This window comes from Streptomyces sp. NPDC005483 (genome assembly GCF_040606035.1).
Lineage (GTDB): Bacteria > Actinomycetota > Actinomycetes > Streptomycetales > Streptomycetaceae > Streptomyces.
This window is the reverse complement of sequence record NZ_JBEXEA010000003.1, coordinates 389,140-444,603: the sequence shown is the minus strand read 5'-3', so window position 1 is coordinate 444,603 and position 55,464 is coordinate 389,140. Positions and strand designations below refer to the sequence as shown.

Below are 55,464 nucleotides of genomic sequence, written 5' to 3'. Positions count from 1 at the left end.
GCGCTGCGGGATCTCGCCGGCTTCCTGCGCTGGCTCAACGCCAACCACAAGGTGCCGTTGACCGGTCCGGCGATGTGGCTGACGTATGGGCCGGACGCGCGCCGCCCCGGAATCACCCCCGCCTCCTACGGGGCCTCCCCGGCCCGCATGCCCTTCGCCCAGTGGAACGCCTTCAACGGCATCTGCGGTCACGAGCACGTGCCGGAGAACGACCACGGCGACCCGGGCAGCCTGCCGTTCACCAAGCTCATTGCCCTCGCCAAGGGCACGACAGTCCCCCAGGAGGACGACGTGGCGCTCACCGACGCCGACATCGACAAGATCGCCACTGCTGCGGCGAAGAAGACCCTCACCCTCGACGGGGTCATCAAGTCCGACACGGACAGCCCCGACAACCCGTTCGTGTCGCTGGCCACGGTCACACGCAACGCGGCCGTCGTCGTGCGCCGCGTCGAGAAGAAGGTCGACGTCCTGCCCGCGGTCGAGCTCACCGACGTACAGATCGCCACGCTCGCCTCCGCGGTCGCCGCGAACCCGGCCCTCGCCGAGCAGATCGCGGAGAAGGTCGCCGTCAAGCTCGCCGAACGCCTCGCCAACTGAGCGCACCACCAAGCAGAAAGAGATCATCATGAGAGTGTTCGGACGGGAACCTGTGTACATCCTTGGCGCGATCGCGATCGCCCTGAAGCTGGCCGCGGCCTACGGCCTCGACGTGTCCGGCGACCAGCAGGCCCTCATCAACACCGTGCTGTCCTGCATCGTCGCGGTCGCCTCCGCCATCGTCCTGCGCAACGGAGCGCTCGGCGCCGCCATCCTGCAGCTCGCCTCCGCCGGCCTGGCCCTGTTCATCGGCTTCGGCCTCGACCTGTCCGCGGAGCAGCAGGCCGGATGGATGTCGCTCGTCGCCGCGGTCCTCGCCCTCTTCGAGCACCGCGAGGTCACCGCCCCCGTGCCGGCCGTGCCGCTCGAACAGTCCAGCCCGGTCAAGGCGTCCCCGGTTCAGGGAGTCTGAATGCCGCGCCGGGCGGCCCGCTGGTTCAGCGGGCACCTCGGCCGCCGCGGACCATTCCTCATCTTCATGGGGATCGGCAAGATCTGCTTCGGCGCCTCGTTCATCTTCGAGCCGCCGCCCATCACGCTGGGACTCGGCATGCTGACCCGGTGGGCGCCGGTCCACTGCTGGGCGTGGCTGTGGATCGTTTGCGGCGCCGCCACCTTTTCGTCCGCCTGGCTGCGCTTCGGCCGGGACGGCTGGGGGTTCGTCACCGCGAGTGTTCCGCCCGCGTTCTGGGCGTTCACCTACGGCTGGGCGGGGATCCTCGGCGACTACCCGCGCGGGTTGTGGCTGTTCGGCTGGTACATCACATCGCACTGCGGGGTCATCTGGTGCGCATCACGAGTCCCGCCTGATGCCGGAACACCCCGGACCCTCGGCCAGGCGGCTGAGGGGAGACCCGGGTGAACGGAATCTGGGGCATCATCGGGGCGGGCATCACCCTGATCGGCGTCGGTGTGACCGGCTGGTTCACCTACCGGGGCACCCGCACAGCGGCAGCAATCCAGGCTGCACCCGCCGCGAAGGCGCAGGAGTTCGCCGTCCTGGAAGCCACCGTGAAGCGAGTCGACGAGGAGAACAAGTCGCTCCGGGATCGCGTCGTCCGCATGGAGTCGGTCCTGCGGGCGTTCGCCCGGACCGCCGACCGGTGGTCCCGCCAGATGTACCGGGCGGGCATAGACCCTGAACCAGCTGAACCTCTGGTGGACGAGTACAACCGAACTGGAGTGTGATTCATGCCTGAAGCCGTGCCGCGGTCCCCGCGCCGCGACGACACCGCCGCCGACGCCGACTCGCTGGAACGCATGGGCCGCATCGACGAACAACCCGTCCCCGCGCCGTCCATCAGCCCATTCCTCGAACCCGACCTACCGCCATTCGTCGACGAGTCGGCGTAGCCTGGAGCCAATACCTCGCGACTGGCGAGGGACCTGGGGGTCGCTACCCCAGGTTGCCCGAACGGCAGCACCACCAACCGACTGAAGGCGTGCACGCCCAAGGTCAGTTGGCGCTGGCCCGCGAACCTGCGGAATGGGCTCCCGCCGCCAACTTCAACGCCCCACCGCCCTCCGGGGTGGTGGGGCGTTTCGCTGTGTCCGGTAGGGAGTTGTGGAAGTTGCTGGACAAGCAACACGGTTTGCCGGTTACAGTGGGGCCACAACTTCATGCACCTCCCGGTGCGCAGGCCGCGGTTACTTCCTTGGGTGAACTCGCCGCAGCCGTCTTGATCTCGGGAGGCACAGCATCGGGGGTGCCCGGTGCGCAGGTACGGGTTACTTCCACTGTTAATGGGATGGTTGCGGGTTCGAGTCCCGTCGGAGGCTTAGCGGCCCCCGTAGCTCAATCGGCAGAGCATCTTGTCACCCGCACCGATTTGATCTCGGGCACCCCACTGCTGGACCTCCCCTCCACGTGAGGGGCTTTTTTATGGCCAGGTTCAACCAGCGCGGCACCCGTCCCGCCGTCCACTCGCCCGTGACCACGACCGGGGAGCGGACCCGCACCTACGAGGGAGCGACCGGGCACCTCCGCGACACCCGCTCCGAGCTCTTCCTCCTCGCCGTCTCCAACTTCGTTGGCCAGGACGCCTTCTACGAGAAGGGCGGCGACCGCGACGACCGGTACACCCAGCTGGTCCGCACCCTCGCCGTCGAAGACCCGGCCTGGTGCGTCGACTTCCTGCGCTGGCTCCGCGGCGAGGGCAACATGCGCACCGCATCCCTCGTCGGAGCCGCCGAGTTCGTCAAGGCCCGCCTCGACGCCACCGCAGCCGGCGACCTCGCGCCGGACGCGCGCACCGAGAACATCAACGGCGGCGGATGGAACCGGCAGGTAATCGACGCCGTTCTCCAGCGCGCCGACGAGCCCGGCGAGATGCTCGGCTACTGGACGTCGAAGTACGGCCGCAAGCTGCCGAAGCCAGTGAAGCGCGGTATCGCCGACGCCGTGCAGCGGCTGTACAACGAACGGTCGCTCCTCAAGTACGACACCGACTCCAAGGGCTACCGGTTCGGCGACGTCCTCAACCTCGTCCACGCCAGCCCTGACCCGGCGAAGGTGTGGCAGAGCGACCTGTTCGCCTACTCCCTCGACCGCCGCCACAAGCGCGGCACCGTACCCGACCCGGACGCCCTGCCAGTCCTGGCGCGCAACCTCGCCTTCGCCGAGTTCGTCGAGCAGGACCCGAACATCCTCCTGAACCCTGAGGAGCTCAAGCGTGCCGGGCTCACCTGGGAAGCAGCGCTGTCCCTGGCCGGCTCGAAGGTCGACAAGGCGAAGCTATGGGAAGCCCTCATCCCCTCCATGGGCGTGATGGCCCTGGCGAGGAACCTGCGCAACTTCGACGAGGCCGGAGTCTCCGACGAGGTCGCCGCTCGGGTCTGCTCCCGCTTCGCCGACGCCGAGCAGGTAGCCAAGTCCCGCATGTTCCCGTTCCGCTGGTGGGCCGCCTACAAGCACGCCCCGTCCCTGCGGTGGGCGCACGCACTGGAGCAGGCCCTCGGGCACTCCCTCGCCAACGTGCCGCGCCTGAACGGCAGCACGCTGATCCTGGTGGACCGGTCGCCGTCCATGTTCCCCGGCTACGGCTTCTCCACCCCGAACAGCAGCGACATCACCCTCGCCGAGCAGGCCGCCGTGTTCGGCTCCGCGCTCGCCCTGCGCGCCGAGAAGCCGACGCTCGTCGAGTTCGGCTGGACCAGCAACCGACTCGACGCCCCCAAGGGTGGCTCGGTGCTGAAGCTCATCGAGAAGTTCGGGCAGATCGACGGCACCGACATCCCGTCCGCCGTCAAGCAGCACTTCGACCTGCTCCGGCACAACCGGATCGTCATCGTCACCGACGAACAGACCCGGCCCGGCTGGCTGCCCTCCAACGGTTGGCAGCGCGGCGGCATGCGGGAGACGCAGATCGACGACCTCGTACCGCCCACGGTGCCGGTCTACCTCTGGAATCTCGCCGGGTACAAAGCTGGTGCGATGCCGTCTGGCAGCTCGGGCCGGCACTGCTTCGGCGGCCTCACCGATGCGGCCTTCCGGCTGGTGCCGCTCCTGGAAGCTGGCCGAGACGCCGACTGGCCGTGGATGACGAAGACGGCCTGACGCAGCACGAGCCCCGCCCTCCTCGGAGGGCGGGGCTTCGTCGTGTCTGGCGGCCCGTGGTACTCGCCGAGTTGAGGTCGCCCCATCTCGATAACATGCGATATCGCGGGCGTTATTTGGGGTGATTGTCCGACTCTTTGGTAGGGGTGAGCGGCCCCCGTGGGTCACCTTCCGTCGCTCGCTCGCGCCGCTTCTTCTTGACCCAGTCATGCATCGCTTCCACGAGAGCGTCAGACGGTGTGCGCTCCTCGTCAGTGGCGAGCTGCTCGAACTCATCGCGTAGTGGCTTGGGTGGCCGGAAGCCCATGCCCTTGGTCTTGCCTGTGGCGGGTCGCCCCATCGTGTCCCCTCGATAAGTGTTTAACAGAATCTACCATCCATCTGCCGTGATGAGTTGACAAGGGGTGGCGTGTGCGCCATTCTTGTTAAACAGAAACTACGGACGAGCAGGGGAGAGGCAATGGACGTCAGGGCTTCGAAGGCACAGAAGAAGATCCACCTCCTGAACGCCCTCATCGCACACCCCCGCACCGGGGAAGCTGAGCGTGACGCCGCCCGCCGCATGCTTCAGCGAGTCATCGCCAAGGCCGCCGCCGAAGGCGTGAAGATCAGCGAGAGCGGCTACGTCGACAACCGTACCTACGGCGCCAAGTACGACCACAGCGGCCGACTGGACGTCAGCGACATCGCCAAGCTCATCCGCGAGGACATCAAGCTCGCCCGCAAGGTCGCCAAGGAGGCGGCCACCCCTGGCTCCCTGGCCATCGTGGACCCGCTGGCCGATGCCCCTGTCGAGGTCAAGTTCGGCGTCACCGCCCGCCGCTACACCGGATCACACCACGTCATCGACATCAAGGTGCGCAACGTACCCGCCAACTGGTGGGAAGAGCGCACCGACGACCTCGGCGACACCGGCAAGTTCGCCACCCCGGCACTCAAGGCTCTCGCCGCCGAGCTGCGTTCCATCATGGACGCCTACAACCACAACGGCTCCGACCTGCTCAGCGACTACTCGGACGTCCGGTTCTCCGGGCACGTCCTCTCTGAGGACGGACTGACCCTTGCGTGAGCCGACTGCGCGGCCTCCGGTAACGCTGGAGGTCGCAGCCCAATGGGTACGCCAGAACGTACTACCGCCCGCCTACCGCAACGAGACCGACTGGTCATGCGGGTGCAAGCCCGAGATGTGCTGGCACTGCCGCGACGGCCAACACGGCAACTGCAACAGCCGCACCGGCTGGTGGCGCACCGGCGAGCGTTTCCGCGAAACGGAGATCGCCGACTCTCTCGGTAGGCGAATCGGCTACGAGGGATCACTGGTGTCCGTCTGGCTCGCCGACCGGACCTGCCGCCAGTTCGGCTGCATCTGCGACTGCCGCAAGCCTCGACCCGACATGGAGACCCCGTGACCGACCTCGTCCCGCACCGGCCGGACGCCACCCCTGCCGTCTACGACGCTGCGACGCTCGCCGTCCTCGCCGCCATGGAAGAGGCAGCCGAGAAGCACCTCGACGCCATCCGCCCCCACAACACCAAACGCGGCTACGCCAACGACTGGGCACTGTGGGAGGAGTTCCACGACTGGCTGGGGGAGCGCACCGGCAAGCGGATCGCATCCACCAACGTCACGAAGGGCACGCTTGTCGGCTTCGTCGTCTGGCTCGACACCATCAAGCTCGCCGCGCCAACGTCGATCGACCGCAGGATCACCGGCGTCACCGTCACGGCGCGGAACGAACACGGCATCGAAGTCCCCAAGGCCGCCACCGTCGCCGCGCGCCAAGCCCTCAAGCCGCTGAAGAACGACCCCGAACGGCAGGCACGAGGACGCGGCAAGGCCGCCGCCGTCACCCCCGAGCAGCTGCGGCAGATGAACGCCGCCGTAGCCGACGGGCTCACCGGACTTCGCGACCGAGCGCTCTGGCTGATGGCTTTCGGCATCGCCGGACGGTCCGCCGAAGTCGCCGAGTTGCGAGCCGAGGCAATCGTGCACGTCAGCCAGGGCCTCGAAGTTCAAGTGCCCGCCGTCAAGGGGCGCCCGCCCCGGGATGTCGTCGTCAGCTACGGCAAGAACGTCGACACCTGCCCCGTCCGCGCCTGGCTCACATGGCGCGCCGCCGCAGCCATCACCAGCGGCCCCGCCTTCCTACCCATCACCGTCCACGGCCGCCTCGGCGACCACGCCCTCTCACCCGAAGCAGTCCGCGAGATCATCGCCCGCAACGCCGAACGAGCAGGCGTCGCCGTCCGCCTCACCGGGCACTCGATGCGGGCCGGATTCATCACCACCTCGCGCCGGGCCGGGAAGCGGGAAGAGAAGATCCGCGAGCAGTCCGGGCACGCACAGAACAGCCCCGCCTTCTGGGGCTACATCCGCGAGGCCGACAAATGGACCGACGCGGCGAGCGAGGACATCGGCCTGTGACCACGCAGACGGACCGCTACCCTGCCACTCCCTTCACCGCCAAGCTGGCGGCGAAGCTCGGATCGGAGGACGTCCAGCATGAGCCGTAAGACCGTTGAACTGGCGGAAGGCGTGTACGCGGTCGTAGAACCGGTGAACGAGGAAGAGTACGAGGTCGCCGGATCCCACACGCTAATCCACCTCAAAGTCGTGGAAATCCTGACGGCCAAGTCGAACATCCGCGAGGAGTAGCCGTCAGCCCCGTGCCACACTGGCCCTGCCCCCGTCGAGTCACCCCCGTCTCGGTGGGGGCTTTGTCGTCGACTCGTGAGTTTCTGCCGTCGCGCTACTCGTCGAGTCCGAGCGCCCTGTCCGGCGCGCAGAATTCGCAGGCGGCGATGTTGTCGGCGTCTTTGGCGAGTCCGACTCGCGCCTCGGATGCGCTGGCGGGGACGGTGCGGCGCTGCGGCATGGTGCAGTCGGCGAGGTGCAGGGTTGCCGGCTGCGGATGCTTGGGGTGCTGCTTGGGTTCGATGACGTACCGCGCCGGCGTCTGCTGTGCCTGCGCTTCGAGGGCTTCGATCTTTCGCCGGGTGTCACGCAGCTGCCAGTCCAGCCATGATTCGAGGGTGCGGAGTTTGGCGAGGCGTTCGACGGGCGTAAGATCGGACATGTGTTCGAGTCTATGGGTGGCGGGCCACCTCAGCACCCCGGGGGTCGGCCCGACCGCTTCCACCTCACCTTGTCGTCCGCCAGCCGCACAGTGGCGCAGGGCTGGTGGGCGTCGGAGTCGGTAGCCCGTGCCAAGTTCCGCGAGTGGGTGGGCTCGGGGGTGGCGGATGCGCGGGTGGTGCTGGTCGACGAGGAGACGAGCGCCGTGTTGACGGAGTGGCCGGCGCCGGGGTGACCGTCTGCCATCCTGGCGAGCATGACCCATCCCGATTTTGACCCCCTCCTGCATGATGAGGTGGCGCGATCGCAGGGCTTCATCCCTGCCGCCATGGACGGCCTGACGCATCTACTGGGCAGCCGTGAAGGTGTGGCGGGTCCGGAATGCGGGGCGGCGGAGGGGACTCGCCTGTCCGCGAACTGGGCGCTGGTGAACTGCCTTGACTGCCGCGGGCCTGAACCGGAGGCCTTCGAGTTCTCCGTCGACACCTACCGCTTGTCGTCGCGCCCCGGCGTTGTCGGTGGCCCGTCGTAGGCTGGTCGCATCGTTGTCCGTGCTTGCTCAGCCCGGTCAGCTACTCGGATGGTGCGCCCTCGCTTCGGACCGGAACCCGGAGGCGGGGGCGCATCGTTGTCACGCCGCGGTGGTGATCTCCGCCCGCACGGCCTCCACCCATTCCGCCCGCAGCTGCTCGTACCGTTCCCGGGTGGGCCCCCACAGCCAGCCTCCGGTGGCCTCCATGAGGGCGCGAATGTCCGCGTCCACGACGGCGGCAGACCGCGCGGGACTCGGCGCCGGGGGAGTGGGGGGCATGCCGTAGATCTTATCGGCGGGGTCTGACAGCGGGCTACGGGCGCTTCTCGACGAACGTCCCGAGCCCGATCTCGGCGCGCACCCAGCCCTCCGCCTTCAGGAACGCGAGCACCTTCTGCGCCGTGCTGGCCGCCACGCCGAACTCCGTCGACAGCTCCACGACCGAGGGAACCTTGCCGCCGACCGGGTAGGTGCCGTCCTCGATGCGGTCCTGCACGATTGCCACGATCTGCCGCCAGATCGGCCTCGTCCGGTCAAGATCAACGCTCACAGGTTGACCGTAGGCAACCGCAGCACACCGTGCGACCGCAGGACTATGCGGTCTACCGCGGTATACCGTGCAATTGCATGCAAGGACCCCCGCGACCGCCTGCACCGCGGCCCGGGGGCATGGCCGACGAACCGGAGCGTCGACGTGAGCCACAGTACGGAGCAACGCCAAGCGGCACAGCAGGCAGAACTCGACGACCTCATCGCCGAAGCCCAAGCCGCGACCGGCATCCTCCCCACGATCGACCGCTGCGAGGAGATGCGCGACGCCCTCCTGGCGCACATCACCGAGCTCGCTGATCAGGTGCGGCGCCGCCTCGCCGGGTTCCAGGACGGCGCACCAGAGTGGCAGCGGCACAAGCAGGCGCTGCTGCAGGCGCAGGGCGCACTCACCGGCAGCTTCGGCCGCGGCCTCCGCTCCGCTGCACTGCATGTGCAGACCCTCGGCGAGGCCGCTGCCGTCCTCGACGACTGCATGCGCGACGACTGACGCCGGCCGACGCCCAGGGCTACGGCCGGGCCGAGGGCGGGCGATAAGTGGTCAATGGGCAGGGTGCCAGGAAAGTCCTGGCCAGAACCTCGGCAAGCGGTTACGCAGTTGAACCGCTCGCGCACAATCAGTGCAGATATATGCAGGGAACACGCTTCCCTTACCGGCGGTTTACCGCTTGACTACAAGTCAGGGAGGGGTGGCAAATTATGCCCCCGTCACAGCTATGGCTGCCCTGGCGCAAGCCGGATCAGCCACCGATCCATCGGCAAAATCAGATCAGCAGTCTCCAGGGGGCGGCCTACATGGTCGAAACGAGTGCGGACGACACGGAAAGCCAACGTGTCCACAAGCAGCCCCAACGCATGCGCCTGCCCCTCCTCCAAAGCCACCACCCCCACCTCGGCACTGAACGCCGCATGCGGCCGACGCTGGCCACGCCACCACGACGAGACGAGCATCGCCGACCGGCCGCCCGGATCCAGGCACTCCACCGTCTCGTGCCGCAGCAGCGCACCCACCCGGACTTCAAGCCGCTCCGCAAGCTCCACCGTGGCGGATCGAGGGCGGGTGTCGGTGGTCTCGCTGGCAAACGGCCACTCGCCGTCCGCATCCGTGAGAGTACGCATAGCAGGAGGATGCGCCACATACACGGCCCGGCGCTCCTCGCCCGCCAGAACGCCGGCCCGGCGCAGCAGTACATAGGCGAGGCGCACAGTCTGAGGGTTCACGCCGAGTTCGGCAGCTAGCTCGGCTCTCGAAGGCAGGTCCTGTCCAGGCCGCCACTCCCCGGCAGCGATACGCCGCTGAATGTCAGCAGCGATCCGCCTGTGGCGTGCTGCTGACATCGGAACCCCTGCCGAAGATCATGACGTGGAGTCCGACGCTATGGGCCACCCCTGATCCTGGATATATCCAGCAGCCGCACGGCTGACAGGTGGCACTTGTCAACTGAAGAAGAAAGGTTTCGGCACCACGGGGTTCAGGTCCCCGAGGCGCCGAAGGGTCCACTGGCTGGCTGCGTACCCCCGTTGGCGGCCACGCGGTGGACCTGTCCGGGTACCCGGCAATGCGCACGCGGTATCCACCCGAACGAGTGAACCAGTCGTCGTGATCGATGCGGCGGGAACTCGTTGAATAGAAGCCGGAGCCGGAGTCGGTCCACAACCCCCAAGGTGTGCAAGACGACTCCGGCTCCGGTCTCTCTATTACGCAGCAAGAAACGTCGCGGGTTCAGCCCGGATGGGGAAATGGGAGACAGATGGGAGATGATCTTGGCGGGCAAACGCTTGAATACGCTAGAAGCCGCTAAAAGCAGCTACCCAACAATTGCAGGCCTGCAGCTCAAACCGCTGATCAGCAGGTCGGGAGCCTCCGACGGAATCACTGGCGAGCATCGACATGATGCTCACGCTGGTCTACGCGCTGCTCGCCCTCGCGGTCCTCATCGCGCTGCTGGGCATCGCCAACACGCTGACCCTGGCGGTCCACGAGCGCACCCGCGAACTGGGCCTGCTCAGGGCCGTGGGCCAGACCCGAGCCCAGCTCCGCGCCATGGTCCGCTGGGAGTCGGTCCTGGTCGCCGCCTTCGGCACGGTCGGCGGACTCACCCTCGGCGCCTTCCTGGGCTGGGTCCTGGTCAAGGCCTCGGACGGCACGAGCGACAGCACCTTCGCCTTCGCGATGCCACCTCTGCAACTCGCGGTGGTCGCCCTGGTGGGCCTCGCCGCGGGAGCCCTGGCGGGTCTGCGTCCGGCCCGGCGCGCCGCACGTCTCGATGTGCTGCGGGCGATCGCCACCGAGTGAGGCCAACCGACGGTCACCGAGTGAACGCGTCGGCCGGGAGAGTGCCGGAGGGGCACGCCGGTGCCGGGAGGACCAACGCGTGGGAGCCGTCGCGGTCCCACGTCCGGGCCTGCGTGTCGCGGGTCTCGCCGAGCTGAGGTGCTCGCGACGGACTGATCGGTCGGGTGCTCGCCGTCGGTCGAGGTGCCGACGTGTGGGCCGGTGCGGTGCCGGAGGGGCACGCCGGTGTCGGGGCGACGAACGCGTGGGGGCCGTCGCGGTCCCACGTCCGGGCCTGCGTGTCGCGGGTCTCGCCGAGCTGAGGTGCTCGCGACGGACTGATCGGTCGGGAGCTATCCGTCGGTCGAGGTGCCGACGGGTGGGCCGGTGCGGTGCCGGAGGGGCACGCCGGTGCCGGGACGACGAACGCGCGCAGACCCGGAGGACCGAGCACGACCGTCGTCCCGACAGCGACCGAAAGCGTCCCGCGGACGAACGAGCAGATAGAGGAGTCGTCACCGCCCGGTCAGCCGGCAACGGCCGACCGGGCGGGAGCGTGCTCGGGCCTGCGGCTTTCGGCCCGCACCTCGGTGAACCTGAACGCGGTCTTGTCGAGGACGGTTCGCCGCTGTGGCCGCGCGGCGGAGGGCGTCGGCAGTGCGAACCACACGACTTTCCCCGACTCGCCGTCCGGCCGTACGCCCCAGCTCTCGCTGACCGCGGCGACCATGGCGAGCCCCCGCCCGCACGTGGCGAGCAGCTCGGTGTCCTTGATGTCGGCCACGACCGGCAGACGCGGGTCGTGGTCGTGCACCGAGACCATGAGCCGGTCGAGCAGGAGCTCGATCTTCACGGTGCACGTCTTGTCGGGCTGGGCATGGCGGTGGACGTTGGTCAACAGCTCCGTCACACCGAGCACGGCCCGGTCTATGAGGGGATCAAGATGCCAGTAGCGCAATTGCGCAGAAAGGATTCTGCGGACCTGGCCGATCCGCGACGGCAGAGCTTGAAGCTCCACCGTGCAATGCCTGCTTGGGTGACTGATCACGGCTGCGACTCCCCGACGTGAGGTCCGGAAGAACACGGAGTTCGGATCGATCCAGCAGGTGCCTGCGTGAAATGGCCGCCTGCTGTCGTGCCCGGCGGGCTGGTGTGCAGCGTGATCGCCGGTAAACCCAGAGTGATGTGAGACCAGCGTGGCGCAGGAGGTCCGGCATCGCAACTCGCGGTGAACTATTCGCTACGCCCCGCAGCCCTGCGTACGGCCTCGATGAACCGGCGTGCCGCGGGCGGACCCGGCTCGCCCGGAGCGGGGTCGTGCTCGCCCAGGGTGAGCAGATACCGGTTGCCGTTGAGGTCGGCGAGAGCCCGGTCGTCCGCGGCGAACCAGGGCTTGGAGGCGCGCACCGCCTGTACCGGCGCGCTGTCGATCTCGCTGCCGTAGCTGGTGAGCAGTTCCAGTCTGCCGTCGTTGATGCGGACCTGACCGGCCCGGGTGAGCGAGCGCAGCCTCTTCCCGATCCGCACGCCCGTAGCCGTGAACTCCGGCTCCGCCATGCCGCCCCGCCCCCTTGTGTGCGTCGGTGTGCCGGCTCCTGCTCCCGCGTGGGCCCAGAGCCGGCTTCTGTCGTGATCCAGTGTGCGCGCCCCCGTCCGAGACGTCCGTCCCGCCCGGTGCAGTCTGCCCGTCACGGGCGTCGAGCACCAGTACGCATGACATCTCACCGGGAGCGCCCGGAGCACTCGTGCGAATGCGCCCCCGCTGCCGCGTGCCGTCCCCACCCCAGTGTGTCTTTGGGGCTCTCAAAGGTGTGTTTATGCAGGTGAGAAGCGTACGGAAGGTGTCTATGATCGAGACATCGGCCGCGCGACGCGCCGTCGGCGCGATGTGTTAGGAGCCCCGCCGTGAGCACCCCTCAGCAGACCCGGACCGGCGACACCCTCGATGTCGACCGCAGCGACACCGCCTACCGCGGCTGGCTGAAAGAAGCAGTCCGCAAGGTCCAGGCCGACGCCAACCGCTCGGCCGACACGCATCTCCTGCGTTTCCCGCTCCCGGAGAAGTGGGGCATCGACCTGTACCTCAAGGACGAGTCGACCCACCCGACCGGCAGCCTCAAACACCGGCTCGCCCGCTCGCTGTTCCTCTACGGCCTGTGCAATGGCTGGATCCGGCCGGGCCGCCCGGTGATCGAGGCGTCCAGTGGCTCCACCGCCGTGTCCGAGGCGTACTTCGCGAAACTGATCGGCGTGCCCTTCATCGCGGTCATGCCGCGCACGACGAGCGCCGAGAAGATCCGCCTCATCGAGTTCCACGGCGGCCGGTGCCACTTCGTGGACGACCCGCGCACCATGTACGAGGAGTCCGCCCGCCTCGCGGTGGAGACGGGCGGCCACTACATGGACCAGTTCACCTACGCGGAACGGGCCACGGACTGGCGCGGCAACAACAACATCGCCGAATCCATCTTCCGCCAACTGGAGTTGGAGCGTTTCCCGGAGCCCGCCTGGATCGTCGCCACGGCCGGCACCGGCGGCACCTCGGCGACCATCGCCCGGTACGTGCACTACATGCAGCACGACACCCGCATCTGTGTGGCCGATCCGGAGAACTCCTGTTTCTTCGAGGGCTGGAGCACCGGCGATCCGGACGTCACGTGCGACTGCGGCTCGCGCATCGAGGGCATCGGGCGGCCGCGCATGGAGCCGAGCTTCGTGCCCGGGGCGATCGACCGCATGATGAAGGTCCCGGACGCGGCCAGTGTCGCCGCCGTGCGCGCCCTGGAGCGGGCCATCGGCCGCCGGGCGGGCGGCTCGACCGGCACCGGCCTGTGGAGCGCACTGAAGATCATCGCCGAGATGGTGGCCGAGGGGCGCCGGGGGAGTGTCGTCACCCTCCTCTGCGACCCTGGCGACCGTTACCTGGACAAGTACTACTCGGACGCGTGGCTGGCCGGGCAGGGCCTGGACATCGAGCCGTACACGGCGGCGATCACCGCACTGCTGGAGACGGGCGTCTGGCCCGGCGAGGTCGCTCCCGGCAGCGCCTAGGAGTGTGGGCCGGTAACGGGCAGGCGGCCGGTCGGCCATGATCGGTGGAACCGGTCGCGGCGCGGCCGGCCGGTGCCTGCGGGGCCGCGGATGGGTCCTGTCGGCCAGGTGCCCGGCCGGTGGGGCCGCGTGGCTGGTCAGCTGGTGAGGGCCGGGAGACCGGTGTGTCGAAATGCGGCCCGTCACCCGCAGGAGGCAGATACGGCCCATTCGTGCGGCGCGATCACAACCTCCGGCCGCCCACTCGGCAGGATCCGTCGGCGCAGCGCCCATACCTGGAGCCGGGCCACGGCGGCAGGTCGCGGGAGAAAGGGTCCCTGGCTGGTCAGCCCGGTCGGGGCGGGCGGCCGAGATGTCGACATGCGGCCCGTCACCGGCAGGAGGCAGATACGGCCCATTCGTGCGGCGCGATCACAACCTCCGGCCGCCCACTCGGCAGGATCCGTCGGCGCAGCGCCCATACCTGGGGCCGAGTCACAGCAGGTCGTGGAGAAACGGTTCCTTGCCGGCGGTCACAGCACCAGACGGCTCAGCCAGGCCCCCTGTGCCGGTCCACGGCGGGCGGCTCGGGGGACGCAAGAGCCCCTTGCCGATGATCCACCTCGATGGCCCTGGCTACGCCCCGCGCGCGCCGAGCCGCGGGTCCGGTGTCCGGACCGTGTCCCGGAAGGCGCGGCCCACCTCGATGGCCCTGGCTACGCCCCGCGCGCGCCGAGCCGCGGGTCCGGTGTCCGGACCGTGTCCCGGAAGGCGAGGCCCACCTCGATGGCCCTGGCTACGCCCCGCGCGCCGCGAGCCGTCGGTCCAGCGTCCGGACCGCGTCCCGGAAGGCGCGGCCCAGCCCCGCGCGCCCGAGCTTCGTCACCGCGCGGAACGCCGCCGTCCCGTCCGCGGCGAACGTCCAGCGCAGGTGGGTGCCCGCCCCGGCGGGAGTGAGCCGCCACTCCTCGGCGATGGCACGGGCGCCGGGCGCGTTCGCCACGTCGACGCGGTAGGCGTACATCTCCGGATTCTTCGCCGCGAGGATCGTCTCCTGGAAGCGGCCGCCGCCCTTGAGGTGGATCTCCCGGCTGGAGCCGTCTCCGGTCGAGCGGGCCAGTGTCACCGCGGCGAACCATTCCTCCCAGCCCGGTACGTCCTCGGCGAGCGCCCGGTACACCACCTCAGGCGGAGCCGACATCTCCTGCACGAACACCAGCCGTACGGGCGCGGTCGCGATGAAGTCGAGTCCCACCTCGCGCAGTTGGTGAGCCATGGGCACCCCCCCTGGTGTGAACGGGAGGAGTCACCCTAGCTGACCCTCAGTCAGATGTCTGTACCGTCAACGTACTCGCCCGCCACGACCAGCCGCCGCAGATGCTCCGAGACCTCCGCGCGCGCCGATGCCGGCAGCCCGGCGTCCGTCACCAGCGTGTCCACCTGCTCCAGCGAGGCGAACGAACTCAGGCCCACCGTGCCCCACTTGGTGTGGTCGGCGACCACCACGACCCGCCGGGCCGACTGCACGAGACGCCGATTGGTCTCCGCCTCCGCGAGGTTCGGCGTCGACAGGCCGGCCTCGACCGATATGCCGTGCACACCGAGGAAGAGCACGTCGAAGTGGAGCGCCCCGATCGCCTGGTCGGCCACCGGCCCCACCAGCGAGTCGGAGGGGGTGCGCACACCGCCGGTCAGCACGACGGTCGCCGCGCCCTGACGGGGGCCCGTGGAGCGCTGCGCCGCGTGGAACACGTCGGCGACCCGCACCGAGTTGGTGACGACGGTCAGGTCCGGCACGTCGAGGAGATGGTGGGCCAGTGCGTACGTCGTCGTACCGCCCGACAGCGCGATCGCGGTGCCCGGGGCGACCAGCGCCGCGGCGGACCGCGCGATGTCCTCCTTGGCGGTCAGCTCCAGACCCGACTTCGCCTCGAAGCCCGGCTCGTGGGTGCTCGCCTCGACCACGGGCACCGCGCCGCCGTGCACCTTCTCCAGCACACCCTGACGGGCCAGCGCGTCCAGATCGCGCCGCACGGTCATGTCCGACACGCCGAGCTTGCGCGTCAGCTCGTTGACGCGCACCCCGCCTCGGCGCCGGACCTCGTCCAGAATCAGGGCACGCCGCTGCTCCGCGAGGAGGTTCTGATTCTCACTCACGTACGCTCCGGTCCTTTCGCCTGGGGCCGTCCGACCCGCCCTGCGCACCCACTCCCACAAGCACATTTTGCCCGTCCCTGGGGCGCGGGACGTCCCATACTCGCACGGCCCCCCACCGGGAGCGCCACCGACCGCCCCGTCGCCCTCGTGGCACAGGGGTGACAGCCGCCCCCGGGGCGGTCACCCGGATCGGGGAGATTCCGTGACGAGTGGTGTGCGCGACGCGCCGGGCAGGAGATCCTGGTACCCGCACGGACAGATGCCGACGGCGCGTCACGGGGGAAGTGCGAGAACAGTGGAACGTGTCACGACCATGGGCGCGGACGGCCCGGCCGCCCGGCCCGAAGAATCCGGCACCGCTCTGGAACTCCTGGTCCACGGGGTGGGCGGCACCACGCCGGAGAAGATGCTCGACGACCCGCGCACGGTGCGGATCACCGGCGACGACGTCGCTGCCGTCTTCCGGCGCGCCGACGACGTCGACGCCGAGAAGAGACAGCGCGACGGCCGCAGCGGCCCGGTGCCCGAGGCGTACGTCTGGTGCAACCTCACCTCCGGCAACGGCACCCGCGCCCTGTGGCTGCTGTTACTGCCGTTCATGGTGGTCAACCTCGCCCACTGGATGCGCCCCACCGCACGCGGCCGGGTACGGACGGTGCGCCTCTACGGCCTCCTGGTGCGACTCGCCGGTCTGACGCTGACCGTTCTGCTGGTCGCCGCGGCCTGCGAGGTCGCCCTGGACCTCGCGGCCTGGCAGTGCGCGGGCACACTCGCGTGCGCCGAGTCCCACTCCTGGCTGGGCTTCCTGTCGCCCGACGTGTCGGACGGCGGCTGGTGGAGCAGGCCCGGCCGCCGCCTCGCCCTCGCCGCCCTGGTCCCGGCCGCGCTCACCGGCCTGCTCTGGTACCTGTCGCACCGGACCTGGAGCGCCTACGAGTCACAACAGCCCATGTCCCGCGACGGCGGGCCGGAGGAGGACAACGGCCGCACCGCGCTCGGCCGGCCCGGATTCTGGTACGGCCGCCGCCTGGTCGCCCGCCTGCGTGCCGCGCACACCGCCGCGGGCCTGCTGACGATCGCCGCGGCGGTCGGCTCGACGGCGGCCCGCTTCGACCGGGAAACGGGCGGCCCCGCCCTCCTCGACACGCTCGGCCGACTCCTCCAGGCAGGTCTCGTCGCCGCCGGGGTCGCCGTCGTCTGGGTGGTGTGCCGCCGCGGCCGCAGCGAGAAGTACCTCGACCGGCAGCTCGACGAGCATCTCGTACGGCGCCTGCCGCTCGCCGCGCTCACCCTGCTCGCCCTCGCCTTGGTGTACGCCGGGTGGGAGCGGCCGGGATGGCAGTCGCAGGGCCGGCTGTCGGGGGACGCCACCTTCGGCGCCATCGCCTTCGTGCAGGGACTGCTGGTCGTCGCCCTGGCCGTGGTCGCCCACCTGCTGTACCGCACGCACCCCGACCCGCGCGCGGCGATGCGCGGCCTGGCCGGACCCGCCGTGGCGACGCTGGCCTGCGCCCTGGGCGGCGTGATGTCCGGCGGCGTCTCGCAGCGGGTGGCGGACTGGCTGGACGGCACCGGCGCCACCATCCTCGGCCCGCCGGTCCTGCTGACCTGGCAGGCGTCCGTGATCCCGCTGGTCCTTCTCGTGCTGCTCGGGCACTGCGCCTGGCTCGGCCGGCGCACCTGGCGCGCGAGCCGGGCCCAACTGGGCGCGGTGGAGAGCGAGTACCCCGCGGAGCCCAAGGACGCGGCACGCACCCGCCGCATCGCCCGCACCCGTGCGATGGCGGCGCTGACGGACCGGGGACCCCGCCTGCTCGGAGTGACGTCGGCCAGCACCCTGTTCCTCGGCGCCGGAGCTCTCGTCGGCGCCCTGACCTCCCACAGGACACCGGCCAAGGCGGCCGTGGGGGCGTACGCCTTCGTGGAGAGCGCGGCCGAGACCGCGCAGGCGCTCGGCTCCTGGCTGATCGGCCTCGGCTTCATCCTGTTCGTCACCTGGGGCCGCCGCGCCTACAAGGACCCCTCCGCGCGCCGGACCATCGGCATCCTGTGGGACGTGGGCACCTTCTGGCCGCGCGCCGCCCACCCCTTCGCCCCGCCCTGCTACGCCGAGCGCGCGGTACCGGACCTCACCTGGCGGATCGCGACCTGGATCCGGGCCACCCGCGGCCGGCTGGTCATCTCCGGACACTCCCAGGGCAGCGTGCTCGCGGCCGCCGCGGCCTGGCAGCTGGAACCGTCGGTCCGGGGGCGGGTCGCCCTGCTGACCTACGGCTCCCCGCTGGAACGCCTCTACGGCCGCTGGTTCCCGGCCCACTTCGGCCCGGCCGCGCTCACCGCCCTGCACCACGACGTGGACTGCTGGCGCAACCTCTACCGGCTCACCGACCCCATAGGCGGCCCGGTCCGGCTGCCGGGCGACTGCGGCCCCGAGGTGGACCGGGAGCCCCTCAAGGACCCGCTCGCCTACGGCCGCACCGACCTGCACCCGCTGCCCGCGCCGATCCTCGGCCACTCCGACTACCAGGCCGACCCGGTCTTCGCCGAGGAGCGGGCGAGACTGCTGGGCCGGCTCCAGCCGGACGTACCGGGCCCGCGGGCTCAGGACGACTCGGGCAGGTCCTCGGCGTAGAGCAGGGTCAGGTCGTCCGTGGTCGGGTCGTCCACCTGGGCGACCCGGCTCGCGTGCCGCTCCACCATCGCCTCGAAGGTCTGGCGCGCGGTACGGCCGTTGCCGAAGGCGGGCCCCTTGGGCAGCACCGTGAAGTACTTCAGCAGGGCCTCCGCGGCACCCGGCGCCAGCCGGTACTCGTGCTCCTCGGCCTGCTGCTCCACGATGCTGAGGAGTTCTTCGGGCTTGTAGTCACTGAAGGTGATGGTCCGTGAGAAGCGGGAGGCCACCCCCGGGTTGACCGACAGGAACCGCTCCATCTCGGCGGTGTAGCCCGCGACGATCACCACGACGGCGTCCCGGTGGTCCTCCATCAGCTTCACCAGCGTGTCGATGGCCTCCTTGCCGAAGTCCCGGCCCGAGTCCTCCGGCGAGAGCGCGTACGCCTCGTCGATGAACAGCACGCCGCCGCGCGCCCTGTCGAAGGCCTCCTGGGTGCGGATCGCGGTGGAACCGATGTGCTCGCCGACCAGGTCGACCCGGGACACCTCGACGAGATGCCCCTTCTCCAGGACGCCGAGGGAGGCGAGGATCTCGCCGTAGAGCCGGGCGACCGTCGTCTTGCCGGTGCCGGGGGAGCCGGTGAAGACCAGATGGCGCTTGACGGAGGCCGCCTTGAGGCCCGCCTCCCGGCGCCGCCGGCCCACCTCGATCATGTCGGTGAGGGCCCGCACCTCGCGCTTGACGCTGTCCAGGCCCACCAGGGCGTCGAGTTCACCCAGGACGGCCTTCGAGGTGCGCGAGGGCTTCTCCGGCTCCGGGGCGACCGGAGGCTCCTGTTCGGTGACGCGCTGGCCGGGGATCGTCCCCAGCAGACCGGGGGAGCGGGACTCCGTCTGCACGGCCGGCTCGCGGGCCGCGGGTGGGGTCAGGCCGCCGCCGCTCTCGTCGCTCGTGCAGTCCTCGACGACGGGGCCCGCCCCGGCGGCCGCGTCCGGGGCGTCCGCGAACTCGTAGCCCCCGCGCGCGCAGCGCTCCGTGCGGCACTTCCTGAGCGTCGAACGGCTTCCGTCTATGACATGGAAGCCGTACCCGCCGCTGCCCGTCACCCGGCAGTTCAGGAAGCTGCCGCGGCCGCCCGCCGACACGTAGAAGCCCGCCTCCGCGGGGGAGTCGACCGTGCAGCGCTCGATCGTCGGGTCGGCGCCCTTGGTGACGATCACGCCGGTCTGGGTGCCGTCCACCGTGCAGTTGTTGAGGGTACCGCCGCTGCCGTGGTCACGGAACCAGGCGCCGGTCGCCGCGTCCCGGATCCGGCAGTCGTCGAGCTGCGCGGTGGCGCCGTCGCTCACGGACACGGCGGTGTTGCGGACCTGGGAGATGTCGCTGTCGACGACGTCCGCGCGGGAGCCGCGGTCCAGGACGAACAGGGCGTCCGGCACGTCGTGCACCCGGCAGGAGTCCAGTACGGCGGTGGCGCCGTCGCTGACCCAGACGGCCGGGTAGTCGCCCGTGCTGTCGAAGATCTCGCACTGGTTGGCGTCCACGCGCGTGCCCGGATCCCACACCGACAGGCCGTTGCGCCCGAACTGACGGACCGTGGTGCGGGTCAGGGTGAGCACCGAGCGGGAGCGCAGGTCGACCGCGTTCTCCGGGATGTCGTGGATACGGCAGTCGGCCAGGGTCAGTACCGCGTCGGTGTCGAGGGTGACGCCGTCGCCGGTGGTGCGGTGCACATCGCAGTCGGTGAGGTGCGCGGTGGCCCGGCCGGTGATCTGGATGCCGCTGCCGCGGACCTCGTAGACCTCGCAACCCACGGCCTCCAGCGCGGAGTTCTCGCCGGTCGCCGCCAGGCCCGCACCCGAGGTGTGGTGGATCCGGCAGCGCTCCAGACGGGGGTGGGCGCCGCCGCGCACCGCGACGCCGGACTGGCCGGCCGCCACGATCTCGCACTCCTCGAACACCCCGCCCGCTCCGTCCAGTACGGCGATGCCGATGCCGGCCGGGTTGTCGACGGTGCAGCGCCGCACGGTCGGCCGTGCGCCGCCGCGCACCTCTATGCCGGCGGCGGACCGGGTGACGACCCGGATGTCGGCGAGCTCCGGTGTGCCCTCCTCGACGAGCAGGGCGGGCGCGGCCGCGTCCTGGCCCTCCACGTGCAGGTCCTGCACCACGGCCGAGGCACGCACGGTCAACGGCACGCCGTCCACGGGCGCGATCCGCACGGAACCGGGCGAGCCCTCGGGGCCGCGCAGGGTCACCGCCCGCTGCACGACGAGGTTCTCCCGGTAGGTGCCGGGCGCGACCGTGAGAACGTCGCCGTCCGCCGCGGCCTCCAGGGCGGCGGCGAGCGACGCGTACTCACCCGTGCGGCGCCGCCACCGCGATGTACCGGTGTGCGTCACCTGGACCGTGCCCTGTGCCATGGCGTTGCTGTGCCCCCACCTCGTAGTACGCGGGTTTGTGCTGCCGAGGAACCTCGGCCGGTCCACCGTAGCGTGCGCGCGGGTGGTGGGTTGACCAGAGCCGTGAGGCCGTCAGCTGCCGGTGCCGGTCCGGCCCCAGTCCGGGCCCGCGCGGTCCCATGCCTGGTCCCAACGGGCGTACCTGCGACGGACCATGCGCCACACGGCGAGCCGTCTGCCGCCCTCGATCAGGCCCGCGGTCAGCAGGGCCGCGCCGGTGCCCGCGAGGACGGCATGGGTGGTGGCGGTGGCGGAGTCCAGCGGCCGGGCCGCTGTGCGGCCGTGGAGGTCGGTCCACATGGTGAAGTGGTCGCCGCGGTGCGGTTTCTGGAGGCCGGCCATCACCGTGCCGTGGTGGGTCGTGCCGTCCGGCGCGGTCCAGTCGGCCGTCACCCGGGTGCGCAGATTCCGCCCCGAGGCGGCCTCCGGGTCCGCGTCCAGCGGCGAGCGGTCCAGTGTGCGGATCACGGTCGCCGTCACCAGCCGGCGGGAGTCGTGCTGCTCACGGACCGCCCGCTGCAGCGCGGCCTGGGCCGCGTGCCCGGTGACGGACCCGATGACCGGTCCGACGACCAGGATCAGCAGCAGGGCCAACAGGCCGACCCATGCCTCGGCCAGGTCGGTCCCGCGGCGCAGCGGGTTGCGCCGCCAACGCCAAAGTCCACTGATCGCTCGCACCGTCCGCACCCCCTTCCCGCTCCGTGATAACCCCCGACGGAGTCGTTCACGCGCGGGACCGGCCGAAGAGAGAGCGAAATCACCTGCGGCCGGGTCCTCTCATGAACCCCTCATGAAAGCCCCAACGCGCAGGCCCTCGGGCCGGGTTCCCGTCGGCCGGGATCGGGTGGATCTTTGGCGGAACTTCGTCCACCGCCACCGCGCCGGGCCCTCTGCTCACTCCCTATTCGAGAATCGTGACCGGGTCACCGACCCGGATCGTGCCTCGAGACCGGGGCACCAGATTCTGTCCGAAGACGAGCTTGCCGCCGACGTGGCGGTGTCGGCCCAGGCTGTGCAACGGCTCCTTGCCGCGAACGGCATGGTCCTGGTCGGTGGTGGTCACCACGCACCGTCCGCACATCTTGGCCACCCGGAAGGTGACGTCCCCGATGGCGATGAGCGACCAGTCGTCCTCGGCCCAGGCGCCGGCGCCGCCCACGACCACGTTCGGCCGGAAACGGTTCATGGGCAGGGGGCCCTCGGCCGCGTGCCGGCCTTCGGAGATCAGGGAGTTGAGGGCGTCGAGCGAGGCCGCGGAGGTGAGCAGCAGCGGGTATCCGTCGGCGAAGGTGACGGTCTCGCCCGGCAGCGCGTACTCGGGCTCGACCGGGCGGCGGGTGGCGGGGTCGTCCATGTGCACCAGCCGGGTCGGGGCGCCGAGGTACTCGCTGCACCACGCGTGCGCGGCCGGGTCGGCGGCGGGGACCCCTTCGACCTTGTCCCCGAAGATGTCCAGCGTGAGGGTCTCGCCCGGTTCGGGGACCGGCACGGTCAGCGATTCCATACCGGGCCCGGACAGAACGACGCCGCCGCCGGGCATCAGCTCGGCGGCGGCCAGTGCGAGGCGCGGCTGCTGTCGTTGGGTGACGACCCTTCCCCCGTCGTCGACCAGCGCCCAGCGCCGGTCTCCGGCCAGCCCCCAGGGCTCCACGTCGGCCTCCCGGAGTGCCAGACTCCGCAACGCCTTGACCGGATGGACGTGAATCGACAGCAACTGTGCATTCCCCATGAGGTCATCGTGCCAGGTGGCACCGACAGCCCGGGAGGGGAATCAGTAACCGCGGTACTGCTGGTTGTTGTACGGGTCCTGGTAGGGAGCCGCCTGCGTGGGCCGGGGAGCTGCGGGGCGCATCGCCTCGTAGCCCGTGCCCATGCCGGGGCCGGCCGGACGCGGCTGCTGCTGAGGTCCGGGATAACCGCGAGGCGCGGCGGCCTGTTGCGGGATGTACGCCCCGGGCGCCTGCTGCAGCGGAGAGGGCTGCTGATGCGCCTGCGGGTAGCCGTAGGAGGGCTGGGAGGGGCCCGCGGGAAGAGCGGGCAGTGCGGACGGCAGCGCCGGCAGGTGGCTTGCCGGGACGTCGTACGCGGCCGGGACCCGGATCGGGGCGATCTGCGGGGTGCCCCGCTCGGCCACGAGTGAGTCGTAGATCGGAGTGTCCGGGAAGGAGGCGGAGTAGTAGCCGCCGCCATAAGTGGAGCGGGGGGAGGTCATGGCACATAAGTTAAGCCCACGATGTGCTGGTTGGGGAGACCGATAAGAGGGTTGTTTTCCGTGTCGGCAGTGACGTGGGATCCCCAATGCGAGCGAACTCGGCAAAAAGGGACGCCAATCCAGGTCCCATCCGTGTAAAGGCCGAGTTCCGGAGGGGTTACCGGCGGTTGGCCGGTGATCTTCCTGTGCGCCGGACGGGAGTTCGCTGTACCGGGGGAATAGGTTGAGCGGGTAGAACTCCAAGGGCCGCCGGGCGCGTCCTGGCCTGCCGACAGCTGATGGGGGCGCACATGTCGATGTCGAAGGGGTCAAACGTTCCGGTGCCCACGACGGCACTGCGCGTCGAATTGGGCTGGCGCTCCGGACCGGGGGTCCCCGACGCGGATGCCTCGGCCCTGCTGCTCGTCGGCGGAAAGGTCCGTTCGGACGCCGACTTCGTCTTCTACAACCAGCCGCAGCACGCCTCCGGAGCGGTCCGCCACGAGGGCAAACGGACGGATGGCGGCCGGGTGACCGACACTCTGCTCGTCGATCTCGCGCGCGTGGAGCCGTCGGTGGAGACCGTCGTACTCGCCGCTTCCGCGGACGGCGGGACCTTCGCCGGAATCCCGGATCTTTACATCGAGGTGCGGGATGCTGCGCAGGGCACCGTGGCGGCGCGGTTCGACAGCACGGGCGCGACCGTAGAAACCGCTTTCGTGCTCGGGGAGTTCTATCGTCGTCAGGGCGCTTGGAAATTCCGTGCCGTCGGTCAGGGCTACGGCAGCGGACTGGAAGGGCTGGCAACTGACTTCGGTATCACCGTGGACGAACCCCAGCAGGCGGCACCGGTGGCGCCACCACCTACCCCTTCTGCGCAACCCGTACGGCTCTCCAAGGTCACACTGACCAAGTCCGCTCCCTCCGTATCCCTCGCCAAACAAGGCGGCACCTCGGGCGCGATGCGTGTAAACCTCAACTGGCAGGTGCACAAACAGTTCTCGGGCTGGGGCAGCAAGCGCGGCCGCGCGGTGGCCACGCACGCCGACCTCGACCTCGACCTGTGCGCCCTGTACGAGCTCGCCGACGGCCGCAAGGGAGTCGTACAGGCCCTGGGCAACGCCTATGGAGCCCTGCACCAGCCGCCGTACATCCACCTCGACGGCGACGACCGTACCGGTGCCGTCGAGAGCGGCGAGAACCTCACCGTGAACCTCGACCACAAGCGGGACTTCCGGCGCATCCTGGTCTTCGTGACCATCTACGAGGGCGCGCGTTCCTTCGCCGACCTGCACGCCACGGTCACCCTCCAACCGCAGTACGGCGCCCCGATCGACTTCTCCCTCGACGAGTGCACGGTGCCCTCGACGGTGTGCGCGCTGGCCCTGATCACCAACACCGGCGACGACCTGGTCGTCCAGCGCGAGGCCCGCTATCTGGTGCCCGAGCGCGGGGTGAGCCCGCAGCGGACCGTGGACCACGTCTACGGCTGGGGCATGAACTGGACACCAGGCCGCAAGTGAGGGCTCACCTCTCCTCGGTGACGACGGCGTCCGGGCGCGCGTAGGTGCGGCCCTTCCACGCCGCACCGCGCCCCCGGTAGTGCTGCACCGCCGAGTCGACCGTCATCAGGAGATAGAGGAACGCGGTGAACGGCAGCAGCGGAGCCAGCCACAGAGGCTGCCGGTAGTAGCGGAGCATCGGGAGGTAGGTCCCCGTCATGAGCAGCCACGCGAGACCACCGAAAACCAGAGTCGCCGTACTCCCCGTCGCCAGACCCGTGACGGCGGCGGCCGGCGGGACCAGGTAGACCAGCGCGAGCCCGACGACCGTTCCCATCAGTACCAGGGGGTTGTGGCGGAGCTGGGCGTACGCGCTGCGCGACACCATCCGCCACAGGTCGTGCAGCCGGGGATAGGGACGCACACTGTCCACCCGCTCGGCGAGGCCCAGCCAGATGTGGCCGCCCCCGCCCTTGACGGCCCGCGCGAGGGCCACGTCGTCGATGACGGCGTGCCGGATGGCGTCCGGGATCCGCGCCCGCTCGGCGGTCTCGGTCCGCAGCAGGACACAGCCGCCCGCCGCGGCCGCCGTCCGCGCGCCCCGCTTGCCGATCCGCCGGAACGGATACAGCTGCGCGAAGAAGTAGACGAACGCCGGCACCACGAGACGCTCCCACAGGCTCTCCACCCGCAGCCGGGCCATCTGCGAGACGACGTCGAAGCCCCCGGCGTACGCGGCGGCGACCAGCCGCCGCAGGCTGTCCGGCGCGTGGGCGATGTCGGCGTCCGTCAGCAGCAGGTACTCGGGGCCCCGCGCGCGTGCCAGGCCGATGCCATGGCGTACGGCCCACAGCTTTCCCGTCCACCCCGCCGGGGGCTCACCCGGTGAGGACACGGTCAGCGGCAGCCCACCGTGCCGGCGTGCCAGTTCGCGTGCCAGCTCTCCGGTGCCGTCCGTGCTGCCGTCGTCGACGAGGAAGACCTCCGCCCGCCCCGGATAGTCCTGGGCCAGGAGAGAGGGAAGACTCGCGGGCAGCACCTCGGCCTCGTCGCGCGCCGGCACCACCACAGCCACGAAGGGCCAGGCCCCGGGATCCCGCTCCGGCGGGAGCCTCACATCCGTGCGCCAGAAGAAACCCTGGCAGAGCAGCAGCCACAGCCAGGCTGCGAGGGATACGGCGGCTGTCCACGCGATGGCGCTCACGCGCGCAGTCTGCCCCACGGAAGGGGCCCCCAAGGGCTCATCGTCTATCGTGGCCGGGTGAAGATCGCGCTCTTGGACTCCGGAATCGGTCTGCTGGCGGCCACCGCCGCGGTACGGCGACTGCGCCCCGACGCCGATCTCGTGCTCTCCCTCGACCCCGAGGGCATGCCGTGGGGCCCCCGGACGCCGGACGACATCATCGGGCGCGCCCTCACCCTCGCCGAGGCCGCCGCCGCCCATGGCCCCGAGGCTCTGATCATCGGCTGCAACACCGCCACCGTGCACGCGCTGACCGCCCTGCGCGCCCGCCTCGAACCGGACCTGCCGGTCATCGGCACCGTCCCCGCGATCAAGCCCGCGGCGTCCGCCGGCGGCCCCTTCGCCATCTGGGCGACCCCCGCCACCACCGGCAGCCCGTACCAGCGCGGTCTCCTCGAGCGGTTCGCCGACGGGGTGCCGGCCACCGAGGTGCCCTGCCACGGACTCGCCGAGGCGGTGGAGCACGCCGACGAGGCCGCCATCGACGCCGCCGTCGCCGCGGCCGCCGCGCTGACCCCCGAGGACGTGAGGACCGTCGTCCTGGGCTGCACCCACTACGAACTGGTCGCCGAACGCATCCGCGCCGCCGTACAGCGCCCCGGCCGCCCGCCCCTCGTCCTGCACGGCTCCGCCGGAGCGGTCGCCGCCCAGGCGCTGCGCCGGATCGGCGAGCACCCCGCCCCGGAGGCCGCGGCCACCGGCACCCTCACGGTGCTGCTCAGCGGACGCGAGGGCGCCGCCCTGCCCGCGCCCGCCCTGGCCTACGCCGAGGGCCGGCTCCTGCGGACGGCCACACCCGCCCGCTGACCGCCGCGCGGCCGGAAACCCCCGCCCGGAGCAGTCACGCTGTGCGACGAGGTACCCGCGCGGCGAATCCTGAGTAATCTCATAGGCATGAGGGACCACCCCCACGGCGAGCAGACCTCGCACCACGCCGACGTCTGGACCGGCCGCGCCTCCAACCGGATCCAGTGGCTGCTGGCGCTCGGTGGCGCCGCGATCGTGGCGCTCGGCATCGAGCTCGCCGTCGACTCGGCCTGGACCTCCGGCGCGGCCCCGCTCGTCATGTCCGTGGTCGGCTGCATCGCGGCCGGGCTGCTGGTCCTCTTCCTCACGCTCGCCTTCGTCCATGTCGCTCTCAGGGTCGACATGGACTCCCTGGAGGTGCGCTGCGGCCACATCGGTGTGCCGCGCCGCCGGATCCCACTGGCGCATGTCGCCGGAGCCGAGTTCGTCCCGCACGTCAACCCGCGGCAGTGGGGCGGCTGGGGCTACCGCTGGCGCCCCGAGAAGGGCACCGCCGTCGTCGTACGCCGTGGTGAGGGTGTGGTCCTGCAACTGTGGGACGGCCACACGTTCACGGTCACCGTGGACGACGCGGAGGCCGCCGTACGCATCATCCGCGACCGGCTGCGGCCCGGGGCGCCGGGTCCGCGGCGCTGAGAGCGCGCCGATCGGTCACTTGGGGGCCGCTTCGTCGGTGAGCGGGCGGGCCGTCGTCAGGCCCGCCAGGAGCCCGGCGCCCACCGACACCATCGTGAAGCTCAGCGCGTTGCCGACCGCGGCGATCGCCGCCAGCGCCGTCAGGGCCGCACCTCCGGTGAGGACGACCGGAGAGGGGTGAGGGGAGCGCCACAGCGCGTACAGCAGCCAGCAGAAGGCGGCCGCCAGCAACAGCAGCCCGACCACTCCCTGCTCGGCGGCCATCTGAAGCGGTGCCGAGTGCGGTTTCCCGTCGGGCAGCAGGGACTGGGCGCTCGTCGTGCTGAGCTCCCCGAAGCGGCCAGGACCCACACCGAGGGCGGTGTTGTCGCGGGCCAGGTGAAGGGCGTCGTGCCACAGGTGGATCCGGTGCGGGGTGAGCCGGCCGCGCAGTGACTCGGCGAGCCCGTCCGGAACCGCGTTCGCGGCCACCGCCCAGGTCAGGCCGGTCACCGCGGTCGCGGCGAGAGCGAGGCCGGCGATGCCCGGACCGCGGTGGCGCATCCCGCCCGCGGCGAGCGAGCACAGCAGCACCGCGGTACACGCGACCAGCCCGGACACCGAACCCAGGGCGGCCGAGGCCACCGCGATGCCGGCGGCCAGCAGTCGCAGCAGGATTCGCAGGACAGGGGAGGCGGTGGTCCAGGCGGCGCAGCACGCGGCACCGGTGGCGAGCGTCAGCAGGGCGGCCGTGGCACCCGCGTGACCCAGCGGGCCTACGATCTCCGGTCCGGACGCGAGGCGCGGGAGCGCCACCGTCAGGCCCAGTCCGGTCAGCGCGGCGACGGAAGGGGCGGCGACCGGCAGCAGCGCCCCCGAGATCCGGCCGGCGGCATAGCCCGCGGCGACGGCCAGCAGGGCGAGCAGCACGCCCTCCGGACGCCCGTCGTGCGCGGCCGCGGTGATCAGCGACCAGGCGGCACAGGCGCCGAGCACCAGTACGCCCACCACGTCGGAAACGTTTCGTCTGTCGCCGTCCACGTCGGAACCGGCCACAGACGTCATCCCCGTGGAACCCACCCAGCCCCCCGAAACCCCGGTCCCCCGACCTGTGGCCCCTGCCGCCCGGACACCACCGGGCGTATACGACGGGGACTCCGGCACACCGTAACCGCTGATGGGCGATTTGTGGACGAGTTGTGCGGGATCCACTTGGCACAGGCGCGTGGGCGGCACCCCGGTCACCAGGCGGACCGCGCTGTGGACGCCGAGGTCAACCGCCGTACACTCCCGGAGTGACCGTCACCGCAACTTCCGTGGACGAGTCGGACCGGCTGGAACCGCAGTCCGCGCCCGCCTCCCGCTGGGCCGTCCGGCTCCGCCGCCTCGTCCCGGCCGCCGCCGCGGCGCTCTCCGGAGTGCTGCTCTACGTCAGTTTCCCGCCACGCCCCCTGTGGTGGCTGGCCCTGCCCGCCTTCGCCGTCTTCGGCTGGGTGCTGCGCGGCCGTGGCTGGAAGGCGGCACTCGGTCTCGGCTACCTCTTCGGCCTGGGCTTCCTGCTGCCGCTGCTGGTGTGGACCGGCGTCGAGGTCGGCCCCGGGCCCTGGCTCGCGCTGGTGGCGATCGAGGCGATCTTCATCGCGCTGGTCGGTGCAGGCATCGCCGCGGTCTCGAAGCTGCCCGGCTCGCCGGTGTGGGCGGCCGCCGTGTGGATCGCCGGAGAGGCGGCACGCGCGCGTGCGCCGTTCCAGGGCTTCCCCTGGGGCAAGATCGCGTTCGGCCAGGCCGACGGGGTCTTCCTGCCGCTCGCCGCGGTGGGCGGCACACCCGTCCTAGGCTTCGCCGTCGTCCTGTGCGGCTTCGGCCTGTACGAGACCGTGCGTCTGCTCGTGCAGCGACGGGGGACGGGTGGCGTACGGCGTCCGGCCGCGGCCGTGGCCCTGCTGAGCGTGGCCGTACCCGTGGTCGGGGCGCTCGCGGCCCGGACGCTGGTGAGCGACAAGGCCGAGGACGGCACCGTGACCGTCGCCGCCATCCAGGGCAACGTGCCGCGCGCGGGGCTGGAGTTCAACGCCCAGCGGCGGGCCGTGCTCGAGTACCACGCGCGTGAGACCGAGCGGCTGGCCGCCGAGGTGAAGGCAGGCAAGGCCCAGAAGCCCGACATCGTGCTGTGGCCGGAGAACTCCTCCGACGTCGACCCCTTCGCGGACGCCGACGCGGCCGCGATCATCGAGCAGGCGGCCAAGACCATCGACGCGCCGATCTCCGTCGGCGGCGTCGTCGAGCGGGGCGGCAAGCTCTACAACGAGCAGATCCTGTGGGACCCGGTCAAGGGCCCCACGGACACCTACGACAAGCGGCAGATCCAGCCGTTCGGCGAGTACCTCCCGCTGCGCTCCCTCGTCGGCGCGATCAACAAGAACTGGACCTCCATGGTCCGCCAGGACTTCAGCCGGGGCACCGAGCCGGGCGTCTTCCGGATGGCCGACGCCAAGGTCGGCCTGGTCACCTGCTACGAGGCCGCGTTCGACTGGGCCGTGCGCTCCGAAGTGACCGACGGCGCGCAGCTGATCTCCGTGCCGAGCAACAACGCGACCTTCGACCGCAGCGAGATGACCTACCAGCAGCTCGCGATGTCCCGGGTGCGCGCCGTGGAGCACAGCCGGACCGTCACCGTGCCGGTGACCAGCGGCGTCAGCGCGATCATCATGCCGGACGGGCGGATCACCCAGAAGACCGGCATGTTCGTGCCCGCCTCGCTGGTGCAGAAGGTGCCGCTCAGGTCGTCGCAGACCCCGGCCACCCGGCTCGGCATCCTGCCCGAGATGGCCCTGGTGCTGGTCGCCGCGGGCGGGCTCGGCTGGGCGATCGGCTCGGGGCTGCGCGGGCGTCGCGCCCAGGACGTGTGACCGTACGCCGGTCCTGCGCCGTCGGGAAGATCACCAGGTTGTCATCGACGGCGGTTAGGGTCGGCTCATGGCTACCCCTGATTTCATCCGCACCCTTCGGAAGTCCATCGGGCACGACCTCCTCTGGCTGCCCGGCGTCAGCGCCGTCGTCCTCGACGACCAGGGCAGAGTGCTGCTCAACCGCCGCTCGGACACCGGCAAGTGGTCGCTGATCGGTGGCATTCCGGAACCGGGGGAGCAGCCCGCGGCCTGTGCCGTGCGGGAGGTCGAGGAGGAGACGGGTGTCCACTGCGTCGTGGAGCGGGTGGTCGTCGTCCAGGCGCTCAGGCCCGTGACATACGACAACGGCGACACCTGCCAGTACATGGACATCTGTTTCCGATGCCGGGCCGTCGGCGGCGAGGCGCGGGTCAACGACGACGAGTCGCTGGAGGTGGGCTGGTTCGCGCTGGACGCCCTCCCGGAACTGAACGAGTTCGGGCTGCAGCGGATCAAGCAGGCCCTGACCGACGCACCCACATGGTTCGACTCTACGAGTTCTGACTGAAGTGTGGGGCGCCACCACATGTGGTGAGGGCCGGGTGCTGCCTAGGGTCGGAACATGACCGCTAGCAGCGCCCTCCCGGGCCCCCACGCCCCCACGCTCGACCTCGGCGGCCGCACCGCCCTCGTCACCGGCGCCGCCGGCGGCATCGGCCGTGCCTGTGCGCTGCGGCTCGCGGCGGCCGGGGCCAAGGTGAGAGCGGTCGACCGGGACGCGGTCGGCCTGGACGCGCTCGCCGAGCGGTCCGCGGGGCTGGCGGGCACCGTCGAACCGCACGTCCTCGACCTCACCGACCTGGACGCCGCCGAGCACGCCGCCGCGGGCACCGACGTCCTCGTCAACAACGCCGGCCTCCAACTGGTGCGCCCGATCGAGGAGTTCCCGCCCGAGGTGTTCCACACGGTGCTCACCGTGATGCTGGAGGCGCCGTTCCGGCTGATCCGCGGTGCCCTTCCGCACATGTACGGACAGGGGTGGGGGCGGATCGTCAACGTGTCCTCGGTGCACGGTCTGCGGGCCTCGGCCTACAAGGCGGCCTATGTGGCCGCCAAACACGGTCTGGAGGGTCTGTCCAAGACGGCCGCTCTCGAAGGTGCCCCCCACGGCGTGACCTCGAACTGTGTGAACCCCGCCTATGTGCGCACCCCACTGGTCGAACGGCAGATCACCGACCAGGCGCGGGCGCACGGCATCCCCGAGGAGCGCGTGGTGTCCGAGGTGCTGCTCCAGGACAGCGCGCTCAAGCGGCTCATCGAGCCGGAGGAGGTCGCCGAGGCCGTGGCCTACCTGTGCGGTCCACAGGCGTCCTTCGTCACCGGGACCTCGCTCGTCCTCGACGGCGGCTGGACCGCGCACTGAACGGCGAGCACCGTGCCACACCCGGGGCCCGCGGATCGGACGGGCGACCGGACCGGAGTTCTCCACAGGCCTGACGGGGTGAGCGTGCGATGAGCAATCCTGTGGGCATGTCCAGCGATCACGTGCAGTCCGCCGAGCGCCCCGTCGGCAGTGCCGAGGCACCCTTCCTCGAGCTGCTGGCCAGGGGCGCCTCCGCCGACGCCTACGAACAGCCGGTGCTGATCGCCCGCGCCGAGGGACGGCCGGCCGAGCGGATCGCCGCGCTCGAGCAGGCCAAGGCGGTCGCCCTGCGGGTGCGCTCCGAGCTGGAGGGCCGGCGCCGGCGGGAGGCCGAGCTGTCCGCCCTGTTCGAGACCGCCCACGACCTGGCCGGGCTCAGGGACCTGGACGCGGTGCTGCGGGCCATCGTGCAGCGCGCCCGGTCCCTGCTCGGCACGGACGTGGCCTACCTCAGCCTGAACGACCCGGCGCGGGGCGACACGTACATGCGGGTCACCGAGGGCTCGGTCGCGGCCCGCTTCCAGCAGCTGCGGCTCGGGATGGGTGAGGGGCTCGGCGGACTGGTCGCCCAGACCGCCCGCCCCTACGTCACCGACGACTACTTCAAGGACGACCGCTTCCAGCACACCCTCACCATCGACTCGGGCGTACGGGACGAGGGCCTGGTCGCCATCCTCGGGGTGCCGCTGACCCTGGGGCACCACGTCATCGGCGTGCTGTTCGCGGCGGACCGGCGGGCCCGGGTCTTCGAGCGGGAGCAGATCGCGCTCCTCGGGTCCTTCGCCGCGCTGGCCGCGGCCGCCATCGACACCGCGAACCTGCTCACCGAGACCCGCTCGGCCCTCACCGAACTGGAGCGGGCCAACGAGATCATCCGGGACCACAGCGGTGTCATCGAGCGCGCCTCCGACGTCCACGACCGGCTCGCCGAACTGGTGCTGCGCGGCGGCGGGGTGCACGACGTGGCCGCGGCCGTCTCCGAGATCCTCCACGCCACGGTCGAGTTCACCGAGCTCGCGTCCGCCGAGGCGCTGGAGGCATCCCGGGCGGAAGGCCACGCCGTACGGCAGGGGGACGACTGGATCGCCGCCGTCGCCGCCGGCGGCGAACTCCTGGGCGCGCTGGTGCTGCGCGGCCATCCCGGGCTCGACCCCGTGGACCAGCGCACCCTGGAGCGCGCCGCGATGGTCACCTCGCTGCTCCTGCTGGCCAGGCGGTCCGCCGCCGAGGCCGAACAGCGGGTGCGTGGCGAGCTGTTGGACGACCTGCTCGACGCCCGGGACCACGACCCCCGTCTGCTGCGCGAACGGGCCGCCCGGCTGGACGCCGACCTCGACGCCACCCATGTCGTGCTGGCCGCCCGGCTTGAGGGCCCGGCGGCCGACGCCGACCAGGAGGCGGCCGCCCGCAGACGCCTGTGGTCCGCGGCCTCCCACCTCGCCGCCACCCGGCACGGCCTGGCCGCCGCCCGTGACGGCGGCACCGTTCTGCTGCTGCCCCTCACCGCCGGGGACACGGCCACCGAACTGGCCCGCCGCACCGCCGGGCACCTCGGCACGGCCGTGCACGAGGCGGTGACGGTCGGCGCCTCGGCCCCGGTGCGCGACCTCGCCATGCACCTGGACGCGGTGGCCGCCGCCTACGAGGAGGGCCGGCGTTGCCTCGACGCGCTGCGTCTGCTGGGCCGCTCGGGGGACGGCGCCGCCGCCGAGGACTTCGGATTCCTCGGCCTGCTCCTGGCCGGTGACCGGGACATCGCCGGCTTCGTCGACCGGACCATCGGCCAGGTGGTCGCCTACGACGACCGGCGGGGCACCGATCTCCTGCGCACCCTCGACGCCTACTTCGCGTGCGGCATGAGCCCGGCCCGCACCAAGGACGAGCTGCACGTCCACGTGAACACCGTCGCCCAGCGCCTGGAGCGCGTCGGCCGCCTGCTCGGCGAGGACTGGCAGAGCCCCGCCCGGGCGTTGGAGATCCAACTCGCCCTGCGGCTGCACCGGTTGTCGGCGCCGACACGGCACTGACCCCCGCACGCAGGGCGTACGGGGGCCGGTCGGGCCTGGGCGCTCGGGCTCAGGCGGTCCGGGCGTCCGCCGCGGGGGACGTGGCTGCCGGCTCCGGCTCGGCGTCCGGCTCGGCGTCGGCCAGGTCCCGGTGGCGGGTCTCCTGGGCGACACCGACGGCGACGACCGTCAGGACGGCTGCGGCGATGACGTAGAGGGCGATCGGGGTGGAGCTGCCGTAGTCGGAGAGGAGGGCGGTGGCGATGAGCGGGGCCGGGGCGCCGGCCGCGACGGAGGCGAACTGGGCCCCGATGGAGGCGCCGGAGTAGCGCATCCGGGTCGCGAACATCTCGGAGAAGAAGGCGGCCTGGGGCGCGTACATGGCGCCGTGCATGATGAGTCCGACGGTCACCGCGAGGATCAGGTTGCCGAAGCCGCCGGTGTCGACGAGTGCGAAGAACGGGAACATCCACAGCCCTACGCCGACCGCGCCGAACAGGTACACGGGGCGCCGGCCGATGCGGTCCGACAGGGCGCCCCAGGCGGGGATCACCGCGAAGTGCACGGCCGAGGCGATCAGCACCGAGTTGAGAGCCGTCTGCTTGGAGACACCGGCCGACGTGGTGGCGTAGACGAGGATGAACGCGGTGATGACGTAGTAGCTGATGTTCTCCGCCATGCGCGCGCCCATCGCGATCAGCACGTCGCGCCAGTGGTGGCGCAGCACGGAGACGATCGGTAGTTTCTCGGTCGCACCGGACCGGGCCGCCTTGCGGGCCTCCGCCTGCGCCAACGCCTGTTTGAACACGGGGGATTCGTCGACGGACAGCCGGATCCACAGACCGACGATCACCAGCACGCCGGAGAGCAGGAAGGGAATCCGCCAGCCCCAGCTGCCGAACGCGGCGTCCGACAGAACGGCGGTCAGCAGTGACAACACACCCGTGGCCAGGAGCTGCCCGGCCGGCGCACCGGTCTGCGGCCACGAGGCCCAGAAGCCGCGCCGCCTGGCGTCCCCGTGCTCGGACACGAGCAGTACGGCCCCGCCCCACTCTCCGCCGAGCGCGAAGCCCTGGACCAGGCGCAGCACGGTCAGCAGCACGGGAGCGGCCGTGCCGACGGTCGCGTGCGTCGGCAGCAGTCCGATCGCGAAGGTCGCCCCGCCCATCAGCAGCAGGCTCAGGACCAGCAGTTTCTTACGTCCGAGCCGGTCACCGTAGTGTCCGAACACCAGGGCGCCGACCGGCCGGGCGGCGAACCCGACGGCGTAGGTCAGGAAGGACAGCAACGTCCCGACGAGCGGGTCGGAGTCGGGAAAGAAGAGTTTGTTGAAGACCAGGGCGGCCGCGGAGCCGTAGAGGAAGAAGTCGTACCACTCGATGGTGGTGCCGATGAGGGACGCGGCGACGATGCGCTTGAGGTTGTTCGGGGCCGGTGGAGCGGTTGCGGGCGACGACATCGGCACCACTTCCTGGGGTGTGACGGGGACGTTTGCGTGTCGTCACACCGTAGGAATGCGCACGTCAGGCGCACATGTGGCCGGGCAACATAGTTCGGGGGTTGGCTATGCGTACGACCACCATGCCAGCTCGTGTGAAGGAGGTTCAGGGGAGCGATGGTGGTCGCAACGAGTGCCGTCCGGTTTCCCGTCCCCGACCTTGCTCAGTGCACCGGGATGATGTCGGGGGCGCCGAGCCGTACCGCGTCGGCGGTCTGGTCGTCCGGCTGCTGCTGGGCGGCGCGTTCGGCGGCCACCCGCTTCAGGTAGTGGTTGACCTCACGGTCCCGGTGCGCTTGGTCCCATCCCAGGTGAGGCGCCATCAGTTCCACGACGGTCTGCGCCGCGTCCACACCACGGTCCCAGGACTCGATGGAGATCCGAGTACGTCGGGCGAGCACGTCCTCCAGGTGGCGGGCACCCTCATGGGTCACCGCGTACACGGCCTCGACCCGCAGGTAGTCGTCGGAGCTCGGCAACGGCTCGCCGAGCGAGGAGTCGGCTGCGACCATGGCGAGCAGCTCGTGCACCAGGGAGCCGTAGCGGTTCAACAGGTGCTCGATCCGGGCGACATGGAGCCCGGAGCTCTCGGCGAGGTTGTGGCGGGAGTTCCAGAGGGCCGGATAGCCGTCGGCGCCGAGCAGCGGAACGCGCTGCGTGACGCAGTCGGGCACTTTCTCGTCCAGGCCGCGGACCGCCTCGTCGACTGCGTCCTTCGCCATCACCCGATAGGTCGTGAACTTGCCGCCGGCCACCACGACGAGACCGGGTACCGGGTGGGCGACCAGGTGCTCCCGTGACAGTTTGCTGGTTTCCGCGGCCTCGCCGGACAGGAGGGGACGCAGACCGGCGTAGACGCCTTCGACATCCTCCGGAGCCAAAGGCGTGGCCAGGACGCTGTTGACGTGTTCCAGCAGGTAGGTGACGTCCTTGGAGCTGAGGGCGGGATGGGCCTTGTCGAGTGTCCAGTCGGTGTCGGTGGTCCCGATGATCCAGTGTCGTCCCCAGGGGATGACGAACAGCACGCTCTTCTCGGTGCGGAGGATGAGCCCGGTGCGGGAGTTGATCCGGTCACGGGGGACCAGCAGGTGTACGCCCTTGGAGGCGCGGACGTGGAACTGGCCGCGCGTACCGGCGAGGGCCTGGGTGTCGTCGGTCCACACGCCGGTCGCGTTGATGACCTGCTTGGCTCGTACCTCTGTCTCGTCGCCGGTCTCCAGGTCCGTGACAGCGGCTCCCACCACCCGCTCGCCCTGCCGCAGGAAGCGGCTGACACGGGTGCGGTTGGCGGCCAGCGCTCCGTAGGCGACAGCCGTGCGGGCGAGGAACATGGTGTGCCGGGCGTCGTCGACCTGGGCGTCCCAGTACTGGATCGCGCCGACCAGGGCGTCGGAGCGCAGCGCGGGCGCCTCGTGCAGAGCTCGGCGCTTGAGCAGGTGGCGGTGGTGGGGCAGACCTCTGGAGGTACCGGAGGCAGCGGCCATGGTGTCGTACAGCAGCACGCCGGCGCCGACGTACGGACGCTCCCGGATCCGGTGTTGCAGAGGGTAGAGGAACGGCACCGGACGCACCAGATGAGGGGCCAGGACCTGAAGCAGGAGTCCGCGTTCCTTCAGGGCTTCGGCGACGAGCCGGAAGTCCAGCATCTCCAGGTAGCGCAGGCCGCCGTGGATGAGTTTGCTGGAGCGGCTGGAAGTGCCCGAGGCCCAGTCCCGGGCTTCGACGAGGCCGACTCTCAGGCCCCGAGTGGCGGCGTCCAGGGCCGCGCCGGCGCCGACTACGCCGCCTCCGACGACGAGGACGTCAAGCTCGCCCTCTCCGAGTCGGACGAGGGCCTCCGCGCGTGCGCCGGGCGAGAGAGCCACCGGGTTCGCCATGGTCTTCTCCTCGTGCAGCGGGTGCGGGCGGCGCACGCGGCTCGGGCGGGCCCATTCGGTCGCTCCCGGCCGGAACCTATTCGACCTTGGCCCAGTCGAGCGTGCGCTCCACCGCCTTCTTCCAGCCCGCGTATCCTTCCGCGCGCTGTTCCTCGGACCACTGGGGTGCCCAGCGCTTGGACTCCTGCCAGTGGGTGCGCAGTTCGTCCGTGTCCTGCCAGAAACCGGTGGCCAGACCGGCGGCGTAGGCAGCGCCGAGCGCGGTGGTCTCGGCGACGACCGGGCGGCTGACCGGGACGCCGAGGACGTCGGCCTGGATCTGCATGCACAGGTCGTTGGCCGTCACGCCGCCGTCGACCTTGAGCACGTCGAGGTGGACGCCGGAGTCCTGCTCCATGGCTTCCACCACGTCGCGGCTCTGGTAGCAGATGGCTTCCAGGGCGGCCCGCGCCAGGTGGCCGCCGTCGTTGTACCGGGCGAGGCCGACGATCGCGCCGCGGGCGTCGGAACGCCAGTAAGGGGCGAACAGGCCGGAGAAGGCGGGGACGAAGTAGATCCCGCCATTGTCTTCGACGGTACGCGCCAGGCGTTCGCTCTCGGCGGCATCGTTGATGATCTTCAGCTGGTCGCGCAGCCATTGCACCGCGGAGCCGGTGACGGCGATGGAGCCTTCGAGTGCGTAGATCGCCGGGCTGTCGCCGAACTGGTACGCCACGGTGGTCAGGAGGCCGTGCTGGGACCGCACCAGTTCCGTGCCGGTGTTGAGTACCAGGAAGTTGCCGGTGCCGTACGTGTTCTTGGCTTCGCCGGGCGCGTAGCAGACCTGTCCGACGGTGGCTGCCTGCTGGTCGCCGAGCACACCGGTGATGGGGATGGCCGCCCGCAGCGGCCGGGACGTACGGGTCTGGCCGAACGCTTCCTGGTGGGAGGACGGGCTGATGGTCGGCAACATCGCCCGGGGAACGCCGAAGAAGCCCAGCAGCTCGTCGTCCCAGTCGAGGGTCTCCAGGTCCATCAGCATGGTGCGGCTGGCATTGGTCACGTCGGTGGCGTGGACGCCGCCGTCGGGGCCGCCGGTGAGGTTCCACAGCACCCAGGCGTCGGTGTTGCCGAAGAGGGCATGGCCCTGCTCGGCCGCTTCGCGGACTCCGTCGACGTTCTCCAGGATCCACTGGATCTTGCCGCCGGAGAAGTACGTGGCCGGCGGCAGCCCTGCCTTGCGGCGGATGACGTCGCCCTGGCCCGAGCGGTCCAGCGCTGCCGCGATGGAGTCGGTACGGGTGTCCTGCCAGACGATGGCGTTGTAGTAGGGGCGGCCGTTGCGCGGGTCCCAGACGACCGTCGTCTCCCGTTGGTTGGTGATACCGATGGCCGCCAGGTCCTCCGGCGATAGGTTTCCGTGCCGGAGCGCGTTCTGGATCACCGAGTTGGTGCGCTCCCAGATCTCCACCGGGTCGTGTTCTACCCACCCCGAGCGCGGGAGGATCTGTGAGTGCTCCAGCTGGTGCCGCGCCACCTCGTTGCCGGCATGGTCGAAGATCATGAAACGGGTGCTGGTGGTCCCTTGGTCCACCGCGCCGACGAAGTCCGCCATGGGATGCCGCCTCTCCTTGGGCTCTCCCGGGGCAGCCGGATCACGGCAACCCCGGGAACCGGTCAGTTCTCGTCCGGGGCCGGGACCCGTCCGGGGGGCTCCGGCTCAGCGGTCGGCAGGAACCGGCCGATGAAGACCTTGTACAGGCCCGCTCCCAGCAGACCTCCGATCAGCGGACCGACGATCGGCACCCAGAAGTAGAAGTTCCCGTACTGATCTCGCCACGCTCCGCCGTACCCGGTGAGGAAGCTGGCCAGCCGGGGACCGAAGTCGCGTGCCGGGTTGATCGCGTAACCCGCGTTGGTACCCCAGGCCATACCGATGCCCACGACGATCAGACCGACGATGAACGGCGCCAGGTTGGCGCCGGGGGGCGTGTTGAGCAGGTCCGTGACCGCCAGGATCAGCAGCAGCAGGATCGCGGTGCCGATGATCTGGTCGCGGAATGCGCCCCATTCGTGGACCGGCAGGTTCGGATTGCCGTTGGCGGGCAGCGTGGAGAAGACGCCCTGCGTCTTGATCGTGTGGGTGGGATCTGCCTTCGCCAGCGCCTCGGTGTAGTTCCACCGGACGATCAGGGCTGCCACGAAGGCGCCGGCTGTCTGGGCCAGCGCGTAGGGAGCCACTTTGCTCCACGGGAAACCCTTGAACGCCGCCAGCGAGACGGTCACCGCGGGATTGAGGTGCGCACCGCTCAGCCTCGCCGCGACGTACACACCAAGGGTGACGCCGAGGCCCCAGGCCCAGGCGATGCTGTCGTGGTTTCCCAGGCCGCCCGGCGGAGTCGTGAGGGCCCCGCCGGCGACTACCTGAGCCACCACGCCACAACCGAAGAGGATGAGGATCATGGTGCCGGCGAATTCCGCTGAAAGCTCGCCGACCAGCCCTGATCGCTTGAGTCGCTCAGCCATGGGTGCCCGCTTCCCGCCGGCCCAAGGGTCGGCCGTCGACTGCCCCGAGTCCTCCAGAAATCATTGTAGAACCGCCAGAGCCATACGCGCGCGGGGCGATGCAGCCCGCTGCGGCGGGCCAGGGAGGAGACGGAAGTCCGCCCGCCGACAGGAGACATTTGGGGCCGCCATGCATGTCCCGCTGCGGCTGCGACCGCCGCTTCTACACCAGCTCACGAGCACCGGCCGACAAGTGGCTGCGAAAGCGCCTTGGGCGCTCGAACCGGTCATCGCGCTCGGACTTGAACCCCGGCGTCGGGCGGCCGCCGGGCCGCTGGATCAGTGGAGGCGCGTTCCTCCTCAGCGCAGATTGATCCGGTCGGGGTCGACAGTGTGGCGCAAGGCGCAGTTCCGCGTCGGTGGGGGCTCTACGACGGTCAGGTCCTCGCCCACCTCCAGTTCCCAGCCGGTGGTGGCCCGTACTTGGTCGACGGTCACTCCTGGGTGGACGGCGGTCGGACGGAGTTCCTCGCCCGGTCCGCCGCGGGCCAGGGAGTTGCACCGCAGGCAGGCCCGCTACGCGTTGGAGACGATGTGCATCGGCGGCGGGCAGGGGCTGGCCGCGGTGTTCGAGCGCGTGCAGGGAGGGCCGCCCGCCCGGTACACGCCTGCTGAAGCGAGTCACGCGGAGCGTGAACAGGCGTCCCGGGTGGGGAAGTTGGCGTGTGCGGTCATACGGCGAGGGCGGGCGCGGAGCTTACGGGTGCGCGGCGCCGTCCGCTTCCTCGCCCACTTTTCGGGGCCGGCGGCTCCTTTCACGACACGCCCCGACAGGCCTGGCGCGGCTGACTGTCAGATGGGTCGCGCCGGTGACCTCAGCCGAAGAAGACCTGCTGCAGCAGATAGATGTCGATACCGGAGATGAGCAGAGCCGCCACCCACCCCACTGCGTGGGCGGTCGGTGCAAATGTGTGACAAGCCTGTCCTAGCGCCCTGAACGACAAGTCGGCGACGCACTCCGGTAGTTGGGGGGCGGTCCAGCGGGCCGAGCCGGAGAGGAAGGGCCGGTACGACGTGCCGAGTTGGGATCGCAGGCTGACGGGATCCTCGCCCACTACGCCGCCGTACGTCTGTTGGTGGCCCCGGCACCGCACCCGCACGTGGTCGCCGCCTGCGCGTTCCTCGCCCGGCCCGGCGACCTCGCCGATGAGGGGCCGCTGCACGAACGCCTGCCCCGCCGGCAGGAGTGGGCCCATCAGGTCACCGCGGGGCTGGAGTCCGGACGCGCCGACGATCCGGTCCTGCGGGCCGAGCGGTGGCGGCACGCCTGTCTGCAGCGGGGCGGTGGGCCGGACGCCGGACGACGAGGGCATCGGCTGCGAGCTCGTGGCTCAGTTCCGCGAGTTGCCGAACAAGAGGCGGTAACCGATCAGCAGGACCAGGGAGCCGCCGATCGCCGCGCCCCAGGTGTAGAGGTCGAAGAAGTGGCTCTGTACCGGGCGGTCGAGGAAGCGCGCGGAGAGCCAGCCGCCGACGAACGCTCCCGCGACCCCGATGAGGGTGGTGCCGATCAAGCCGCCCGGGTCGCGGCCGGGCAGCAGGATCTTGGCGATGGCTCCGGCGAGCAGACCCAGAATGATCCAGCCGATGATGCCCACGTTGTAGTCCTCCAGTCGGATCGGGCCGGACGGAGGCCGCCGGGCCCGGGACACTTCGGTTGCCTGATTGCGCAAGCCTAGGGACTGCAGCCAGGGAGGAACGGGGTCCGATGGCCGCTGGTGACAAGTCGTCGACGTTCTTTCACACGCTTATTACATTGCGCAACCGATGAAGTGGAGGCGCTCTCGTGGGCCCTGCCCCGCCCCCTTACACTGAGACAGCACACGTGCGTTGACAGTGACCGGGGCGGAACAGGAGGGGACCGTGGCGACACTCGCCGGTGGCTTCGAGGATCCGTCCGACGAGGTCCTGACCGAGGCGGCCGCCGTGTTCGGACTCCTCGCCTCCTCCGCCCGGCTGCACATCATGTGGGCGCTGTCCCAGGGCGAGAGCGACGTCACCCACCTCGCCGACCGGGTCGGCGGGGCGCTGCCCGCGGTCAGCCAGCACCTGGCGAAACTGAAACTCGCCGGGCTCGTCCGCTCCCGCCGCGAGGGCCGCCGGCAGATCTACTACGTCGACGACCCCGACATCGTCACCGTCGTCCGCGTCATGGTCGGCCAGCTGACGGCCCGTACCGGATCTGCCGCCGCGCACGGCAGCGCCTCACGCAGCTCTTAGCCCGCGACTCCTCGACTCCCGACCCGACGGCCACGCCCACCCCGACGCGGCCTGCGGTGTACCCGACCTGCACCGCGCCACCTTCGACGAGGTCAGGAAGGGCACGGACGCCGCGTACCGCAGCTGGGAGGAACCACCCGACCACCGGGACCTCGCCATGGCGAAGGGCTGAGGGTCCAGGAGGTTGCCGCGTTCCGCCATGAGATCTCTCACCTGTGAAATACGGCGGAGCCGCGCTGGTCGGGCCAGGGGTTTGTTAGATTGCGCAACTACGCAACCTAGGCGAAGTTCCTGCTTGGCCTGCCCGTACACCGCCGCGCACGCCCGGCCGCCCACCCCATGGCCCGGCCTGAGGGGCCCGACCGTTTCGTGGGAGTGGTAGATGAGCGAGCGGTGGGACGGCGGCCCGGGCGGTCAGGCCACACGCAGCCGTACCGGCAGGGTGCCGGGCCAGCGGGAGGGCGAGGCGGGCGGGACACCGCGTCCCGGCGGCCGGGCCGCGGCCCGTGCGGCGGCCCGCTCGCAGGGCGGCAGCCGGGCGCGTCGCCGGGCCCGCCCGGTGCCGCGCGGCAGGCGGGTGCTGAAGATCATCGGGATGGGTCTGGCGCTCCTCGTCCTGGGCACGGCCGGGGCCGGCTGGTGGTTCTACCAGCACCTCAACGGCAACATCAACAGCGTCTCGCTCGACGGCAAGGGCGGTTCGGAGAAGGCCGACGCCTTCGGCCGTACCCCCATCAACATCCTGGTCATGGGCTCGGACGGTCGCACCAGCAAGGCGGACTGCAAGCTGGGCGGCGGCTGCTCCCAGACCGGCGTGCAGACCGGGAACGGCAACGCGGACGTACAGATGGTGGTGCACATATCCGCGGACCGCTCCAACGCCACCGTCATGAGCATCCCCCGCGACACCATGGTCGACATCCCGGCCTGCAAGGACAGCGCGAGCGGCCAGTCCACGTCCGGCTACTACGGCCAGATCAACGGCGCCCTCCGGTACGGCCCCGCCTGTCAGGTGGCCACCATCCACCAGCTCACCGGCATCCCCATCGACCACTTCGTGAAGCTCGACTTCTCCGGCGTGGTCAAGATGTCCGACGCGGTCGGCGGTGTCTCCGTGTGCGTCAACAACAACGTGTACGACACCTATTCGCACCTGAAACTGTCCAGCGGCTCGCACACACTCAAGGGCAAGGCGGCCCTGGAGTTCGTCCGTTCCCGGCACGGTTTCGGCAACGGCAGCGACCTCGGCCGTACGGTCTCCCAGCACATCTTCCTCAGCGCGATGATCCGGAAGTTCAAGAGCGCGGGCACGCTCACCAACCCCACCGCGGTCTACGGCCTCGCCGACGCCGCCACCAAGGCGCTCACCGTGGACGACGGTCTCGGCAGCGTCAAGAAGCTGATCGGGCTCGCCGCCGACGTGAACAAGGTCCCCACCAAGCGGATGACCTTCACGACGATGCAGACCGCCCCCGACCCCCACGACCCCAACCGGGTGGTGGTGGGCGCGGGTGCCAAGGCCCTCTTCTCCAGCATCGCCGACGACCAATCCCTGACCGGCGGCTCCGGCAAGAAGTCCGCGGCGGCCTCCGCGACGGCCACGGCCTCGGCGGTACCCGCCTCGCAGATCGCCGTGACCGTCGAGAACGGCACCGAGATCACCGGCCGCGCCTCCGACATCGCGAAGGCGCTCACCGGTCAGGGCTTCAGTTCCGCCACGACCACCGCCAACGCGCCGAGCCCCGCGACGACCACCACCCTCACCTACGGCACCGGCCAGAAGGCCGAGGCCCAGACGACCGCCAAGGCCCTCGGACTGCCCACCTCGCACCTCGATGAGGGCACCGGCAGCGGCCTGACCCTGGTGATCGGCAACGACTGGACGCGCGGCACCACGTTTCCCGGCGGTTCGTCCTCGCCGGCGCCCGCCGACACCAAGGCCGCGGTCTCCAACGCCCAGGCTCAGACCGCCGACGAGGCCAAGACCTGCGCCAAGGTCAGCCCCTTCAAGACGGTCTCCCTCAACGGGGTCGCGATGACACCGGCGCAGGCGTACGCGGCGTCCCCCGACAAGAAGGACTCCGACGAGTGAGGCGGGGACCGGACCTGTGGTTGTACAGTTGCGCAAGCTGGCAACAATGAGCGTAGAGAAGGGACCCGCGGCATGCTGCGCAACGGACTGGAGCCCTGGCACCTGCTGATCGTGGCGATCATGATCATCCTGCTGTTCGGCTCCAAGAAGCTCCCTGAGGCCGCTCGCGGGCTCGGCAAGTCGATGCGCATCCTCAAGAGCGAGGCCAAGGCCATGAAGGAGGACGGCACCGCGCAGAGCACCGCCGCCCCTGCAGAGTCCGCCCCGCAGGTCGCCCGGTCCGCACCCGCGGAGACCACCGCCGCGCATCGGGCGGCCGAGGGCAACCCGGCCCACTGAACTCCCGTACGCCGGGCAGGGCCGGCGAGTTGACGGCGACCACGTCGACCCGGCGCTGAACCCGGCCCCTGCGCTGCGAGGCCGCGGCAGTGTCGCCGTAAGCTCCCGCCCATGAGTGAGGCAGACGAGGGCCCCGGCAGACGAGTCGTCGACGGGCGCTTCGAGTTGGAGGCCCGTCTCGGCGGCGGCGGGATGGGCACGGTCTGGCGGGCCAGGGACTTGGTGCTGCACAGGATGGTCGCGGTCAAGGAGGTCCGCCCGCCCGACCGGGACCTCGCCGAGTACGACCCCGGCAGCGCGCGGATGCTGCGGGAGCGGGTGCTGCGCGAGGCGCGGGCCCTGGCCCGGATCGACCATCCGAACGTCGTCACGATCCACCACATAGTCGACGGCGGCGAAGGCACCTACCCGTGGATCGTCATGGAGCTGGTCAGCGGCGGCTCGCTCGCCGACCGGCTCTCCCAGGGGCCGACGCCGCCGGCCGAGGCGGCGCGGATCGGCCGGGGTGTGCTGGCCGCGCTGGCCGCCGCGCACGACGCAGGCATCCAGCACCGGGACGTCAAGCCCGCCAACGTCCTGCTGAGGTCCGACGGGCGCCCCGTCCTCACCGACTTCGGCATCGCCGCGATCCGTGAGACGACCAGCCTCACCGCCACCGGCTCCATCATCGGCACACCCGACTTCATGGCACCGGAACGGATCTCGGGCCACGAGGGTGGATCCGCCTCCGACCTGTGGTCGCTCGCGATGATGCTGTACACCGCCGTGGAGGGCCACCACCCGCTGCGCCGCGGCAGCACCCTCGCCACCCTCGCCGCCGTCCTCAACGAGGACGTGCCCCCGCCGGTGCGGGCCGGTGGTGCCCTCGGCGACGTACTGATGAGCGTGCTCGTACGGGATCCGGCGGCGCGGCCGACGTCCGCCGAGCTGGACCGACGGCTGGCCGGGATCGAGTCGGGGCACACCGGACCCGTGACCGCGGGGCGCCCGCCCACCTCCTACCCGTTGAACCCGCCGTCCGACGGCACGGCCCCGTCGTACCCGGGTTCGTACCCGGGGGCCTTCGTCCCGCACACCGCTCCTCTCGCCGGCGCCCCCGCCGGATTCGGGCCGCCGCGCTTCCCCGCCGGGCCCGGCCAGCCGGTGACCTCGCCCGTCCGGGCGGGCCGCCGGGCCCGGTTCGGACCGGGAGCCCTGCTCGGCGTCTCGGTGACCTCGCTCGCGGGCGCCCTGGTCCTGATGTGGTGGCTGCTGCCCTTCGGAGGCAACTCGGGCGGTTCGGGGGACGCGGCGAACACCGGCGCCTCGTCCTCCGCCATCTCGGCCCCGGAGTCGAGCGGCTCCCCGACCGCCGCGCCGGCAGGACGGCAGTCGAAGGACACCACGGCCACGACCCTGCTCACCCCCGGCGGCATCCGCACCGCCATCAAGGCGTTGGAGCAGGAGAGCGGCCGGGACAGGTTCGGTGACTTCACCGTCTACGACGACTACGTGTCGGCCGAGATGATGGTCGAGGGCAGCGACAGCAGGTACGACACCTACGCCTACCGCCCGGGGCAGGGCGTGGAGAAGGGCATCATCAAGGGCACCCTGGTCGGCGGCGACCAGCCCTTCCGCCTGGACGGCTTCGACTGGGACAAGGTGCCCACGCTCCTGGAGGAAGCCCGGAAGAAGCTCAACGTCGGTCACCCGGAAACCCGCTACCTGGTGGTGAGACAGCCCAACGACACCTTCGACACGCCCCTCGGCATGGCCGTCTACCTGAGCAACGAGTACAGCCAGTCCGGCTATCTGGAGGCGACCACCAAGGGCAAGGTGACCCGCGTCATGCCCGCGGAGGACTGAGGGGGCCGTACGACCGACCGACCGGCCGGGCGTGACGTGTCGTACCGGCCCCGGTCAGAGGCGGATGACGACGAGAGCGGTGTCGTCGGCGTTGCCGGTGGCCGGGAGGAGCTCCGTCAGGAGCGCGTCGGCCAGCGCGTCGGGGCCGGCGTGGCGGTGGCGGGTGAGCGCGTCGGTGAGACGGGCCAGGCCGGTGTCGATGTCCTCGGTGCGGCGCTCGATCAGGCCGTCGGTGTAGAGGACCAGCGTGGCGCCCTCGTCGAAGGGCGTGGTGGCCTCCGGACGGATGGCGTGTTCGGGGCTGGCGCCGAGCGGCGGGTCGGTGGCCCGGTCCAGGAAGGACACCGTGCCGTCGGTGTGCAGCAGGGCGGGCGGAAGGTGGCCCGCGCTGCTGTAGGTGAGGGTGTGGTCGTCCCAGTCGATGAAGGCCGTCGCCGCCGTGGTCGACTCGGCGCCGTCCACCGAACGGGCGTACAGCCCTAGGGCTTCCAGAGCCCGGGCCGGGCCGTCGGCGACGCGGGTGGCGGCGCTCAGCGCGCTGCGCAGCTGGCCCATGACGCAGGCGGCCGCCAGACCATGGCCCACGACGTCACCGACTGCGACGGCGAGACGGTCGCCCGGCAGGTCGACGAGGTCGTACCAGTCGCCACACACATTGAGGGCGCCGACGGCGGGCCGGTACCGGACGGCCGCCTGATGATGGTCCAGGGGTCTGGGGGCGGGCAGCAGGGCCTCCTGAAGGGCCAGGGCGACCTCGCGTTCGCGGGCGTGCGCCTGGCGCAGACGCTCGTTCACCTCCTGGAGTTCCCGGGCCCGGGTGTACAGCTCGGCCTCCAGGACGCGCGCCCGGCTGTCGCCGCCCGGTCCGCCGCGGGCGCGGATGAGCTCGGTGACCTCCTCCACCCGGTGCACGAGCAGCGTCACCTTGCCGTCGGTGCTGAGGACGGGGGCGTTGACGGGGCTCCAGAAGTGTTCCTGCCAGTGGCCGGGACGCTGGGGGTCCTCGATGTCGTAGCGCACCACCGCCATGGTGTCGCGCTCGCCCGTGGCCACCGCGCGCAGCATCGACTCGCGTGTCTCCCGCATCCCGGCCGCCGCCGAGTCATGGGGGTTCTCGGGGAAGACGTCGAAGATGTACCGGCCCACCAGCTGCTCGCGGGGGCGACCGGTGAGGCGTACGAAGTCATTGTTGACGTCGACGTACACCAGTTCGGGGGTCAGTAGCGCCACCATGCCGGGCAGGTCCCGGAAGACCGCCGCGTAGTCGATCTTCGGTTTCCTCATGTGCAGCCTGCCTCGACACGAGCCATCATGATGTGATTTTCCACGATAGATGGGAACGGCCCGACGTCTCGACAGCTACGGTCATCAAGCGGCCGGTGAACGGCTTGGTTCGGATTTCGTCGTGGGCGCGGCCCTCCGGCCGATCGCCCGAGTCCCGGAAGGACCCACTCGTATGCGTTACGCAGTCCTCGGTACCGGCATCGTCGGCCGGACGATCGCCGGCAAGCTCGCCTCCCTCGGCCACGACGTCGTCATCGGCACCCGCGATCCGGAAGCCACTCTCTCGCGTACCGAACCCGACGGCATGGGCAATCCGCCGTTCGCCCAGTGGCACGCCGACCACGGCCAGGTGCGTCTGGAGACCTTCGAGGCAGCCGCCGCCTTCGGGGAGACGGTCGTCAACACCACAGCCGGCGAGCAGAGCCTGAACGCCCTGCAAGCGGCGGGCGCACCCAACCTGAGCGGCAAGGTCCTGATCGATGTGGCCAACCCGCTGGACTTCTCCGCCGGGATGCCGCCGACGCTGGACCCGGTCAACACCGACAGCCTCGGCGAACGCATCCAGCGCGCCTTTCCCGAGGCCAAGGTCGTCAAGACCCTCAACACCATGAACTGTTTCGTCATGGTGGAGCCGGCCCGGGTGGCGGGGGAGCACACCGTCTTCGTCAGCGGCGACGACACCGGCGCCAAGAAGACCGTCACCGCGCTGCTGGGCTCCTTCGGCTGGCCCGAGTCGAGCGTCATCGACCTGGGCGACATCACCTCCGCCCGCGGCGTGGAGATGCTCCTGCCGATCTGGCTGCGCCTGTACGGCACGCTCGGCCACGGCGACTTCAACTTCCATGTCCAGGGGGCCCGGGTGGGCGGCTGAACCGGGGTTGTCGGTGCGGGGCGTGGACGAGCCGGTCCGCGGCGACACCCCGTGCCGCAGTGGGCCCGCCCCCGCGCGACTCCCGTGCGAGCCCTCGGCCGACGCGGTCACCACCCGGCTTCGGCTCGACGGCGCCGGCAACGGAGCCCGGCGTCGGGCGGGACAACCACTCCCTCAGCCGGCAGCCGGACGCACCGAATCCCGGATCACGAGCTGCGTGCTCAGCACCACGTGGTCGTCGGACGCAGACCCCACCTCGCGATCCAGGGCGAGACGTACGGCGGTGCGGCCCAGTTCCTCGTACGGGACCCGGACCGTGGTCAGGGCCGGGGTCAGATCGGCGGCGAACGGGACGTCGTCGAAGCCGACCACGGAGACCTCGCCCGGGACGCTCAGGCCGGCTTCGCGCAGGGCGGCCAGCGCGCCCAGCGCCACCACGTCGGACCCCGCGAACACCGCCGTGAACCCGACCCCGGTGCGCAGCGCCTCCCGGGTCCGCAGATAACCCGACGCCCGGGTGTAGTCCCCGCTCGTGTCCAACTCCGCGGCGTACGGCGTGCCGTGGGCGCGCAGCGCGTCCCGGTAACCGAGGCGCCGCTCCTCCGCGCTGCTGAAACCCGGCGCGCCACTGAGGAACAGGACCCGCCGATGACCGGCGGTGAGCAGATGCGCGGTGGCCTGGAAGGCGCCGCCGCGGTTGTCGTAGTCCACGACGGTGGCCGGCACACCCGCGGGCAGGGGCGGCCTGCCGCACAGCACCAGCCGGGACCCCGCGGAGTCCAGCGCCCTGGCGTATCCGGCCATACGGCGGTGATAGGCGTCGTCCGTCACGGTGCCGCCGACGAGGAGGACCGCCGCCGCGTGCTGTTCCCGCATCAGCTGGACCAGGTCGTCCTCCCGCTTGATGTCGTCCTTGGTCGAGCAGACCAGGCTGAGGCGGCCCCGACGACCGGCCTCCTCCTCCACGCCGGCCGCCACGTGGGCGAGGGAGGGGCCGGTGATGTCGCGCAGGACGAGGGCGACGGGTCCGGCGACCCGGCCGGAGAGTGCCTTGGCGTGGACGTTCACGACGTAGTGGAGGGAGTCGACGGCGGCCATGACCCGCTCCCTTGTCTGCGCGGACACCGGATAGTTGCCCGCCAGCGTCCGGGAAACGGTTGCTACGGAAACACCGGCCTTCGCGGCGACATCGCGGATCGTGCTGGGCCTGTCGGTCGGCGTCCTCTTCCGCTTCGCCCTCTTCGTCTCCTGGGCGCGGGTTGGCCCTTCTTCCTCGTCCGTCACGGCCCCGACGTTACTGCACCGGCTCGCGCTCGACTGCTCCGTCGGTCGGAAAGCATCCTAGTGGGTATGGAAAACGTCTACTACCGTATGGTTCCCCGTCCGCTCCCCGCCGAACGGTCAGCTCGGCCTCAGGACGACCGCCTGGCCGCCCGCCGGGGCCATGGCCACGCTCAGCGTGCTCTCCGAGGTGACGGACTGGGTGCTGACCACGACCGGGGTCTGATAGGGAGCGGCCCCGGGGGTTCCGTCGGCGTACACGGTCGCCGTGTACGTTCCGCCACCCAGGAACGAGAGCGGGACCGACAGGGTCCGGGACGTCTCGTCGGTCATGGCGCCGAGGTACCAGGTGTCGCCGCTCCGGCGGGCGACCGCCACGTACTCGCCGATCGACCCGGCCAGGGTCCGGCTCTCGTCCCAGGTGGTGGGGACGGAGTTGAACCAGGGCAGTCCCGGCCAGTTCGCCGGGTTGGCGTACTTGGACGGCTTGTCGTACCAGAAAAGGAAATTGAGGGGCTGGTAGTACACCGCCGCCATCGCCATCTGGTGGGCGTTGGTCGTCTTGTCCCGTGACTGGCCGTAGCAGATGGTGTAGTCCATCGGGCCGCCGACGTTGCGGGCGAAGGGCAGCGTCACGTTGTGCGTGGCGGTCGGGAACTGCTCGTTGCCGCGGACGCCTTCCAGGCTGATCCAGTTGGGGTAGGTGCGCTCGTGGCCGAACGGCCGTACGTCGTCGTGCATGTCGATCAGCAGCTGGTACCTGGCGGCTGTCTTCGCCCAGTCGGTGATCTGGCCGGTCATGGTCTGCGTGCCGTCGTTGATGAAGCCGAGCTTGATGCCCGCGACTCCCCAGCCCTTGTAGAGGCCGAAGAGGGAGTCCGCGTCGGTCAGGGCGAGCCGGTTGACGTAGAGGAAGACACCGATGCCCTTGCTCGTGGCGTACGAGATGACGGACGGGAGGTCGATGGCGGCGATCGGCCTGGTGGCGTCGGTGGTGGTGAACTCGGGGCCGTACCAGCCGGCGTCGTACTCGATGTACTGCAGGCCCCGGGCCACGGCGAAGTCGACGCCCGCGAGGCCGGCGGCGGTGCTGAGTTCGCAGCGGAAGACCTTGCCCGGCTTGATCCACGAGGTGTCGGCCAGGGCGTTGGGCGGGGCCAGGCTGAGTACCAGCTCGGCGTTGTCGACCAGTTCGGCGTGGGTGGAACCGATTACTACCGCTCGCCATGGCGTGGCGAAGGGGGTGGTGACCGTGCTGGTGGTCTCGACCGGGCCGGTGCCGCGGGCGGTGTGCTCCATCAGGAACGCGGACAGGGTGCCCGGCTGCCCGTCGGTCGAACTGAGCATCAGACGTGGGAAGTCGAGCCGGGCCGCCTCGCAGACGCAGGCGATGAGTCCGTCCGTGAGGGTGGCGGTGAGCGGCAGGTCGGTGAGGGGGCCGTTGTCCGTGCTGGAGGTGCCCGTGACCGGGATGGAGCCCGGCGCCACCGGGAGATAGGCGTCCTCGTCGCGGGCGCTGTAGACGGTGGTGTCGTCGGGGAAGGCGAACGTGGTCAGTTCGTCGGAGACGGTGGCGGTGCCCTCGTCGAGCAGGAGGTAGCGCAGGGCGACACCGGTCCGGTAGGCGCGGATCTGGACGCCGAAGCGGGCACCCGAGGAGCTGTCCCGCAGGCTCCAGAGCTGCTCCTGGTAGTGGTCGGTGACGGTGGCGTTGCGGCCGTACACCGGGTTCCAGGTGGTGCGGGCGGTTCCGTGCTGGTTCCGGGTGACCGTCACGTCGTTGCCGAGGACGGTCCCGTCGCTCAGCGCGAGGCCCAGGACGGAGGTGTCGACGACCGTCCTGCCGTGGTGCTGGACGGACCACCGGAGCGCTCCGTCCACGACCGACATCGTGATGGCGTTGCCGCCCATGCGCGCGGTGACGCAGAGCGGGGGCCTTGCCGTGGCCGCTTCGTCAGCGGCGTGGGCCTGCTGCGGCACGGTCTGCGCCGCGGCCAGGGCGACGGTGACGGCCGCCGTGCCCTTGAGCACCCCCCGACGCGACAGCGCTTCCGGGGTGCCGGCTCTGTCCCGCGAGGGCTCTTCCCGGTCCTCTGTGGTTCTCATGGTGGGCGGCCTCTCCGTCAGGTAAACGTTTTCTGCTGGGGAATGTTGTACGTGGCTGAGGAACCCTGGTCAAGACCTGGGGACGGGCCAGGCGCGGTGGATCCGCCTGGGTCTCCTGGGCGTACCGTCTGATCTGCCCGTGCCGGGAGTCGGGGGCTCGCGACGGAGGGCGGGTCTCGACGCGGCGGGCGGCCTCCGTGGCCCGTGGCTCCACGAACCGCTCCAGGGCGAACCTGGCGTCGAGGAGTTCGCCCAGGAAGGTCTGGGCTCGTCGTGCGGCTGTGGAGTCGGTGGTGCCGCTGTCCCCGAACCGCGGCTCGACACGGTCCTCGTCGGAGTAGGAGCCGCCGTGCCGGACCCGGTCGGCGGTCGGGTGGATCGCGTGGAGACCAGCTGGTTGCGCCGGGACGCTGGGTGCGGTGTGGCGCATCCGGCAGACGCTCGCCGACCCGAACGGCGACCACCACTGGGGCATCAGCGCGGAGATCGACCTCGCAGCCTCCGACGCGGAGGGCCGCGTGGTCGTCCGGGTCACCGATGTCGGCCAGTTGTGAGCCACACGCCGCGGTTCGGCCAGCGGTTACCGGCGGGCTTCCACCCAGTTAGCTGGCCGGCGGTCATGGCGGCCCGGCCGGTGTGGGAGTTGTAGGGGCCGTCGGTCGCGACGTTGGCGGGGTTGTCGCTGAGGGCGCCCTCGTAGGCGGTGTTGATGTGCGTCTCGGCGTGCCGTCAGTGGGTTTGGGCTGGGGCCACAGGTGACGGCTGCGGGTCGTGGTCCCCGGCCAGCCGTAGTGTCGCGAGCGCCGCGAGTCCCGCCATGACGCCGAAGGTGAGGGCGGCCGGGACGCTGGTGCCGAGGGGCGAGAACACGTGCACCGGGCCCCACACGGAGGCGGTGTCGTCGTTCGCCATGTGCAGGATCTGGCTCGCGAGCAGTCCCAGCACGGTCGCGCAGACCGCGCCCACCGCCATCGCCGGCGCGGTGGTCCGGGTGAGGAGGCCGGGCAGCAGGCGCAGCGACCACCAGACCACGGCCAGCAGGAGCACGTCGGCGGCCCGGTACAGCAGCCACTGGCCGAGAGCCGTGCCCTCCGGGCCGGCCCAGGCGCCGAGCAGGAGCCACTGGCGCAGCAGGTCACCGGGCTCGGACAGCAGGCCCGCGCCGCTGAACGACGTCTGGATCCAGGCCGCCACCGACTGGTACGACAGAACCACCAGCGACAGCGCGACCACCGCCGTTCCGACGCTCGCGGACAGGCGCGCGGCGCGCGGTGTCACATCGCGCCGGGGCAGTGGGTCCGCGCCCTTGGCGGTGACCCGTGCCACGAGCACCGTGACCAGGGCGGTCACGAGCCCCGCGAAGACCGCGACCGGCCCGATCGAGCCGATCACCCCCGCGAGCTGCGGCAGCACCCGGTAGCTGCCCCGCCCCCGGGACGCGATCAGCCAGGGCGCCGAGACCGTCACGGCCAAGGTCGCGGCCACCGGGGCCCAGGCCCACAGGGCGAGCAACGTGGCGGGCGTACGGCCCTGCGCCGGCGGGATCCTGCGGAGCAGCAGCAGTGCGCCGGCCAGGGAGAACGCGAAGAGGGCCACGAATCTGATCTGCATCGCGGTGCCGTACAGATCGGCGTACCGGGTGCTTGCGCCCAGGTCCGTGCCCGCCTCGGCGGAACCGTCGGACGGAACGGCCACCGAGGAGTCGTACGACCAGGGCATGAGCCAGCGCCGGACTTCGTTCACGGAGTCCACGTCGAACACGCTGGTGCTGCCCCGCAGTTGCAGCGCCTGCGCGCTCGCCCCCGCCCACCACAGCAACAGCGTGATCAGCAGACCGCCGACCAGGGCCGGTATCACCGCGCGCCGATATGTCATGAGTGTCGTCCCCCGCTTGACCCGGTGTTCGTGGCTGTCTCGAACAGAGGAAGCGTAGGGCGGGATGATCGCGTGCGGCACGCGCGGGTGGGTTCAGTTCAGGCGCTCTCCGGCGCGGACCAGTCCGGTCTCGTAGGCGATGACGACGAGTTGGGCGCGGTCGCGGGCGCCGAGTTTGGCCATGGCGCGGTTGGCGTGGGTCTTGACGGTGACGGGGGTGACGAAGAGGCGTTCGCCGATCTCGTCGTTGGAGAGGCCGGTGGCCACCAGGGACATCACCTCGCGTTCCCGGGGTGTGAGCGTCGCCAGGCGGGCGGGGTCGGCGAGGTCGCCCGCCGCGGGCTGGGCCATCACGCGGGCGATGAGGCTCTTGGTGGCCGCGGGGGACAGCAGCGCCTCGTCCGCCTCGACGAGACGGATGGCGTCGAGCAGTTGGGCCGGTTCCACCCCTTTGCCGAGGAAGCCGCTCGCGCCCGCCCGGAGCGCCTCGATGACGAACTCGTCCACCTCGAAGGTGGTCAGGACGAGGACCTTCACTCCGGCCAGGCCCTCGTCCTGGTCGATGAGCCGGGTCGCCTCGATGCCGTCGACCTCCGGCATCCGGATGTCCATGACCACCACGTCGGCCCGCTCGGACCGGGCCAGCCGCACCGCCTCGTGGCCGTTGGCGGCCTCCGCGACCACCTCCATGTCCGGCTGGGCGTCGATGAGCAGCCGGAAGGTGCCGCGCAGCAGGGCCTGGTCGTCGGCGAGCAGTACGCGAATCGTCATGGGCGGTGTTTCCTCGGGCTGGTCAGGCGGTCGCGGGGGTGAGGGACAGAGGCAGTTCGGCGACGACCCGGAAGCCGCCGTCGGGCTTTCGACCGGCGGTGAGGGTGCCGCCGATGGCGCCGGCGCGCTCGCGCATCCCGATCAGTCCGTGACCGGTGCCGGGACCCTTCGGGGTGTGGGGGCGGCCGTCGTCGCTGACGGTCACGCGCAGCGTCGAGGCACCGTAGTCCAGGAGCACGTCGGCGTGGGCCGCACGGGCGTGCTTGTGGGTGTTGGTGAGGGACTCCTGGATGATCCGGTAGGCCGTCAGATCGGTCGCCGGGGCCACGGGCCGGATCAGGCCGGTGCGGGTCACCGTCACGGACAGACCGCCGGCACGGATGCCGCCGATCAGGGCGTCGAGGTCGGCCAGCCCGGGAAGGGGCGCCCGGGAGTCGGGCGCGTCGTCCGGTTGGCGCAACAGGCCGACGGTGGCCCGTAGTTCGTCCAGTGCGGCGCGGCTGGTCTCCTTGATGTGGGCCAGGGCGTCGTAGGCACGGTCGGGGTCGGTGCGCATGAGGTGATGGGCCACTCCTGCCTGGGCGTTGACGAGGGTGATGTGGTGGGCGACCACGTCGTGGAGTTCGCGCGCGATACGGACCCGTTCCTCGGTGACACGCCGCCGGGCCTCCGCCTCCCTCGTGTGCTCGGCGCGTTCCGCTCGCGCCTCGACCCGCGCGAGGTGCAGCCGACGGCTGCGGACGGCGTCGCCCAGGGCGGTGGCCGCGATCGCGAAGTCGAGCCGCAGCAGACTGGTTCCCACCAGGAGCGGTTCCTCGTGGGTGGCGGCGTAGACACCGGTGACGGCGACAGCGGCGATGAGACCGACCGTCCAGGCGGTGCGCCGGCTGCTGCGGGTCGCGAGTGTGTACAGGGCGACAAGGCTCGCCGCCGGGGTCGACACGCGGTCGGGAACCACGGTCATGGCGGTGAGATCGATCGCCAGAGTGAGTACGAGGACGGGCAGCGGCCACCGGCTTCGGAACACGAGGGGGACGCAGGACAACGCCGTCCAGGCCACCCCCGCCACCCGGGGCGCGTGCCAGCCCGAGTCTCCCGCGGCCGCCGCGCCGACGGCGACGATCATCAGCACCATCGCGGGCAACGCGTCCCTGATCCGGTCATGGCGGGCCGCCCACCGCCTGATCCCTGTCACCTGCATTTCCTCACTGTACGGAGCGCGGGCCGGCAGCAAGGCCGGACCTGCCCCGGCCTACATGTGCGTGGCCGCTACGACGTGACGGTTGCTGTCGGTCGGTCGGTGGGGGTGTGGCGTGCCCGGCCTACATGTGTGTG

General features: G+C 70.9%; 53 protein-coding genes, 1 tRNA gene and 3 pseudogenes (1 of these 57 only partly in view). 30 read left to right on the top strand and 27 right to left on the bottom strand.

Annotation, left to right across the window (positions count from 1 at the left end):
* From ABZT06_RS08165 to ABZT06_RS08115, 11 genes are all read left to right on the top strand, one after another.
* On the top strand, nucleotides 1–600 hold the 3' portion of the coding sequence (locus ABZT06_RS08165) for a hypothetical protein (protein WP_355736598.1). Its footprint begins 384 nt before the window's first position; only the last 600 of its 984 coding nucleotides appear in the window; its start codon lies off the left edge, out of view; it ends in the stop codon at nucleotides 598–600.
* A 28-nt stretch (nucleotides 601–628) separates the two neighbouring features.
* Entirely contained in the window at nucleotides 629–1,012 is a 384-nt protein-coding gene (locus tag ABZT06_RS08160) for a hypothetical protein (protein WP_355736595.1), read from the top strand.
* Entirely contained in the window at nucleotides 1,013–1,462 is a 450-nt protein-coding gene (locus ABZT06_RS08155; protein ID WP_355736592.1) for a hypothetical protein, read from the top strand.
* Complete coding sequence (locus ABZT06_RS08150) at nucleotides 1,459–1,788, top strand: hypothetical protein (protein WP_355736589.1); 330 nt, start codon at nucleotides 1,459–1,461, stop codon at nucleotides 1,786–1,788. The genes ABZT06_RS08155 and ABZT06_RS08150 overlap by 4 nt, the downstream gene beginning before the upstream one ends.
* A gap of 3 nt (nucleotides 1,789–1,791) precedes the next feature.
* Complete coding sequence (locus tag ABZT06_RS08145; protein WP_355736587.1) at nucleotides 1,792–1,953, top strand: hypothetical protein; 162 nt, start codon at nucleotides 1,792–1,794, stop codon at nucleotides 1,951–1,953.
* A 355-nt stretch (nucleotides 1,954–2,308) separates the two neighbouring features.
* Nucleotides 2,309–2,379, top strand: a tRNA-Ser gene (locus ABZT06_RS08140).
* A gap of 103 nt (nucleotides 2,380–2,482) precedes the next feature.
* Nucleotides 2,483–4,156, top strand: coding sequence for a TROVE domain-containing protein (locus ABZT06_RS08135; protein ID WP_355736584.1), 1,674 nt, complete (start codon nucleotides 2,483–2,485; stop codon nucleotides 4,154–4,156).
* Nucleotides 4,157–4,616: 460 nt separating this feature from the next.
* Nucleotides 4,617–5,225 carry a hypothetical protein gene (locus ABZT06_RS08130; RefSeq protein WP_355736581.1) on the top strand — a complete coding sequence of 203 codons (609 nt, stop codon included), beginning with the start codon at nucleotides 4,617–4,619 and terminating at the stop codon, nucleotides 5,223–5,225.
* Nucleotides 5,218–5,565, top strand: coding sequence for a hypothetical protein (locus tag ABZT06_RS08125; RefSeq protein WP_355736578.1), 348 nt, complete (start codon nucleotides 5,218–5,220; stop codon nucleotides 5,563–5,565). The genes ABZT06_RS08130 and ABZT06_RS08125 overlap by 8 nt, the downstream gene beginning before the upstream one ends.
* The gene (locus ABZT06_RS08120) at nucleotides 5,562–6,581 is read left to right on the top strand and encodes a tyrosine-type recombinase/integrase (RefSeq protein ID WP_355736575.1); all 1,020 of its coding nucleotides are present in this window, start codon (nucleotides 5,562–5,564) and stop codon (nucleotides 6,579–6,581) included. Before ABZT06_RS08125 ends, ABZT06_RS08120 begins: the two co-directional genes overlap by 4 nt.
* A gap of 78 nt (nucleotides 6,582–6,659) precedes the next feature.
* Nucleotides 6,660–6,812: a hypothetical protein gene (locus ABZT06_RS08115; protein ID WP_355736572.1), complete on the top strand. Its 153-nt coding sequence runs from the start codon at nucleotides 6,660–6,662 to the stop codon at nucleotides 6,810–6,812.
* A gap of 94 nt (nucleotides 6,813–6,906) precedes the next feature.
* Here the strand turns inward: ABZT06_RS08115 and ABZT06_RS08110 are convergent, their stop codons facing one another.
* Entirely contained in the window at nucleotides 6,907–7,233 is a 327-nt protein-coding gene (locus ABZT06_RS08110) for a DUF6233 domain-containing protein (RefSeq protein ID WP_355736569.1), read from the bottom strand.
* 69 nt (nucleotides 7,234–7,302) lie between these two features.
* On the opposite strand from ABZT06_RS08110, the gene ABZT06_RS08105 reads away from it, so the two are divergent.
* Together ABZT06_RS08105 and ABZT06_RS08100 are read left to right on the top strand one after the other, a co-directional pair.
* Nucleotides 7,303–7,467, top strand: coding sequence for a hypothetical protein (locus ABZT06_RS08105; protein ID WP_355736566.1), 165 nt, complete (start codon nucleotides 7,303–7,305; stop codon nucleotides 7,465–7,467).
* A 21-nt stretch (nucleotides 7,468–7,488) separates the two neighbouring features.
* Entirely contained in the window at nucleotides 7,489–7,764 is a 276-nt protein-coding gene (locus tag ABZT06_RS08100; protein ID WP_355736563.1) for a hypothetical protein, read from the top strand.
* A gap of 99 nt (nucleotides 7,765–7,863) precedes the next feature.
* Here the strand turns inward: ABZT06_RS08100 and ABZT06_RS08095 are convergent, their stop codons facing one another.
* Together ABZT06_RS08095 and ABZT06_RS08090 are read right to left on the bottom strand one after the other, a co-directional pair.
* Nucleotides 7,864–8,043, bottom strand: a complete 180-nt coding sequence (locus ABZT06_RS08095) for a hypothetical protein (RefSeq protein WP_355736560.1) — start codon at nucleotides 8,041–8,043, stop codon at nucleotides 7,864–7,866.
* A gap of 34 nt (nucleotides 8,044–8,077) precedes the next feature.
* Complete coding sequence (locus ABZT06_RS08090; protein WP_355736557.1) at nucleotides 8,078–8,314, bottom strand: winged helix-turn-helix domain-containing protein; 237 nt, start codon at nucleotides 8,312–8,314, stop codon at nucleotides 8,078–8,080.
* Between the two features lie 144 nt (nucleotides 8,315–8,458).
* Here ABZT06_RS08090 and ABZT06_RS08085 point away from each other — a divergent pair, with 144 nt between their 5' ends.
* Nucleotides 8,459–8,803: a DUF6415 family natural product biosynthesis protein gene (locus tag ABZT06_RS08085; RefSeq protein ID WP_355736554.1), complete on the top strand. Its 345-nt coding sequence runs from the start codon at nucleotides 8,459–8,461 to the stop codon at nucleotides 8,801–8,803.
* A gap of 224 nt (nucleotides 8,804–9,027) precedes the next feature.
* Here ABZT06_RS08085 and ABZT06_RS08080 read toward each other — a convergent pair whose 3' ends face one another.
* On the bottom strand, nucleotides 9,028–9,651 hold the full coding sequence (locus tag ABZT06_RS08080; RefSeq protein WP_355736551.1) for a GntR family transcriptional regulator: 624 nt from the start codon (nucleotides 9,649–9,651) through the stop codon (nucleotides 9,028–9,030).
* A 547-nt stretch (nucleotides 9,652–10,198) separates the two neighbouring features.
* On the opposite strand from ABZT06_RS08080, the pseudogene ABZT06_RS08075 reads away from it, so the two are divergent.
* Nucleotides 10,199–10,609 (top strand): annotated as a pseudogene (locus ABZT06_RS08075) (FtsX-like permease family protein); the annotation flags it as partial.
* Between the two features lie 505 nt (nucleotides 10,610–11,114).
* Here the strand turns inward: ABZT06_RS08075 and ABZT06_RS08070 are convergent.
* Nucleotides 11,115–11,636 carry an ATP-binding protein gene (locus tag ABZT06_RS08070; RefSeq protein WP_355736548.1) on the bottom strand — a complete coding sequence of 174 codons (522 nt, stop codon included), beginning with the start codon at nucleotides 11,634–11,636 and terminating at the stop codon, nucleotides 11,115–11,117.
* A 185-nt stretch (nucleotides 11,637–11,821) separates the two neighbouring features.
* Nucleotides 11,822–12,145, bottom strand: a complete 324-nt coding sequence (locus ABZT06_RS08065) for a hypothetical protein (protein ID WP_031060185.1) — start codon at nucleotides 12,143–12,145, stop codon at nucleotides 11,822–11,824.
* A 348-nt stretch (nucleotides 12,146–12,493) separates the two neighbouring features.
* Between ABZT06_RS08065 and ABZT06_RS08060 the strand changes: the two genes are divergently transcribed.
* Nucleotides 12,494–13,639 carry a PLP-dependent cysteine synthase family protein gene (locus ABZT06_RS08060; RefSeq protein WP_355736545.1) on the top strand — a complete coding sequence of 382 codons (1,146 nt, stop codon included), beginning with the start codon at nucleotides 12,494–12,496 and terminating at the stop codon, nucleotides 13,637–13,639.
* Between the two features lie 775 nt (nucleotides 13,640–14,414).
* On the opposite strand, the gene ABZT06_RS08055 is transcribed toward ABZT06_RS08060, so the two are convergent.
* On the bottom strand, nucleotides 14,415–14,894 hold the full coding sequence (locus ABZT06_RS08055) for an SRPBCC family protein (protein ID WP_355736542.1): 480 nt from the start codon (nucleotides 14,892–14,894) through the stop codon (nucleotides 14,415–14,417).
* Nucleotides 14,895–14,944: 50 nt separating this feature from the next.
* Nucleotides 14,945–15,775 carry a DeoR/GlpR family DNA-binding transcription regulator gene (locus ABZT06_RS08050; protein ID WP_355736539.1) on the bottom strand — a complete coding sequence of 277 codons (831 nt, stop codon included), beginning with the start codon at nucleotides 15,773–15,775 and terminating at the stop codon, nucleotides 14,945–14,947.
* Nucleotides 15,776–16,088: 313 nt separating this feature from the next.
* Here ABZT06_RS08050 and ABZT06_RS08045 point away from each other — a divergent pair, with 313 nt between their 5' ends.
* Nucleotides 16,089–18,407 (top strand): hypothetical protein, encoded by a 2,319-nt coding sequence (locus ABZT06_RS08045; RefSeq protein WP_355737065.1) that lies wholly within the window; start codon nucleotides 16,089–16,091, stop codon nucleotides 18,405–18,407.
* Here ABZT06_RS08045 and ABZT06_RS08040 read toward each other — a convergent pair.
* The 4 genes from ABZT06_RS08040 to ABZT06_RS08025 form a co-directional block, all read right to left on the bottom strand.
* Entirely contained in the window at nucleotides 18,377–20,812 is a 2,436-nt protein-coding gene (locus ABZT06_RS08040) for a right-handed parallel beta-helix repeat-containing protein (RefSeq protein WP_355736536.1), read from the bottom strand. The genes ABZT06_RS08045 and ABZT06_RS08040 overlap by 31 nt on opposite strands.
* A 111-nt stretch (nucleotides 20,813–20,923) precedes the next feature.
* Entirely contained in the window at nucleotides 20,924–21,529 is a 606-nt protein-coding gene (locus ABZT06_RS08035; protein WP_355736533.1) for a hypothetical protein, read from the bottom strand.
* 223 nt (nucleotides 21,530–21,752) lie between these two features.
* The gene (locus tag ABZT06_RS08030; RefSeq protein ID WP_355736531.1) at nucleotides 21,753–22,580 is read right to left on the bottom strand and encodes an MOSC N-terminal beta barrel domain-containing protein; all 828 of its coding nucleotides are present in this window, start codon (nucleotides 22,578–22,580) and stop codon (nucleotides 21,753–21,755) included.
* Nucleotides 22,581–22,622: 42 nt separating this feature from the next.
* Nucleotides 22,623–23,063, bottom strand: coding sequence for a DUF6643 family protein (locus tag ABZT06_RS08025; RefSeq protein WP_355736529.1), 441 nt, complete (start codon nucleotides 23,061–23,063; stop codon nucleotides 22,623–22,625).
* A 296-nt stretch (nucleotides 23,064–23,359) separates the two neighbouring features.
* Here ABZT06_RS08025 and ABZT06_RS08020 point away from each other — a divergent pair, with 296 nt between their 5' ends.
* Nucleotides 23,360–24,565, top strand: a complete 1,206-nt coding sequence (locus tag ABZT06_RS08020; protein ID WP_355737062.1) for a TerD family protein — start codon at nucleotides 23,360–23,362, stop codon at nucleotides 24,563–24,565.
* Nucleotides 24,566–24,569: 4 nt separating this feature from the next.
* Here the strand turns inward: ABZT06_RS08020 and ABZT06_RS08015 are convergent, their stop codons facing one another.
* Entirely contained in the window at nucleotides 24,570–25,766 is a 1,197-nt protein-coding gene (locus ABZT06_RS08015) for a glycosyltransferase (RefSeq protein WP_355736526.1), read from the bottom strand.
* A gap of 39 nt (nucleotides 25,767–25,805) precedes the next feature.
* Here ABZT06_RS08015 and ABZT06_RS08010 point away from each other — a divergent pair, with 39 nt between their 5' ends.
* A complete protein-coding gene (locus tag ABZT06_RS08010) occupies nucleotides 25,806–26,594 on the top strand; it encodes an aspartate/glutamate racemase family protein (protein WP_355736523.1) in 789 nt (262 codons plus the stop codon).
* 87 nt (nucleotides 26,595–26,681) lie between these two features.
* Complete coding sequence (locus ABZT06_RS08005) at nucleotides 26,682–27,230, top strand: hypothetical protein (protein ID WP_355736520.1); 549 nt, start codon at nucleotides 26,682–26,684, stop codon at nucleotides 27,228–27,230.
* Between the two features lie 15 nt (nucleotides 27,231–27,245).
* On the opposite strand, the gene ABZT06_RS08000 is transcribed toward ABZT06_RS08005, so the two are convergent.
* Nucleotides 27,246–28,274, bottom strand: coding sequence for an O-antigen ligase family protein (locus ABZT06_RS08000; RefSeq protein ID WP_355736517.1), 1,029 nt, complete (start codon nucleotides 28,272–28,274; stop codon nucleotides 27,246–27,248).
* A gap of 230 nt (nucleotides 28,275–28,504) precedes the next feature.
* On the opposite strand from ABZT06_RS08000, the gene lnt reads away from it, so the two are divergent.
* From lnt to ABZT06_RS07980, 4 genes are all read left to right on the top strand, one after another.
* Nucleotides 28,505–30,118, top strand: coding sequence for an apolipoprotein N-acyltransferase (gene lnt, locus ABZT06_RS07995; protein ID WP_355736514.1), 1,614 nt, complete (start codon nucleotides 28,505–28,507; stop codon nucleotides 30,116–30,118).
* 67 nt (nucleotides 30,119–30,185) lie between these two features.
* On the top strand, nucleotides 30,186–30,665 hold the full coding sequence (locus ABZT06_RS07990; RefSeq protein ID WP_355736511.1) for an NUDIX domain-containing protein: 480 nt from the start codon (nucleotides 30,186–30,188) through the stop codon (nucleotides 30,663–30,665).
* Nucleotides 30,666–30,719: 54 nt separating this feature from the next.
* Entirely contained in the window at nucleotides 30,720–31,520 is an 801-nt protein-coding gene (locus ABZT06_RS07985) for a 3-hydroxybutyrate dehydrogenase (RefSeq protein ID WP_355736508.1), read from the top strand.
* Between the two features lie 107 nt (nucleotides 31,521–31,627).
* On the top strand, nucleotides 31,628–33,547 hold the full coding sequence (locus ABZT06_RS07980; RefSeq protein ID WP_355736504.1) for a GAF domain-containing protein: 1,920 nt from the start codon (nucleotides 31,628–31,630) through the stop codon (nucleotides 33,545–33,547).
* Between the two features lie 49 nt (nucleotides 33,548–33,596).
* On the opposite strand, the gene ABZT06_RS07975 is transcribed toward ABZT06_RS07980, so the two are convergent.
* The 7 genes and pseudogenes from ABZT06_RS07975 to ABZT06_RS07945 form a co-directional block, all read right to left on the bottom strand.
* Nucleotides 33,597–34,985: an MFS transporter gene (locus ABZT06_RS07975; RefSeq protein ID WP_355736501.1), complete on the bottom strand. Its 1,389-nt coding sequence runs from the start codon at nucleotides 34,983–34,985 to the stop codon at nucleotides 33,597–33,599.
* Between the two features lie 203 nt (nucleotides 34,986–35,188).
* Nucleotides 35,189–36,901, bottom strand: a complete 1,713-nt coding sequence (locus tag ABZT06_RS07970; RefSeq protein WP_355736498.1) for a glycerol-3-phosphate dehydrogenase/oxidase — start codon at nucleotides 36,899–36,901, stop codon at nucleotides 35,189–35,191.
* Nucleotides 36,902–36,977: 76 nt separating this feature from the next.
* Nucleotides 36,978–38,495 (bottom strand): glycerol kinase GlpK, encoded by a 1,518-nt coding sequence (gene glpK / locus ABZT06_RS07965; protein ID WP_355736495.1) that lies wholly within the window; start codon nucleotides 38,493–38,495, stop codon nucleotides 36,978–36,980.
* A 62-nt stretch (nucleotides 38,496–38,557) separates the two neighbouring features.
* A complete protein-coding gene (locus ABZT06_RS07960; RefSeq protein WP_355736492.1) occupies nucleotides 38,558–39,406 on the bottom strand; it encodes an MIP/aquaporin family protein in 849 nt (282 codons plus the stop codon).
* A 339-nt stretch (nucleotides 39,407–39,745) separates the two neighbouring features.
* Nucleotides 39,746–39,937, bottom strand: a pseudogene (locus ABZT06_RS07955) (3-oxoadipate--succinyl-CoA transferase subunit B); the annotation flags it as partial.
* A 323-nt stretch (nucleotides 39,938–40,260) separates the two neighbouring features.
* A complete protein-coding gene (locus ABZT06_RS07950; RefSeq protein WP_355736489.1) occupies nucleotides 40,261–40,758 on the bottom strand; it encodes a hypothetical protein in 498 nt (165 codons plus the stop codon).
* Nucleotides 40,759–40,776: 18 nt separating this feature from the next.
* A complete protein-coding gene (locus ABZT06_RS07945; RefSeq protein ID WP_351987573.1) occupies nucleotides 40,777–41,043 on the bottom strand; it encodes a GlsB/YeaQ/YmgE family stress response membrane protein in 267 nt (88 codons plus the stop codon).
* Nucleotides 41,044–41,308: 265 nt separating this feature from the next.
* Between ABZT06_RS07945 and ABZT06_RS07940 the strand changes: the two genes are divergently transcribed.
* From ABZT06_RS07940 to ABZT06_RS07925, 4 genes are all read left to right on the top strand, one after another.
* A complete protein-coding gene (locus ABZT06_RS07940; RefSeq protein ID WP_355736486.1) occupies nucleotides 41,309–41,665 on the top strand; it encodes a metalloregulator ArsR/SmtB family transcription factor in 357 nt (118 codons plus the stop codon).
* A 382-nt stretch (nucleotides 41,666–42,047) separates the two neighbouring features.
* Nucleotides 42,048–43,757 (top strand): LCP family protein, encoded by a 1,710-nt coding sequence (locus ABZT06_RS07935; RefSeq protein WP_355736483.1) that lies wholly within the window; start codon nucleotides 42,048–42,050, stop codon nucleotides 43,755–43,757.
* Nucleotides 43,758–43,829: 72 nt separating this feature from the next.
* A complete protein-coding gene (gene tatA, locus ABZT06_RS07930; RefSeq protein WP_355736480.1) occupies nucleotides 43,830–44,096 on the top strand; it encodes a Sec-independent protein translocase subunit TatA in 267 nt (88 codons plus the stop codon).
* Nucleotides 44,097–44,207: 111 nt separating this feature from the next.
* On the top strand, nucleotides 44,208–45,941 hold the full coding sequence (locus tag ABZT06_RS07925; protein WP_355736477.1) for a protein kinase: 1,734 nt from the start codon (nucleotides 44,208–44,210) through the stop codon (nucleotides 45,939–45,941).
* 54 nt (nucleotides 45,942–45,995) lie between these two features.
* Here the strand turns inward: ABZT06_RS07925 and ABZT06_RS07920 are convergent, their stop codons facing one another.
* A complete protein-coding gene (locus ABZT06_RS07920) occupies nucleotides 45,996–47,225 on the bottom strand; it encodes a SpoIIE family protein phosphatase (RefSeq protein ID WP_355736474.1) in 1,230 nt (409 codons plus the stop codon).
* A gap of 172 nt (nucleotides 47,226–47,397) precedes the next feature.
* Between ABZT06_RS07920 and ABZT06_RS07915 the strand changes: the two genes are divergently transcribed.
* The gene (locus tag ABZT06_RS07915; protein WP_355736471.1) at nucleotides 47,398–48,096 is read left to right on the top strand and encodes an NAD(P)-binding domain-containing protein; all 699 of its coding nucleotides are present in this window, start codon (nucleotides 47,398–47,400) and stop codon (nucleotides 48,094–48,096) included.
* 174 nt (nucleotides 48,097–48,270) lie between these two features.
* Here the strand turns inward: ABZT06_RS07915 and ABZT06_RS07910 are convergent, their stop codons facing one another.
* Complete coding sequence (locus ABZT06_RS07910) at nucleotides 48,271–49,293, bottom strand: LacI family DNA-binding transcriptional regulator (RefSeq protein ID WP_355737058.1); 1,023 nt, start codon at nucleotides 49,291–49,293, stop codon at nucleotides 48,271–48,273.
* A gap of 204 nt (nucleotides 49,294–49,497) precedes the next feature.
* Complete coding sequence (locus tag ABZT06_RS07905; RefSeq protein ID WP_355736468.1) at nucleotides 49,498–51,483, bottom strand: glycoside hydrolase family 97 catalytic domain-containing protein; 1,986 nt, start codon at nucleotides 51,481–51,483, stop codon at nucleotides 49,498–49,500.
* A gap of 419 nt (nucleotides 51,484–51,902) precedes the next feature.
* Here ABZT06_RS07905 and ABZT06_RS07900 point away from each other — a divergent pair.
* Nucleotides 51,903–52,037, top strand: a pseudogene (locus tag ABZT06_RS07900) (DUF3516 domain-containing protein); the annotation flags it as partial.
* Nucleotides 52,038–52,212: 175 nt separating this feature from the next.
* Here ABZT06_RS07900 and ABZT06_RS07895 read toward each other — a convergent pair.
* The 3 genes from ABZT06_RS07895 to ABZT06_RS07885 all read right to left on the bottom strand — a co-directional run bounded on the left by ABZT06_RS07895 (nucleotide 52,213) and on the right by ABZT06_RS07885 (nucleotide 55,330).
* On the bottom strand, nucleotides 52,213–53,358 hold the full coding sequence (locus ABZT06_RS07895; RefSeq protein ID WP_355736465.1) for a hypothetical protein: 1,146 nt from the start codon (nucleotides 53,356–53,358) through the stop codon (nucleotides 52,213–52,215).
* A gap of 93 nt (nucleotides 53,359–53,451) precedes the next feature.
* A complete protein-coding gene (locus tag ABZT06_RS07890) occupies nucleotides 53,452–54,129 on the bottom strand; it encodes a response regulator transcription factor (protein ID WP_355736463.1) in 678 nt (225 codons plus the stop codon).
* Nucleotides 54,130–54,151: 22 nt separating this feature from the next.
* The gene (locus ABZT06_RS07885) at nucleotides 54,152–55,330 is read right to left on the bottom strand and encodes a sensor histidine kinase (protein ID WP_355736460.1); all 1,179 of its coding nucleotides are present in this window, start codon (nucleotides 55,328–55,330) and stop codon (nucleotides 54,152–54,154) included.
* Nucleotides 55,331–55,464: the final 134 nt, after the last annotated feature.

Excerpts from the sequence above, each read along its gene's own strand:
- ABZT06_RS08160 (WP_355736595.1), top strand. The coding sequence starts at position 629 with ATGAGAGTGTTCGGACGGGAACCTGTGTACATCCTTGGCGCGATCGCG.
- ABZT06_RS08155 (WP_355736592.1), top strand. The coding sequence starts at position 1,013 with ATGCCGCGCCGGGCGGCCCGCTGGTTCAGCGGGCACCTCGGCCGCCGC.
- ABZT06_RS08145 (WP_355736587.1), top strand. The coding sequence starts at position 1,792 with ATGCCTGAAGCCGTGCCGCGGTCCCCGCGCCGCGACGACACCGCCGCC.
- ABZT06_RS08135 (WP_355736584.1), top strand. The coding sequence starts at position 2,483 with ATGGCCAGGTTCAACCAGCGCGGCACCCGTCCCGCCGTCCACTCGCCC.
- ABZT06_RS08130 (WP_355736581.1), top strand. The coding sequence starts at position 4,617 with ATGGACGTCAGGGCTTCGAAGGCACAGAAGAAGATCCACCTCCTGAAC.
- ABZT06_RS08115 (WP_355736572.1), top strand. The coding sequence starts at position 6,660 with ATGAGCCGTAAGACCGTTGAACTGGCGGAAGGCGTGTACGCGGTCGTA.
- ABZT06_RS08110 (WP_355736569.1), bottom strand. The coding sequence starts at position 7,233 with ATGTCCGATCTTACGCCCGTCGAACGCCTCGCCAAACTCCGCACCCTC.
- ABZT06_RS08100 (WP_355736563.1), top strand. The coding sequence starts at position 7,489 with ATGACCCATCCCGATTTTGACCCCCTCCTGCATGATGAGGTGGCGCGA.
- ABZT06_RS08095 (WP_355736560.1), bottom strand. The coding sequence starts at position 8,043 with ATGCCCCCCACTCCCCCGGCGCCGAGTCCCGCGCGGTCTGCCGCCGTC.
- ABZT06_RS08080 (WP_355736551.1), bottom strand. The coding sequence starts at position 9,651 with ATGTCAGCAGCACGCCACAGGCGGATCGCTGCTGACATTCAGCGGCGT.
- ABZT06_RS08065 (WP_031060185.1), bottom strand. The coding sequence starts at position 12,145 with ATGGCGGAGCCGGAGTTCACGGCTACGGGCGTGCGGATCGGGAAGAGG.
- ABZT06_RS08055 (WP_355736542.1), bottom strand. The coding sequence starts at position 14,894 with ATGGCTCACCAACTGCGCGAGGTGGGACTCGACTTCATCGCGACCGCG.
- ABZT06_RS08045 (WP_355737065.1), top strand. The coding sequence starts at position 16,089 with ATGGGCGCGGACGGCCCGGCCGCCCGGCCCGAAGAATCCGGCACCGCT.
- ABZT06_RS08040 (WP_355736536.1), bottom strand. The coding sequence starts at position 20,812 with ATGGCACAGGGCACGGTCCAGGTGACGCACACCGGTACATCGCGGTGG.
- ABZT06_RS08030 (WP_355736531.1), bottom strand. The coding sequence starts at position 22,580 with ATGGGGAATGCACAGTTGCTGTCGATTCACGTCCATCCGGTCAAGGCG.
- ABZT06_RS08025 (WP_355736529.1), bottom strand. The coding sequence starts at position 23,063 with ATGACCTCCCCCCGCTCCACTTATGGCGGCGGCTACTACTCCGCCTCC.
- ABZT06_RS08020 (WP_355737062.1), top strand. The coding sequence starts at position 23,360 with ATGTCGAAGGGGTCAAACGTTCCGGTGCCCACGACGGCACTGCGCGTC.
- ABZT06_RS08005 (WP_355736520.1), top strand. The coding sequence starts at position 26,682 with ATGAGGGACCACCCCCACGGCGAGCAGACCTCGCACCACGCCGACGTC.
- ABZT06_RS08000 (WP_355736517.1), bottom strand. The coding sequence starts at position 28,274 with ATGACGTCTGTGGCCGGTTCCGACGTGGACGGCGACAGACGAAACGTT.
- ABZT06_RS07990 (WP_355736511.1), top strand. The coding sequence starts at position 30,186 with ATGGCTACCCCTGATTTCATCCGCACCCTTCGGAAGTCCATCGGGCAC.
- ABZT06_RS07985 (WP_355736508.1), top strand. The coding sequence starts at position 30,720 with ATGACCGCTAGCAGCGCCCTCCCGGGCCCCCACGCCCCCACGCTCGAC.
- ABZT06_RS07980 (WP_355736504.1), top strand. The coding sequence starts at position 31,628 with ATGTCCAGCGATCACGTGCAGTCCGCCGAGCGCCCCGTCGGCAGTGCC.
- ABZT06_RS07975 (WP_355736501.1), bottom strand. The coding sequence starts at position 34,985 with ATGTCGTCGCCCGCAACCGCTCCACCGGCCCCGAACAACCTCAAGCGC.
- ABZT06_RS07970 (WP_355736498.1), bottom strand. The coding sequence starts at position 36,901 with ATGGCGAACCCGGTGGCTCTCTCGCCCGGCGCACGCGCGGAGGCCCTC.
- glpK (WP_355736495.1), bottom strand. The coding sequence starts at position 38,495 with ATGGCGGACTTCGTCGGCGCGGTGGACCAAGGGACCACCAGCACCCGT.
- ABZT06_RS07960 (WP_355736492.1), bottom strand. The coding sequence starts at position 39,406 with ATGGCTGAGCGACTCAAGCGATCAGGGCTGGTCGGCGAGCTTTCAGCG.
- ABZT06_RS07950 (WP_355736489.1), bottom strand. The coding sequence starts at position 40,758 with ATGCCCTCGTCGTCCGGCGTCCGGCCCACCGCCCCGCTGCAGACAGGC.
- ABZT06_RS07935 (WP_355736483.1), top strand. The coding sequence starts at position 42,048 with ATGAGCGAGCGGTGGGACGGCGGCCCGGGCGGTCAGGCCACACGCAGC.
- tatA (WP_355736480.1), top strand. The coding sequence starts at position 43,830 with ATGCTGCGCAACGGACTGGAGCCCTGGCACCTGCTGATCGTGGCGATC.
- ABZT06_RS07925 (WP_355736477.1), top strand. The coding sequence starts at position 44,208 with ATGAGTGAGGCAGACGAGGGCCCCGGCAGACGAGTCGTCGACGGGCGC.
- ABZT06_RS07920 (WP_355736474.1), bottom strand. The coding sequence starts at position 47,225 with ATGAGGAAACCGAAGATCGACTACGCGGCGGTCTTCCGGGACCTGCCC.
- ABZT06_RS07915 (WP_355736471.1), top strand. The coding sequence starts at position 47,398 with ATGCGTTACGCAGTCCTCGGTACCGGCATCGTCGGCCGGACGATCGCC.
- ABZT06_RS07905 (WP_355736468.1), bottom strand. The coding sequence starts at position 51,483 with ATGAGAACCACAGAGGACCGGGAAGAGCCCTCGCGGGACAGAGCCGGC.
- ABZT06_RS07895 (WP_355736465.1), bottom strand. The coding sequence starts at position 53,358 with ATGACATATCGGCGCGCGGTGATACCGGCCCTGGTCGGCGGTCTGCTG.
- ABZT06_RS07890 (WP_355736463.1), bottom strand. The coding sequence starts at position 54,129 with ATGACGATTCGCGTACTGCTCGCCGACGACCAGGCCCTGCTGCGCGGC.
- ABZT06_RS07885 (WP_355736460.1), bottom strand. The coding sequence starts at position 55,330 with ATGCAGGTGACAGGGATCAGGCGGTGGGCGGCCCGCCATGACCGGATC.